31 protein-coding genes, 1 tRNA gene and 1 pseudogene (1 of these 33 cut by a window edge) are annotated in these 41,928 nt (G+C 27.6%); 14 read left to right on the plus strand and 19 right to left on the minus strand.

Annotation, left to right across the window (positions count from 1 at the left end):
• The 4 genes in view from gpsA to BPEN_RS03105 are tightly spaced (at most 49 nt apart) and all read right to left on the minus strand, a layout consistent with a single transcriptional unit that may run on beyond the window.
• On the minus strand, positions 1–480 hold the 5' portion of the coding sequence (gene gpsA, locus BPEN_RS03090) for an NAD(P)H-dependent glycerol-3-phosphate dehydrogenase (RefSeq protein ID WP_011283135.1). 555 nt of this gene lie to the left of the window's left edge; 480 of the gene's 1,035 nt are visible here — the first part of the coding sequence; the start codon lies at positions 478–480; its stop codon lies off the left edge, out of view.
• Between the two features lie 30 nt (positions 481–510).
• Positions 511–966, minus strand: coding sequence for a protein-export chaperone SecB (secB, locus tag BPEN_RS03095; RefSeq protein ID WP_041567544.1), 456 nt, complete (start codon positions 964–966; stop codon positions 511–513).
• A gap of 49 nt (positions 967–1,015) precedes the next feature.
• The gene (gene grxC, locus BPEN_RS03100) at positions 1,016–1,291 is read right to left on the minus strand and encodes a glutaredoxin 3 (RefSeq protein ID WP_011283137.1); all 276 of its coding nucleotides are present in this window, start codon (positions 1,289–1,291) and stop codon (positions 1,016–1,018) included.
• Positions 1,292–1,303: 12 nt separating this feature from the next.
• Positions 1,304–1,753, minus strand: a complete 450-nt coding sequence (locus BPEN_RS03105) for a rhodanese-like domain-containing protein (RefSeq protein ID WP_011283138.1) — start codon at positions 1,751–1,753, stop codon at positions 1,304–1,306.
• Between the two features lie 558 nt (positions 1,754–2,311).
• Between BPEN_RS03105 and rfaD the strand changes: the two genes are divergently transcribed.
• The 5 genes from rfaD (at position 2,312) to coaD (ending at position 9,746) form a co-directional block, all read left to right on the plus strand.
• Entirely contained in the window at positions 2,312–3,274 is a 963-nt protein-coding gene (gene rfaD / locus BPEN_RS03110) for an ADP-glyceromanno-heptose 6-epimerase (protein ID WP_011283139.1), read from the plus strand.
• Between the two features lie 18 nt (positions 3,275–3,292).
• Positions 3,293–4,333, plus strand: coding sequence for a lipopolysaccharide heptosyltransferase II (gene waaF, locus BPEN_RS03115; protein ID WP_011283140.1), 1,041 nt, complete (start codon positions 3,293–3,295; stop codon positions 4,331–4,333).
• A gap of 21 nt (positions 4,334–4,354) precedes the next feature.
• Entirely contained in the window at positions 4,355–5,326 is a 972-nt protein-coding gene (gene waaC / locus BPEN_RS03120; protein WP_011283141.1) for a lipopolysaccharide heptosyltransferase I, read from the plus strand.
• Positions 5,327–7,217: 1,891 nt separating this feature from the next.
• A complete protein-coding gene (gene waaA, locus BPEN_RS03125) occupies positions 7,218–8,501 on the plus strand; it encodes a lipid IV(A) 3-deoxy-D-manno-octulosonic acid transferase (protein WP_011283142.1) in 1,284 nt (427 codons plus the stop codon).
• A gap of 729 nt (positions 8,502–9,230) precedes the next feature.
• A complete protein-coding gene (gene coaD, locus BPEN_RS03130; protein WP_011283143.1) occupies positions 9,231–9,746 on the plus strand; it encodes a pantetheine-phosphate adenylyltransferase in 516 nt (171 codons plus the stop codon).
• A 224-nt stretch (positions 9,747–9,970) separates the two neighbouring features.
• Here the strand turns inward: coaD and rpmG are convergent, their stop codons facing one another.
• Together rpmG and rpmB are read right to left on the minus strand one after the other, a co-directional pair.
• A complete protein-coding gene (rpmG, locus tag BPEN_RS03135) occupies positions 9,971–10,138 on the minus strand; it encodes a 50S ribosomal protein L33 (protein ID WP_011283144.1) in 168 nt (55 codons plus the stop codon).
• Between the two features lie 24 nt (positions 10,139–10,162).
• Complete coding sequence (rpmB, locus tag BPEN_RS03140) at positions 10,163–10,390, minus strand: 50S ribosomal protein L28 (protein ID WP_011283145.1); 228 nt, start codon at positions 10,388–10,390, stop codon at positions 10,163–10,165.
• 476 nt (positions 10,391–10,866) lie between these two features.
• Here rpmB and coaBC point away from each other — a divergent pair, with 476 nt between their 5' ends.
• From coaBC to yihA, 8 genes and pseudogenes are all read left to right on the plus strand, one after another.
• Positions 10,867–12,075 carry a bifunctional phosphopantothenoylcysteine decarboxylase/phosphopantothenate--cysteine ligase CoaBC gene (coaBC, locus tag BPEN_RS03145; protein ID WP_011283146.1) on the plus strand — a complete coding sequence of 403 codons (1,209 nt, stop codon included), beginning with the start codon at positions 10,867–10,869 and terminating at the stop codon, positions 12,073–12,075.
• Complete coding sequence (dut, locus tag BPEN_RS03150) at positions 12,059–12,511, plus strand: dUTP diphosphatase (protein WP_238374080.1); 453 nt, start codon at positions 12,059–12,061, stop codon at positions 12,509–12,511. Before coaBC ends, dut begins: the two co-directional genes overlap by 17 nt.
• A 727-nt stretch (positions 12,512–13,238) precedes the next feature.
• Positions 13,239–14,120: a YicC/YloC family endoribonuclease gene (locus BPEN_RS03155; RefSeq protein WP_011283148.1), complete on the plus strand. Its 882-nt coding sequence runs from the start codon at positions 13,239–13,241 to the stop codon at positions 14,118–14,120.
• A gap of 1,002 nt (positions 14,121–15,122) precedes the next feature.
• Positions 15,123–15,563: a MarR family winged helix-turn-helix transcriptional regulator gene (locus tag BPEN_RS03160; RefSeq protein WP_011283149.1), complete on the plus strand. Its 441-nt coding sequence runs from the start codon at positions 15,123–15,125 to the stop codon at positions 15,561–15,563.
• 301 nt (positions 15,564–15,864) lie between these two features.
• Positions 15,865–16,506 (plus strand): guanylate kinase, encoded by a 642-nt coding sequence (gene gmk / locus BPEN_RS03165; protein WP_049749218.1) that lies wholly within the window; start codon positions 15,865–15,867, stop codon positions 16,504–16,506.
• Positions 16,507–16,602: 96 nt separating this feature from the next.
• Positions 16,603–16,791 (plus strand): annotated as a pseudogene (gene rpoZ, locus BPEN_RS03170) (DNA-directed RNA polymerase subunit omega); the annotation flags it as partial.
• Between the two features lie 762 nt (positions 16,792–17,553).
• On the plus strand, positions 17,554–18,978 hold the full coding sequence (gene glnA, locus BPEN_RS03175; protein WP_011283152.1) for a type I glutamate--ammonia ligase: 1,425 nt from the start codon (positions 17,554–17,556) through the stop codon (positions 18,976–18,978).
• Between the two features lie 192 nt (positions 18,979–19,170).
• Positions 19,171–19,770: a ribosome biogenesis GTP-binding protein YihA/YsxC gene (gene yihA / locus BPEN_RS03180; RefSeq protein ID WP_011283153.1), complete on the plus strand. Its 600-nt coding sequence runs from the start codon at positions 19,171–19,173 to the stop codon at positions 19,768–19,770.
• Positions 19,771–19,916: 146 nt separating this feature from the next.
• On the opposite strand, the gene polA is transcribed toward yihA, so the two are convergent.
• The 10 genes from polA to ftsY all read right to left on the minus strand — a co-directional run bounded on the left by polA (position 19,917) and on the right by ftsY (position 36,772).
• Positions 19,917–22,727, minus strand: coding sequence for a DNA polymerase I (gene polA, locus BPEN_RS03185; protein ID WP_011283154.1), 2,811 nt, complete (start codon positions 22,725–22,727; stop codon positions 19,917–19,919).
• A 194-nt stretch (positions 22,728–22,921) separates the two neighbouring features.
• A complete protein-coding gene (gene dsbA, locus BPEN_RS03190; RefSeq protein ID WP_011283155.1) occupies positions 22,922–23,551 on the minus strand; it encodes a thiol:disulfide interchange protein DsbA in 630 nt (209 codons plus the stop codon).
• Positions 23,552–24,177: 626 nt separating this feature from the next.
• The gene (gene ubiD, locus BPEN_RS03195; RefSeq protein ID WP_011283156.1) at positions 24,178–25,641 is read right to left on the minus strand and encodes a 4-hydroxy-3-polyprenylbenzoate decarboxylase; all 1,464 of its coding nucleotides are present in this window, start codon (positions 25,639–25,641) and stop codon (positions 24,178–24,180) included.
• A gap of 207 nt (positions 25,642–25,848) precedes the next feature.
• Positions 25,849–27,489 (minus strand): ubiquinone biosynthesis regulatory protein kinase UbiB, encoded by a 1,641-nt coding sequence (ubiB, locus tag BPEN_RS03200; RefSeq protein ID WP_011283157.1) that lies wholly within the window; start codon positions 27,487–27,489, stop codon positions 25,849–25,851.
• A gap of 589 nt (positions 27,490–28,078) precedes the next feature.
• A complete protein-coding gene (gene ubiE / locus BPEN_RS03205) occupies positions 28,079–28,837 on the minus strand; it encodes a bifunctional demethylmenaquinone methyltransferase/2-methoxy-6-polyprenyl-1,4-benzoquinol methylase UbiE (protein WP_238374060.1) in 759 nt (252 codons plus the stop codon).
• A 112-nt stretch (positions 28,838–28,949) separates the two neighbouring features.
• The gene (gene rmuC / locus BPEN_RS03210) at positions 28,950–30,518 is read right to left on the minus strand and encodes a DNA recombination protein RmuC (protein ID WP_011283159.1); all 1,569 of its coding nucleotides are present in this window, start codon (positions 30,516–30,518) and stop codon (positions 28,950–28,952) included.
• Between the two features lie 243 nt (positions 30,519–30,761).
• On the minus strand, positions 30,762–31,559 hold the full coding sequence (udp, locus tag BPEN_RS03215) for a uridine phosphorylase (protein ID WP_011283160.1): 798 nt from the start codon (positions 31,557–31,559) through the stop codon (positions 30,762–30,764).
• A 232-nt stretch (positions 31,560–31,791) separates the two neighbouring features.
• Positions 31,792–34,086, minus strand: coding sequence for a 5-methyltetrahydropteroyltriglutamate--homocysteine S-methyltransferase (metE, locus tag BPEN_RS03220; protein WP_011283161.1), 2,295 nt, complete (start codon positions 34,084–34,086; stop codon positions 31,792–31,794).
• Positions 34,087–34,389: 303 nt separating this feature from the next.
• On the minus strand, positions 34,390–35,238 hold the full coding sequence (rpoH, locus tag BPEN_RS03225; protein ID WP_011283162.1) for an RNA polymerase sigma factor RpoH: 849 nt from the start codon (positions 35,236–35,238) through the stop codon (positions 34,390–34,392).
• Between the two features lie 607 nt (positions 35,239–35,845).
• The gene (gene ftsY / locus BPEN_RS03230) at positions 35,846–36,772 is read right to left on the minus strand and encodes a signal recognition particle-docking protein FtsY (RefSeq protein ID WP_011283163.1); all 927 of its coding nucleotides are present in this window, start codon (positions 36,770–36,772) and stop codon (positions 35,846–35,848) included.
• Between the two features lie 394 nt (positions 36,773–37,166).
• Here ftsY and rsmD point away from each other — a divergent pair, with 394 nt between their 5' ends.
• Complete coding sequence (gene rsmD / locus BPEN_RS03235; protein WP_011283164.1) at positions 37,167–37,754, plus strand: 16S rRNA (guanine(966)-N(2))-methyltransferase RsmD; 588 nt, start codon at positions 37,167–37,169, stop codon at positions 37,752–37,754.
• Positions 37,755–37,848: 94 nt separating this feature from the next.
• Here rsmD and pgi read toward each other — a convergent pair whose 3' ends face one another.
• From pgi to BPEN_RS03250, 3 genes are all read right to left on the minus strand, one after another.
• Positions 37,849–39,504 (minus strand): glucose-6-phosphate isomerase, encoded by a 1,656-nt coding sequence (gene pgi / locus BPEN_RS03240; protein WP_011283165.1) that lies wholly within the window; start codon positions 39,502–39,504, stop codon positions 37,849–37,851.
• A 480-nt stretch (positions 39,505–39,984) separates the two neighbouring features.
• Positions 39,985–40,899, minus strand: coding sequence for a homoserine O-acetyltransferase MetA (gene metA, locus BPEN_RS03245; protein WP_011283166.1), 915 nt, complete (start codon positions 40,897–40,899; stop codon positions 39,985–39,987).
• A gap of 326 nt (positions 40,900–41,225) precedes the next feature.
• A tRNA-Ile gene (locus BPEN_RS03250) sits at positions 41,226–41,299 on the minus strand.
• Between the last annotated feature and the right edge of the window lie 629 nt (positions 41,300–41,928).

The following is a 41,928-nucleotide window of genomic DNA, read 5'->3' on the forward strand; positions in this document are numbered from 1 at the left end:
AGCTAGAGTTATTGCCGTGGGCAATCCCATAGCGAGTTCTCTAGCGAAAGTTGGACCAGATATAATTGCAATAGGAATATTTTTTCCTAAAATATCATACGCCACATCTTGTAATAAACGTCCAGTTTTTGGCTCTAAACCTTTAGATGCTATAATAATACGAGTATTGCTCTTTAAATTTGGTTTTAATCGCATCAAAACATGACCAAATACACGACTTGGAACCGCAATCAATAAATTTCGGCAAGTAGATAAAGCTATAGACAACGATTTCTCTAAATACAATGATGGTGGAAAAGCGATACCGGGTAAATAGGCTTGATTGCATCGATTAATTTGGAGTTTTTGAATATGAATTGCATTATGTCCCCATAACAATACGGAATGACCATTTCTAGATAACGCAATAGCTATGGCCGTTCCATAGGAACCTGCTCCAATAATAGTGATGTTAGGATATTTAGGGTATTTAATAGACACAATAATTTAAACTAACTATTTTTTAAAATATTAAATTTTAAGTGTATCATTATATTTCTTTTGTAAGGACTGAATAAACAAAATATCGAAATTAATTGGATCTAAGTTAAGTTGAGGGAAAGTGCCTCTCGACACTTGGTTGCTAACGCATTCGCTGGCATAGGGAAATAAAATCGTCGGGCAATGCACTTTAAGACAACGTATCATTTGTGTCTTGTTTAATCCTGAAACATTAAAAATTCCAGCTTGTTTTACTTGACATAAAAAAGCTGTATCGTCCTCAATTTTTGCAGTAACAGTAACACATAATACCACTTCGTACATATCAATGTGAATATTCTTAGCATCACTATTTAAATCTACCTTAATTTTTGGATTCCAATTTATTTGAAACACTCCAGGAGTGTTCGGAGCTTCAAATGAAATATCTTTGATATAAATTCTTTGTATACGAAATAAAACATTATTACTGTTGCTTTCTAACACAAAAAACATCCTTAGTACATTACAAAATTTAATAAATAATCATAATTTATTAACTGTTTGTATTCATTAAGATTAGATCTAATTTACCCTGATCATTTAAAAGTATCAAATCATCCGACCCCCCAATATGTAGACCATCTATAAAAATCTGCGGAAATGTAGCGCGACCACCAGAACGTTGTCTCATTTCTATACTTAGAGAATCTGATAAATTGCTACAATCTACAGAAATTTCTCTAAAATCTAAAGATTTTTTTTTCAATAATGCTTTAGCCCGCTCACAGTAAGGACAATTTTTTTTTGTATAAATTTCAATATAAGCCATTGTTTATTCTCATTATTTTAATGCTTTATTTTTTAATAGAAGAGGAAAATTATCAGATTTCCAGCCAACTATTCCGCCATGTAGTACATATATTTCTTCAAATTTTAATTTATATAGATACCGTTTAATTGAATGTGCCAACACATTATTATCGTGTACAATAATCAATGGATGCTGTTTAAACCTTTTTAATTGGCAAATATTATTATTTTTAATTTCTTCTATTGAAACATTAATACTATTTGTTATGTGTCCTGCGTGATAGTCATCTTGACTACGAATATCTATTACTATCGCATTTTTTTTATTTATTAGATAAATTGCTGTATCACGTAATATTTCAGAAGACCCAAACAACCAACTATTAATTGTAGTGTACAACACTGCAATTAACAAAAGTACCCATATAATACTGAGTATTATATGGCGTTGTAAAAATATTGTTATTTCCTGGATGCACATAGATTGCAAATTTTCTTGAAAAATAACTCTATATAATATACTAAAATTTATTTATATTCTGAAGTATCATGTAGTTTTTTAATACAGATGGAAAATTATGAATCATTACGATATTACCGTGATAATAAATATATTTTATACTTGATGATATAGTATCAAATAAAAATATAAATATCATGAACAAGTATATATACTAACTATTATATCACAAACACATCATAAGATCATTATATTCTATGTTGAAATAAAAAACTAGTACATTTTTTTGTAAATAATGTTAATAAATAAATATTATTTATGATATATTTTCATCCTGAATAGATACATCAGGCAATAACAAATAATTTTTACATTATGTTTTCTGTAATGATTCTGGAAACAGTGTACTCGAAAATTGTGGATTTACTATATGCATATTGCATATAGTAAATAACTTAAGATAATATATTTTTTCTATTAAATATTAAAACGCTATATTTCATGATGTTGTGTTATATAAAATAATTTAAATTATTGTATTAATTGTATTTAAGTATACATGTAATTATGTGAGAAAGTATGATTGTGGTCACTGGCGGAGCAGGGTTTATAGGTTGCAATATTATTAAGGCTTTAAATAAAATTGCATACAAAAATATTTTAGTGGTAGATAATTTAAAAAATGGAAAAAAATATAACAATCTGAAAAGTTTGTATATTTCGGACTACATGGATAAAAATTGCTTTATCAAAAATATACTGAATAATCCTGTTAATTCTTATATTAAGGATATAGATGTAGTGTTTCATGAAGGAGCCTGCTCTTCCACTACTGAATGGGATGGCAAGTATATGATGGAGAATAATTATCAATATTCTAAAGATCTATTATTTTATTGTCTTAAAAACAAAATTCCTTTTATATATGCTTCCTCTGCGTCAGTATATGGTAAAGATACCAGAATGCTTCTTCATCCCCAGGCATATGAACAACCCATGAATATATACAGTTATTCCAAATTTTTATTTGATCAATATGTGCGTACTATATTGCCAAAAGTTACATCTCAGGTTTGTGGATTAAGATACTTTAATGTTTATGGCCCCTATGAAGCACATAAAGGTAGTATGGCTAGTATAGTATTTCAATTATATCAACAAATTACCAGTAAAAAACACCCAACACTGTTTATTGGAAGTAAACAGTTAAACAGGGATTTTATATATATTGAAGATATAGTTGATATAAATCTTTGGGCCTGGAATAATAAAATATCTGGAATTTTTGATTGTGGAACAGGTAAATCTAAATCATTTGAGTTCATTGCTAATATCGTGTTAAGTTTTTTTAATCAAAACATAACCATTAAATATATTTCTATGCCAAAAAAAATACGTGATCATTATCAAATATTTACTCAGGCAAATATCTCTCAGTTAAGAACGACAGGTTATTGTAAGGAATTTACTAACCTTAATCAAGGTATATGTCGCTATTTAAATTGGTTGTCATACAACAATGTTAATCATTGTAATAATTAAGTGAATAAAATTTTCATTGTGAAAATATTAGTTATTAGTCCTTCATGGATTGGCGATACCGTGATATCACATAGTATGTATCGATTGTTGATTAAGAAATATTGTTCCAATATTAAGATTGATGTTCTTACTCCGATGTGGTGCAAAGATCTGTTCAATCATATGCCTGAAATTAATCAAACATTATTTATTCCTTACGGGCATGGAGTTTTAGAATTATCAAAATGTTACCATCTCGGAAAATTTTTAAAAAATGAGAAATATCAACAAGCGATAATATTACCTAATTCATTTAAATCTGCTTTAATACCGTTTTTTGCGGACATTCCGATTCGGACCGGATGGCGTGGAGAAATGAGGTATGGTATATTGAATGATTTGAGAATACTTAACAAAAAATTATTCCCGTTAATGGTACAACGTTATGCCGCTTTGGTATGTGATTATAATGTTACAAAAAATTCTTATAATTTACCTTGTCCGCTGCCGTTACCCCAATTAAGTGTAAATGAAAAAGAAATTGAAGATATATTATACAAATTTAATTTGTATTCTCACAGAGAATCACTGATTGGTTTATGCCCAGGCGCGGAATTTGGATTAGCTAAAAGTTGGCCTCATTATCATTACATAACATTAGCTATTCGGTTAATTCGTTGTGGATATCACGTAGTAATATTAGGATCCCCTAAAGATCAACTAATTAATAGATTTATTCAACATAGCATTCTCAAAAATATGAAACAACATTGTAACAATCTTATAGGAATCACATCATTAGGAGAAGCTATTGCGATTATAGCAGCTTGCACAGGAATTATTAGTAATGATTCTGGTTTAATGCATGTAGCTTGCGCATTGAAACGCCCTGTAATAGGGTTGTATGGACCTAGTAATCCTAAGTTTACTCCACCTTTATTTTCTCAATCTATTGTGATTCGTCGTATGGCAGGATATTATGCCATACGAAACGGCGATAGTTTATATGGTTATCATAACAGTTTAATAGATATTACTCCAGATCAAGTTTTAAAGGCATTAAAAACATTATTATATTGATCAATCAAAAAGATAATTATCATGAAGGTTTTAATTATAAAAATTTCTTCTATGGGAGATATTATACATACTTTACCTGCTGTTACTGATGCATCAAATATTGTACCAAATATATTATTTGATTGGATTGTAGAAGAAACTTTTTCTGACATTCTTAGATGGCATCCGGGAATACATCACATTATTCCTATAAACCTTAGATTTTGGATAAAAAAATGGTATAAATTGTCTTCATGGAAGAAATATCGTGAATGTTGCATACAATTAAAAAAAAAATATGACGTGATTATTGACGCTCAAGGTCTATTAAAGACATCATTGTTAGTAACATATATGACATGCGGTAAAAAACATGGCATGGACTATATGAGTGTACGGGAACCTATGAGTTCTTTGTTTTATCATGAACGACATTATTCCAATAAAAATCAACACGCTGTGGAGCGCATTCGACAGCTTTTTTCTCTCAGCTTAAAATATCCTATACCATCTTATATAGGCAAGTATAATATCGAACATTTATTTCCACCTCAAAAACATCATGCTCCTTATTTAATATTTTTCCATTCTACTACTAAATTTGAAAAACTTTGGACGGAATTAAATTGGAGTATTATTGCTCAATATGCTATCAATGCAGGATATTGTATTAAATTACCTTTTTGGACAAAAAGCGAAGAATTACGTACTAATCGGTTAGCGAGATTACATTGCAATCAAATAATAATATTACCAAAATTAACGCTACAAGAGATTGCTATCCAAATATCTGGAGCAACAGCTGTAATCTCTGTTGATACTGGACTTAGTCATTTGACAGCAGCGCTCGGTTGTCCTAATATTACATTGTATGGACCAACTAATCCTAAATTGATCGGAACATATGGACAGAACCAAATTGTTTTACGATCTTCAACTAAAAAAATGCAACACTTAACCCCTATACACGTTTGGAACTCATTACAAAAAATTTTAAATTTAAAATATATTTAAAAAATATTTTTTTAAACTTGTTTATATAAACCTTATATTAATTTTAATGCTTTCATTATAAATTGATATTTTTTGTTTGATAACAAAAAATATCAATCCGTTAGGAGCAATAGTGTTTATATGGTTTAAAAGTAAATAATTGTATTTCCATAAAAAGAATAATATCTAAAAAATTAGATTTTTTATTGATGAATATCAATATTTTTAAATTAATATCATTTCACATTCAATTATAAATTACTGCAAATTATTAGATCTAATTAATGAATTAATGACTTATTTAACAAATAGCACTACAGTCTCTTCATCATTCTAGTGCTAGAATATTCTTGCAATCATATTGATGTAAAAATTGAATATAATTCTCAAACATTAAATTTTTAAACATTTTAATTGTGTGTATTTGTCATTTTAACTATTTAATATTATTTAAGGAAAATTAAAATTTTCAAATAATAATAGATATTAATTTCTCGATTAAAAAAATATATTTTTATTATTTTTTATAAATATTACAATTAAAATACGTGATACTGTTAATTTTAGCATTAAAATTTTACTAAAAATTCATTTTTTATGAACAAATTACTGGTTTATTGTGTCGATAAAATTTTTGCCAGTATAAATAAAATAATAAAAGATAATTAAGGATATAACATAATAAAATGAGTTTACAATCTAATCCGATAAAGTGATTAACATGTATTTTATACATAATTTAATATATATATCTAAAAATTAATGTAGTAACTGGTAGCTATGCAATAATACTAAAAAATATTATATATGTAGTAATTATGCTTGTTATTCTGTGCCAGAAAAGATCTATATAATACAATAAAATAAACAATATTTAAATTATATATTTCATCGTACATAGTTATATGGTTATATATAGATTATTGCTTATAATTTAAAATAGAAATATAAAATATATTTAACATAGAAAAAATAAATTCCTAAAAATATTTAAAAGTTACAGAAATAAAATCGTTTTTAACATAATTTTATTCTGAATAAGTAGTCCGTTGTCTATCATTACGTTACGATGGAAATAGATAAATATGCGATAAAATCAAAAAATAAAGTACATATATCAGTTTAATCTTATTGTTTAATTTTTAAAAATATTATTTATGTTATGAATTGAAATTATTATTCAATATTAAAAATAATTATATACATAGTACGTATATATTTTTATAAGTTTGAATAAATAAATTTTGTTTAAATATAAAATAGTAAAAAAGTAATTGAAAATTATTTTCAAACAACTTGTAATAAATTTTATTTATACTAATAAAACTATAAGATTGCAAATTCGTGAATATTCTAGTGTCAATGTCAATTACGTAATGAATTTTTAAATTAAATCCAACATATAATTGATGTTAATACAAATTATTAATGTAAAAATAATATTTATATATTATATGTGTTTATTTGGATGATTAATTTACGTTTTTAGTTGTATAAAAATTAATCAGATTTTATAGATTATATAATTTATTTATTATAAATATCATCTGTATAAATATAATCTAATAACTAATTATTGTCATACTTAACAAATCATTTGATTTATTCAAAAAATATTAAACCAGTAATTAACGATTTTATCGTTTACAATACAATGTTTAGTTTTTCAAGAATATTTATGAGAATTCATTATTTTTTAATTTAAAGTAAAAATATTTCATAAACATAATTGTTAAAAATAGCAAGAAACATAGATAGTTTTCCAGATGAATTGTTTTTTAAAATTTATATAGATATTGACTATTAAAATATATTATATAAAAAATAGCGATATTGATATATAGTTTAAATACATATAAAATAATTAAATTAGTAATTATGAATATAATAACTGATTACTTTAGGATATGATATGTTTATAATATACATTACAATATATAATATTATAATGTATATTGCTCAACCTATAATATGGATACGATTATTATGGCGCAGCAGACGATCGCCATCGTATCGTAAATGTTGGTTGGAACGCTACGGATTTTATAGAAAATCTATCCAATCTGATGGAATCATTTTACATGCTGTGTCCTTAGGAGAAACATTAGCAGCTATCCCCCTGATACGTGCTTTGCAGCAGCGTTACCCAAAAATAACAATCACATTAACTGCGATGACTCCCACAGGAATAGAATTGGCGCGCTCTAAATTTAGTCATAATACGCACTGCAGTTATTTACCTTATGATTTACCTGGTGCTATGAAACGATTTATTAATCAAGTTAAGCCACGATTAGTTATTGCTATGGAAACTGAACTATGGCCAAATCTCATAAATATATTATATCAACGCAAGATTCCTTTCATTATTGCTAACGCACGGTTATCATATCGCTCTTTTACAGGATATAATAGATTTAGTTATTTTATTTCATTGATTATGAAACGTATTACTTTAATTGCTGCTCAAAATAAAGAAGACGCTTCTCGATTTCTTAAATTAGGGTTTAAAAAAAATCAATTATTTATCACAGGTAATTTAAAATATGATATTGAAATGAACCAAGATTTATTAAATAAAATTTCATTTTTAAAAAAAAATTGGATTAAAAAACGGCAGGTGTGGATAGCTAGTAGTACTCATTCAGGAGAAGAGATATTATTATTACAAGCACATAAACATCTCTTGACAAGGTTTCCTAATTTACTAATGATTTTGGCTCCACGTCACCCAGAACGTTTTATTAGTGTTAAAAACATTACTGAACAAGCCGGATTGTCTTATATCATGAGAAGTAATGGGGTTGCTCCATCTAAAGAAACGCAAGTAATTATTAATGATACTATAGGAGAATTAATGTTACTATACGGTGTTTCAGATATAGCATTTATTGGAGGTAGTTTAGTAAAACATGGAGGACATAATCCGTTGGAGCCAGCTGCACATTCTATTCCATTGATCATGGGGCCGTATACTTTTAATTTTAATGATATTTGCATTAAATTATGTAAATCAAATGGGTTAATTACAGTAACTGATACGGAATCCTTAGTGAAGGCTGTTGCTATGTTGCTGGTAAATCAACAGTGTCGTGTGAACTATGGTTATAGAGCCATCAAAGTGCTGCAGCATAATCAAGGAGCACTAAAGCAATTATTGGGTTTGTTAGATAGTTATTTATTAGTTCAAAAATAACTTTTCATATGATGTTTTGTGATGGTTATAAATTATATATAACAGTTGTTATTAAATATTCATATATTTACAAATGACTTTTTATCAGATTAACTATAACTTCAAATTAGACTAAAAACTGCAGTATCTAAAAATATGTTGTTGTATACAACATCTTGAATGAGTCATGGCTGTTATCAAAGAATAATTTTAATGAAAATATAACTTTTCTTTTTCATATAATCAAAACGATGTTTATCGTGATTTTTATGAATTTATATACAAACAAATATTTAATATTAAGGTTATTTATATTTTTAGGGAGAGATGTATAATTACAAAGATTTTTAATTAATGTAGAAAATGGCCAAAATGCTTAAAATTTTTATTATGATGTTACATATATAGGTATTACTGAAGATGGTTATTTAATTTTCTTAAGTGTTATTGCAGCCAACAGTCGTCGTATTTTTATTATTAAAATAAATACTTTATTAAATGTTAACGAAAAATATTTTTATACATGGAAATATAAGTACGAAACAATTTAATTTATAAAAATGTTTTGACAATTTATTTATGTTCACATCAAACTTTCTAATACGATTATTTAATAAGTTGAACATTCTATATTTTCACTGAAAACTATATCTTCATATAAATAAAATGTAGTTTAGCATATTTGAAATATATATACATATGTTATAGTCTCTTTATTTTCGCAAAAACATAAATTTTATTCAATATATCATGACAATTCAGGCTATGTATCCAGGGACTTTTGATCCATTAACTTATGGGCATTTGGATATAATTATTAGAGCACATAAAATTTTTGATAAAATATTTTTAGCGGTAGCTGAAAATTCACAAAAACATCCTTTGTTTAGTCTTGAAGAACGTGTAATATTTGCAAAGCAAGCAACTGCAATGTTAGATTATGTAACAGTATTTGGGTTTAATGACCTCACTATAAACGTGATGAAAAAAAAACAAGTGAATATTTTAATTCGTGGTCTCAGAAATAGATCAGACTTTGAATATGAAATACAACTTGCAAAAATTAATAATTACTTCTCGAATGAAGTAGAAACTGTATTTATGATATCTACGGATATATGGGCATGTCTTTCTTCTAAATTAGTGAAAGAAATTGCTCAATATGGGGGGAGAATAGATCATTTTATACCTAATTTTATCGTTGAGAAGGTTATTGAAAAACTACGCAATACTGAGAAAAAAAACAAAAACATTTCGTTTCTTTAAAAAAGAAAAAATGCTAAAAATTTGAAGTGCTATGCGTGTAGACTTAATATTTTTATGTTGATACTGTATAAAAATATATAAACACAAACTGATAATATAAACTTGGCAGCAGCATAGTGTTTTAGATATTTAAACTAAATAAACCCACACTGATATCAATGTGTATTGAGCTGTGTGGGTTTATAATATACCGTACACCATTGAATTTGCAGTCTTATCTTTATTTAACTATTCTTACTTTCTATATATATTACATGTTTTCGTGCAAAAGGATCAAATTTTTTTAATGTCATTTTTTCAGAGCTAGTACGTTTGTTTTTTGTGGTGCTATAGAAATGCCCATTCTTAGAAGAAGAAAATAAACGGATTGTTTCTCGTTTTTCTTTAGCCATTACATTATTCCCGATGAGTATTATTTATTTTTTAGGATATATTTTGGTGAAAAAATATTCAATTCCAAACTTATCAATTAATCTTATCCCCTTAGTAGATAATCGTAACGCAACGAAACGTTTTTTACTTGCTACCCAGAAACGATGAGAATGGATATTAGGTGCAAACCAACGCTTCGTTGCGTTCATTGCGTGAGAACGTTTGTTTCCGCTCATAGGACGTTTTCCGGTAACTTGACACACTCGTGCCATATGGTCTCCTCTAATTTTTATTAGAACAATTATTTATAACCAGAACAATAAAAACAATTTATTATTTATTCCTATTTTTTATCTATGAGATTTAAGATTGTTTAAAACACCTAATATAAGATTTCCAAAGATATTAAAATTGTTATTTGTTATTTTATTTTTTGCTATTAAGCACAATAAAATTAAATAATTTCAAACATTCACATAGCACCAATATATCTAAATATAGTAAATTTAAGTCATTAAATTTTTTGTTTTTATTATTATTTATATATATTCCTATGCATGTTTACTCTATACATAATAAACTGAGATATATTATATGATATTTTTATGCTGCACACAACATAATTGCAGATTTTCTGAAACCTAATATCATGTGAAGATGATTTAATTTTATTTATACTAACAAAAACTAACAGTTTTTGTTAGTATAAATAAAATTAAATCATCTTCAATATCATGTGAAATATAATATGACGGGATTAATTAATAAACATATCATATTAGGAGTAAGCGGTGGTATCGCAGCATATAAAACTATAGATCTTGTACGATGTTTAAAAGAACAAGGTTCAGAAGTGAGAGTGATAATGACAAAATCTGCAAAAAAATTTGTTACCCCCTTAAGTTTACAAACAATATCGTGTCATCCAGTTTTGGATAATTTTCTTACCCCTCAAATAGAAACCACAATGCCTCACATAAAGTTAGCTAAATGGGCTGATTTAGTTTTACTTGCTCCGGCTACAGCCAATTTATTAGCTAGATTATCTGTAGGATTAGCTAATGATTTATTATGTAGTTTATGTTTAGCTACAACAGCTCCTATTGCTGTAGCTCCATCTATGAATCAACAAATGTATAAAGCTATTGCAACTCAAACAAATTTAGATATTCTACGAAAAAGAGGAGTTTTAATATGGGGTCCGGATTACGGATGTCAAGCTTGTAATGATATTGGTTATGGACGCATGACGGACCCCAAAGTACTTTCTGAATACGTAAAACATTACTTTTCTCATGATAGTTCTTTAAGTCATCTTAATATCATGATTACTGCTGGTCCTACTCACGAAGCCTTAGATCCCGTTCGTTTTTTTACTAATTATAGTTCAGGAAAAATGGGATTTGCTATCGCTCAAGCCGCTGCAGATAAAGGAGCAAAAGTTACATTAATTACAGGTCCGGTGAACTTACGTACTCCTATTCGAGTGCAACGTATTAATGTTATTTCCGCTTTAGACATGCAAGAAGCAGTTATGCGAGACATTAGTAATCAACAAATTTTTATCGGTTGTGCAGCGGTATCAGATTACCGCATTTGTCATGTTTCTCTTGACAAGATTAAAAAGAATAAAAATACTTTAAAAATAATTATGGTTAAGAACCCCGATATTGTGGCGAAAGTAGGGTCGTTAATTGAAAACCGTCCTTATGTCGTTGGATTTGCCGCTGAAACTAATAATATACAAAAATATGCTCAAGATAAACGTATTAGTAAACATTTAGATTTAATTTGTGCTAATAATATTTCTCGTATAAACCAAGGATTCAATAGTGATAATAATGCTTTATATTTATTTTGGAATAAAGGAAGCGTTATATTGCCTTTAAGAAAAAAAAAATTGTTAGCACAACAACTTATTAACGAAATTATTGATCGTTATAATGAAAATAATTAATGTTAAAATTATTGATAATCGAATTTATAAGCATTTTTATTTACCAAAATATGCTACGTCAGGATCTGCTGGATTAGATTTATCAGCTTGTTTAGATAAACCTTTGACCATTTATCCCGGGAAAACTCATTTAATTTCTACCGGTATTGCGATACATATTTCCGATACAAAGATAGCAGGTGTTATTTTACCTCGATCAGGTTTGGGACACAAGTATGGTATTGTCTTGGGAAATTTGGTGGGACTAATTGATTCAGATTATCAAGGAGAATTGATAGTGTCTTTATGGAATCGTGGGCCAAAAAAGTATATTGTATATCCTGGGAAACGAATAGCACAATTAGTTTTTATGCCAATAATTCAAGTTAGATTTTCTATAGTTAAATCATTTATACCTACTGAACGTGGGCCACATGGTTTTGGGCATTCGATGTAAAATACTGTTAATTACATATTAATAACGTGTAATGCATATTTTCAAATTATCAATGTATATAATTTTATTATATATCTCATTAAGATAATAATATTAAATTAAATATATTAATGTTGGTATATATACTAAATGATATTGATCACTATATAGTAATAACTATTGGTTTATCAATTTTATTGATATAAATTTCAAGTGATTGTTTATTTTTAAAATAATTTTTTAATATTTTATTATATTTAATTATTAACAAATGAGTTATATAAGATATGCATGAGGAAGATAAATTCACTATAAATTCATAAATTTTTTTATAATAAAAAAATATTTTTAATAATAAATATAATAAAATTATTTAACATTTATATATGTCGTATACCAAACTTTTATTTTATATACTTTAAACATAATATGTTTAAAGTATATTTTACTATGCTATTTCACTAAATAATAACAAATTAATTATTTTATAGATAAAATTGAACGTGTTATTGTAATGATTTATATATTTTTAATATAAACAATAATTTTAATAAATTATTATCAATTTTAATGTTGTGCATACTACTATTTATTTAATTATAAAATTTTATGGGCATTAAAAAATTCTGAAATTTTTTTAAAAATTATATTGATGTATATAAATTAATTAAAAAATGCATGACAAAACAGAATTCTGGCAACTTTAAAGTTTATTTTTGTACATATTAACGAAATTTAGGTAATTGTTATGATTCATAGTATGACGGCTTTCTCAAGACATGAAGTAAAATATACATGGGGTAATGTTACCTGGGAAATTTGTTCTTTAAATCAACGTTATTTAGATATTCATATCGATTTACCTAAATATCTTTGTGATTTGTCATGGGTAATTCGTAAAAATATTAAAGATACTATTATTAGAGGAAGGATAGAATGCACTTTACATATCAAAATAAATAACAATTGCGACAATAATACAGAGTCACTTACTGTTAATAAACAATTGGTGCATGATCTTGTGTTATACGCAAAATGGGTAAAAACATTAACTAATGAAGGTGAAATTAATCCGATAGATATCTTATCTTGGCCAGGAGTAATAACGTATAAACAAAATAATTTAAATAATATAAATAATGTTCATTCCGAATTATTAATATGTTTTAAAGAAACATTACATAATTTAATACAAAATAGAAAAAGAGAAGGTATTTTTTTAAAAAATAAAATTATAGAACGATTACATCTAATGTACGCTGAAGTGAACAAAATTCATCAACATATCCCTAATGTATTAGAGTACAAACGCAAAACACTTTTGGAAAAAATGAAAGATGTTTGCATTTATTCTGACTCAATACGATTGGAACAAGAATTATTAATAATAGCTCAAAAAATTGATATTTCAGAAGAAGTAGATCGTCTAATTATTCATATCAAAGAGATGCATCGTATTCTCGATGGGAACGGGGCTGTTGGTAGAAAACTAGATTTTGTAATACAAGAACTACATAGAGAGGCTAACACATTAACTTCTAAATCTATAAATTCTTATATTACTCAATTAGCAATTTCCTTAAAAATACTTATTGAACAGATACGCGAGCAAACGCAGAACATTGAGTAAATATAATCAGAGTACCTACCTATAAAATATAAAATCTTTTCATATATAAAATCTATATTAGTCATATAACCTGCTAATTTTTATAATTATTAATTATATTGCGACCTTACCAAACAATGTTTCATTTTAATTAACTAATCTAATTAAACAATAAATAATATTGAACACTGAAATTTAATGTACTTAAACTTTAATTGCAGAGACATGTATATATAAACAATAACTATTATATACGTGTGTATACATAAAGTAGATTCATTTATTAAAAAATAGGTTTTAATATTATTATTTTTTAATAAAAGTTTTTAATATAATTTAGCACTCAAATTCATTTTATTTGAGTGCTATATAAATTTATATAGTTAATATTTTACTATAAATTAACTGATATACATCCTCTAATATTATTATTTTTATAAATACATGTAAATTTAAACGAGAATATATGATTCAATAAAAAATATTATTTAATATAAATATATAATTTTTTATTTTTATTTTCATAAAAATATAAAATATTATTTTATATTTTATAATAAAATTGTTGTATTTCTGATTTAAATCTGTTTACTTACGGATATATAGAATTTTAAGATTAAAAATAAATCATAAAATATAAAAAATTATTTTTTAACAAAACTATAAGAAGTTTTATTTTTCAGATAGTCATATTTCAAATTTAAAAAAACTCCGATAAAATATAAATAATAAAACAACACAAATTAAATATTAGAATATATATATTCTGAATTAATAATGTCTGCTCTTTTTTAATAAAACCAAAATATTAATTTAGTAAAATTACAATAAATTAGGAGGTATACGCTACAATAGTTAATTAAAAAGATAATTGATTGTCAGATATAAATAATTGCCTGAAAAGTTATTATTCTCAATAAACAATACTTCAAAATAATAATTACTATTTTTAGACTATTATTAACTGATACTGCCAAATACAGTCCTATTATCATTATTGATTCAATATAGAGACAAATAATTATGAATAGATTAACAGACATTTCAAACATGGTAGAATCCTTATCCCGTATTTATCATCGTTTACGCAAAGAAATAAATGGTCAATTAATTAATGAAGGTCTTTCAATGTCTAAAATGAAAATCTTGCATCTTATTACTACCGGAAAAACCAGTGCAACAGACATTAAAAATTATATGGGGTTTTCATCAAGAACTGTTGTAACAGTTCTTGATGCATTAGAAAAAGATGAAATGTTACGCCGACAACAAAGTCTGACAGATCGTAGAGTAAAATACGTTTATATTACAGAAAAAGGACGCGATAAATTACGTGTTGCTGAAGATACGCATAACATCATTTTAGATCGTATATTTTCCCTTTTGTCTGATGTACAGCTTAAAAGCTTTAGAGAAGTATGCAATTTACTTGAAATACAACAAAAAAATAATATGGCAAAATAACAATATGACATACACGCATACTACACTATAGATTTTCATTAACATAAATAAGGTCCTCGGTGAAATTAATAATTTTAGTAATTTGATAGTAACAATGTATACTTTAATGTAATCAAATTACAAAATGTTTTATTGAGGATCTTCTATTAAAACAATCTTAATATATCTATGCAAATAATAATGTTTAACATGAATTAGAACCAAATATATAATTATTCACGACATAAGTACTATGTACGAACGTAATTTATTTTTATAAATATTAGTTATTTATGCAATCAAATATGTATTTAATCATTTTATGATGAAAAATTCAGGAATATTGTGTATTATATCCGCTCCTAGTGGGACAGGAAAATCTACGTTAATTCATACTGTGATACAATGTGATTGCTTTGTTTATCAAACTAAACTATCTATTTCCTATACCACACGTATCAAAAGACCTGGAGAAATACACGGAAAAGATTATTATTTTATTTCAAAAAAAAAATTTAAATATATGATCGATAAAAATATGTTTTTTGAATATGCGATGATTTTTAATCATTATTATGGTACCGCAAAAACTGATATTGAAACGATGTTAAATACTGGTATACATATTGTGCTGAATATTGACTGGAAAGGAGCGCAACAAATTCGCAGTAAAATATCAAAAAACATCTATACTATTTTTATTTTGCCTCCATCAAAGAAAGAATTAGCACGTCGATTGTATCTAAGAGGAGAAGACACAGAAAAAGTGATTGTCGCGCGCATGGGCCAAGCAATGGATGAAATTAGCCATTTTAAAGAATATGATTATATTATCATAAACGATAATTTTAACATTGCTTTGATGCATTTACAGTCAATTATGTTATCCGAGCAATTGCGAATAGCGCATCAAAAAATACGCTACGCAACATTAATCAATCATTTGTTATTGCCAGATATATAAATAATAAATTAATATAAATACATAAATATATATATGTGTTTGCGATCAATATGAATTTAAACTAATAAATAAAATCCACATACACGGTAAATGAAAATGGCACGTATAACTGTACAGGATGCGGTAGAAAAAGTTGGTAATATATTTGATTTAATATTAGTTGCCGCGCGACGTGCACGGCAAATGCAAATTGGTGGAAAAGAAACATTAATTACGAAAAATAATAATGATAAATATACCGTGCTTGCTCTCAGAGAAATAGAAGAAGACTTAATTACTAAAAAATAAATACCAACTATATATTGCTATCAAAAAATTAATATTGCTTAAGCCATGACATTGATATGCAGGAGAAACGGTTTCTTTAGTATAATAGAAATTAAAAAATTTATTAAAATTGAAGATTGTTGCATTGTTCTGATGCAAATTTTTAGTATTGATATAATGTGTATAATTTCTTATTTATAGAGCAACAGCCTACCACAAATAAACCTGCCACAAATAGTATATTGTATAAGTCCTACAGCTGTTTTTAATGTTGCTAATGATACTTACAATGTAAGTGCATTTTTCATGATATACATCAACAAAATAATAACTCGTATAAAATTATTAATTTTTTAAATTTATATACAAATGTGTATATGCGATTACATTTCATAGTATTTATGCTGTATATAATACAAAAATATAGTACGACTAACTTTCTGATATTTTATCTATGTTGAATTAAAAGTAATTAAAAATGATTAATAGTAGTCATGCATACAAGTATTATTTGTTTTTATTACATTAGATTATTTATTAAAATAATAGTAATATAAGACGTAAATGTTATTTTTAAAAAATTAAATTTTTAATAAAGGATCAACAGATCTGATTCAATACATTGCATGTGTATGCAATATTGGCAATCATGTCAATGCAAATATGTTAATTAAATAAAGTTTTGAAAAATGTTGATCATAAGATCCTTATAGATAGTATTTTATAGCGCATGATTTAGCAATATTATCAGCATATGATATAATAACTGAGAGTATAAATATGACAAATATTGAAAAAATTTTTTCTATTATCAACGAAAATCAAATAAAATTTGTTGATTTGCGTTTTACTGATACAAAAGGAAAAGAACAACACATTACTATCCCTAAGACACAGGTTAATGATCATTTATTTAAACATGGAAAAATTTTTGATGGGTCCTCCATTAAGGGATGGAAAGATGTTAGCAAATCAGACATGATATTAATGCCTGATCTTACTAGTTTTGTGATAGATCCATTTTATGAAGATGCTACAATAATTATTCGTTGCGATATCATTGATCCTAGTACTATGAAAAATTATGATAGAGATCCACGGTCTATAGCTAAACGAGCAGAAATGTTTTTGTATAATTCTGGTATTGCCGATATTGTTATGTTTGGTCCTGAACCAGAATTTTTTTTATTTGACAGTATTCATTTTGCAACAACAATATCAGGATCGTATGTAATCGTCGACGATCGGGAATCATCATGGAACAGTGGTAAATTTTATAAAGATGGGAATAAAGGTCATCGTCCTAGAATAAAGAGTGGATATGCCCCGGTGCCCCCAATAGATTCTTCTCAAAACTTAAGATCTACCATGTCTTTAACAATGGAAAAAATGGGATTGATTGTAGAGGCTCATCATCATGAAGTTGCAACATCGGGTCAAAATGAAATAGCAACTCGATTTAATACTCTTACTAAAAAAGCTGATGAAATACAAATATATAAATATGTAGTACACAATGTCGCTCATAATTCTGGGAAAACTGCAACTTTTATGCCTAAACCCATTATAAATGATAATGGGTCAGGCATGCATTGCCATATATCCTTACATAAAAAAGATACTAATTTATTTTCAGGTCTTCAATATGGCGACCTTTCTGATATTGCTTTATTTTATATTGGTGGTATTTTGCGTCACGCTAAAGCATTAAATGCTATAACCAATCCAACTACTAATTCGTATAAACGTTTAGTTCCAAATTATGAAGCTCCAGTAATGTTGACTTATTCTTCTTGTAATCGTTCTAGCGCGATTCGCATTCCATCATCTCTAGAAAAATCAAAAAACGACGCAGCATGTCGCGTTGAAGTTCGTTTTCCTGATCCTTCTGCTAATCCTTATCTAGCGTTTTCTGCATTGCTTATGGCCGGATTAGATGGCATTATCAATAAAATTCATCCTGGAGATCCTATTGATAAAAACTTATATACTATTTCTGAAAAAGAAGCATTAGCCATACCGCACATGGCTAAATCTCTTGACGAAGCATTAAAATCTTTATCTGAAGATCATAAATTTTTAACTCGAGGCAACGTCTTCACCAGAGAGTATATTAATACATATATTTTATTGTGTCAAAAAGACAGTAGATTAGTATCTACTACGCCACATCCTGTAGAATTTGATCTATATTATAGTGTTTAAAAACAATTTTTTGTAAAATATGTAAAAATACGTATATAACAATATTATTGTTGGTTTTTGATAATTCAAAAAATTTTATTAAAAATAAAAACAATTTGTTTTTTGTTTATATAAAATGAGTTGTTGTAGGATTGAATATTTAAATAAATAAATTTTCTAAATTTAGAAACTTATTTTCATATTTACCATGTTATGATACATGATTATCATATTACTCATTTTTTAATAAGCGTACCTGCAGTTTACTGTTTACCTAATGAAAAAATAGGTATGGAGGTAGCTTTTGTTGGTTATTCTAATAGCGGAAAATCTAGCGCTATTAATGCGTTAACTTATCAAAAGAAATTGACTAAAGTAAGTAAAACACCGGGATGCACACAACTTATTAATTTATTTGAGGTCAGCCCGGGTATTCGTCTGATTGATTTTCCTGGCTATGGTTATGCTAAGAAGACGAAAAAAAGAAAAAACTACTGGCATGACGTGATATGTGAATACTTAAAAAAAAGAAAAAATTTAAAAGGATTGATATTAATGATGGATATTAGGCATCCAATAAAGGATTTAGATCAAAAAACAATTGAAAGCGCTCTTTCCGTAGATGTTCCTGTTTTTACTTTATTGAGCAAATCAGATAAAATTTCTAGAAATATTTTGCAAGTTACATCTAAAAAAATAATACATGATATGAAGATGATGTTTGAAACGCATATACAAGTCGAACCTTTTTCTGTTGTCAAAAAATATGGAATACACTCATTAAAAAGAGTCCTTAATAATTGGTTAAGATAATATATTTTTAAGATTCATCATATCCTTTCTGTATATATATCTCAAAACATACGATTTTTATATATATAAATACATTATTTCAATTAATTGTTATTAATCATGTACTTATTATATAATAATATATTAACCTAACATAAATTGATATATTAATGTGCTTGCTCCCAATTCTTTCCAATACCAACATCTACTTTTAGTGGTACGTCCATAATAAAACATTCTTCCATTAGTTTTTTTATTTTTTTTACAACAGGGTCTACAATATCGTTGTGTACTTCAAATACTAATTCGTCATGTACTTGCATAATGATACGCGCTGGAATTTCATCTTTTTGTAACCAATTATCAATAGATATCATTGCTTTTTTAATAATGTCAGCGGCGCTCCCTTGCATAGGAGCATTAATCGCTGCTCTTTCAGCGCCTTTTTTTTGAAGAATGTTAGCAGAATAAATATCTGGTAAATATAACCTTCTTCCGTCTAGTGTAGATACATAACCATATTTATTAGCATGCTCTCGAATATGTTGCATATATTTCATAACACCAGGATAACGATTAAAATAACGATCTACATATTTTTGAGCTTCCTTACATGTTACTGATAATTGACGTGCTAATCCAAATGCGCTCATTCCATAAATTAATCCAAAATTAATAGTTTTAGCTCGTTGTCTTTGTTCATCGGTAACCAAGTGTAATGCAGTAACAAAGATTTCAGAAGCTGTTGCAGTATGAATATCTTTTTCAGAAAGAAAATCATTGATTAATTCGATATCTTGAGAAAGATGCGCCATAATTCTTAATTCTATTTGGGAATAATCAGCTGCTACAATTAAAAAATTTTTTGGAGCAATAAAAGCCTGACGTATTTTCCTTCCATCGTAATTTCTATTTGGAATATTTTGTAAATTAGGACTAGTAGAAGAAAGACGTCCCGTAGAAGTTCTAGTTTGATTATATGAGGTGTGCACCCTATTTGATTTTTTATTAATCATAGCGATTAATTTATTAATGTAAGTAGATTGCAATTTAGATAAAGCACGGTACTGCAAAATGATTCTTGGCATTGAATATTTTTTTGATAATTTTTTCAATACTTCTTCATTAGTGGAAGGAGCCCCTTTAGGTGTTTTTTTTAAAATTGGCAATTTTTGTTGATTATATAATATTTCTTGTAATTGTTTAGTTGAAGCAAGATTAAAAGGTGTGCCTACTAATTGATACGCTTCTAGCTCTAATGCATGAAGCCGATAATCTAACTCTACCGCATGTGTATTAAGTAGTTTTTTATCAATTAATACACCATAATTTTCAATGCGCGATAAAATAGATATTAGAGGCATTTCTACTTCTTCAAATATTTTTTTTAATTTGTTATTTGCTTCTATCTTCGGCCATAAAGTATGGTGTAGATTAAATAGGGATTTGATAAACTTAGCAGCATATAGAGATTGTAATTGTATATTTTGTAGATCTGAAAGTATATTATTTTCATTATAATTATCATAATTTTTTTTAAAATTTGTAACAACGTTAAACGTATCTTTATCTAAAAAATTTTTAATATCATGATAATTAGCAGTACCATACAATATATATAATTCCAATATAACATCAAACGCCATGCCAGCTAAGTTTATATTATAACGCTTTAAGATAGAATAACTAAATTTTAAATGTTGGCCTACTTTTTTTATTTTTTCATTTTCTAAAGTTGGTTGCAAAATTGATAATATTTCTTCAAGATATAAAAAATTCTGATGATTATTAATTGAATCAGTTTTTATAGGAATATACGCGCTTTCTTTAGTATCTATAGATAAACATATACTTATGATATTGGCTGTAGCAACATTAAATACATCTGTATGTATACTAAATATAAAAAATTTGGATTCGTCAATTTTTTCAATCCAATTAAAAAGCATTTCAGTATTACATATTATTTTGATAATTTTTTTTTCTTTGGAATAATCTGATAATAAATTATTTTTTTGAAACAAAAGCGTATTATTTAACCGTCGGTGTGATGGTACATGTTTCAAATGATGATATTTATTCAGCCATGTTCCTGATTGTAAATCTATTAACCAATTTTTAAATTCATACTCTGTAAATAATAATTGCAAAGTGTTAATATTTAACTGTTGTATTAGCAATTGATAATCGGATATATTTAAAGATACATCTGTTTTAATAGTCGTTAATTTATAAGAAAGAAATGCTACTTCTTTATTGGCTTGTAATGTGTTTTGTATCGCTCTAGCGCCGCGTAAACCTAAATTTAATAGACTAATTTTATCTAAATGATCATATAATAATTTTAAATTACCTATTTTATTTAATAAAATCTGAGCAGTTTTTTTTCCTATTCCAGGCACTCCAGGAATGTTATCAGAACGATCTCCTATTAATGCTAAATAATCAGCTATTAGAGTTGGTGGTACTCCAAACTGTTTTTCTACTTCTTTAGGAGTAAAAATAATATTCGACATAGTATTAATAAGAGTTATTTGAGATGATACTATTTGAGCCATATCCTTATCTCCCGTGCTAATTAACACAGAATTTCCTGATCGCGCACAAGATATAGCTAATGTGCCTATCACATCATCTGCTTCTACGTCGGGCACCTTAAGAATTGATAACCCCATGGCCTGTATTATTTCACATAATGGATCAATTTGAGTATATAAATGCTTAGGGGTTTTCATACGATTAGCTTTATATTTTTCAAATAAATTGTTACGAAAGGTTTTTCCCATGGCATCAAAAACAACCACCATGTGAGTAGGTTGATATCGTATCAATAGACTTTTAATCATATTGATTACTCCATATATTACCCACACTGGCTTTCCATCACTAGTGATCAATTCTGGAAACGCATGATACGCACGGTGTATATAACAAGATCCATCCACTAAAATTATCGGATTATTTATAATTGTAATCATAATGACATTATATATGACTTAATCTTACAGAAAAGACAAGAGAATACTAGACTATTGCTTAGTAAAACTATTAACTATAAGGCTATTATAAACAACAAAATAATAAAATCAATGCAGTCATTGCGTAAAATAATTTCAATAAAAAATAGAATACTTGCATATACCAGTATGATGATATTATGAATATACAAAAATTACGTTTTATCTATAAGTAAATTTAACAACTCACAAAATTGTTTTATATAAGCATTAACTGATGATATATCTAACTTCTCGTTTTTTATCATATATTTCCCATTGATAAATATTGATGGTACTCCTCTCAAACGAAAATTTATTGCTGCTTGTTCCTGATCTAAAATTAAAGATTTCACTAATACGCTATCCCAAGCAACATCAAATTTTTCTGCATTAACACCAGATTTAATAAATATTTCACGAATATCTTCTACAGTATGAATAGATTGTTGTTTTTGTATCGCTGTAAATAATATAGGGCTGATTCTATCTTCTATTCTTAATGCTATTGCTACAGCCCAAGCATGTGTCAATTGTTTTCCTAAATTACCTAGAAAATTCACATGATATTTATAAAAATTTATATTTTTAGGCAATGCTTGTTCTATATTATATGAAATATGATAAATTTCTTCGAATTGATAGCAATGTGGACAGTAAAAAGAAAAAAATTCCAATAATTGAGGTGCATTGTGAATAGGTTTATTTAATCGAATGTATTGCCTGCCTTCTATAATTGCAGATGCAATGCTTTTACATGAAAATATCAAATGAATTACTATCCAAATAAGATGCAATTTTTTCATACCCCCCTCCTAATATATACATAAATATTTCATATAAAAATATAAATATTGTAATATTATGATAGAATACTGTTCTGAATTAGTTAATATTAAAATTAATTTAATTATTGATGTTCGTTTTAGTTATAGTATGTTACAAAATGTGTAACATACATGTAAATTTATGTGATTGTTACGAGTTAACAGAGTATTTGATTGTTGTATCAAAGTAGGTATAGATAATGATTAAATAAAAAATATTTCCATCTGTTTAAGTATAATTGTTAGTCATAAAATATTTTTATATGGCATATAGTATTATTGAATATGCTTATATTATATAAAAATTTACATTAAAACTATTTAATATATATGTATAGTATAGATATTTTTCATGGTTACAATATGTCATTACAAACGTGTTTATAGTGTTTATACTTAAAAAGAAAGTTAATAATTGTCTGTCGTTATTAACAAAGGTCTTAATATAAATTTTTTTAATATAGAAACAATGTATGCGATGATTTATTGATAATACATTGTATTATGTCTCTTTGTTTTTATTGTAAAACATCCATCATACTACTATGTGTTTAATTTTGTGCATCTTACTTAATTATATTATTTTTTATTGTAAAATATTATGTCTATATGTCTAGTTTATCCCAAATACTATCAATATAATGTCGTACCGTATCGTGCATTTTAATTGGAATACCCCATTCTCTTTCAGTTTCCCCGGGCCATTTATTTGTTGCATCCATACCTATTTTAGAGCCTAAACCAGAAATAGGACTAGAGAAATCAAGATAATCAATTGGGGTATTTTTTACTATTATAGTATCTCGATCAGGCTCCATGCGTGTAGTTATCGCCCATACTACATCATTCCAATCCCGAGCATTAATATCGTCGTCACATACGATAATAAATTTAGTATACATAAATTGTTTCAAAAAAGACCATATTCCAAAAATTATACGTTTAGCATGTCCAATATATTGTTTTTTTATAGTTACAATAGCTAATCTATATGAGCAACCTTCAGGAGGTAAATAAAAATCTGTAATTTCTGGGAATTGCTTTTGTATGATAGGGATGAACATTTCATTCATTGCCATTCCAAGAATTGCAGGTTCATCTGGTGGACGACCAGTATACGTAGAAAGATAAATTGGATTGTTCCGTTGTGTAATATGGGTAATAGTGCATACTGGAAATTTAGCAGTAGTATTGTAATATCCTGTATGATCTCCAAAGGGGCCTTCTATTGCTGTCTCATCTCGTTCTAAATACCCTTCCAATACAATTTCAGAATTAGCTGGAACGTCTAAGTCGCATGAAATACATTTAATTACTTCAGTTCTACAACCTCTTAGTAAACCAGAAAAAGCATATTCTGATAGTGTATCAGGAATGGGAACTACTGCTCCTATTAAAGTAGCTGGATCAGCGCCTAATGCTACAGTAATTGGAAATCTTCTCTCTGAAGTATTTTTATGCCATTCTTGAAAATCTAATGCACCGCCACGATGAGATAACCATCTCATAATGATTTTGTTTTTAGATAGTACTTGTTGACGATAAATTCCAAGATTTTGTCGTTTACTTTTCAGACCACGCGTTATCGTGATACCCCAAGTAATTACAGGAGATACGTCTTGAGGCCAGCAACGCATTATTGGCATATGTGTGATATCTACATCTTGATTGCACCAAACATTTTCTTGGCATGGAGCTGTACTGACGCGCTTAATAGGCATATGTAGGATATGACGAAAATGAGGTATTTTAGAAAAAAAATCATGCACTCCTGTCGGTAATTCAGGTTCTCTTAAAAAGGCAAGTAATTTTCCAACATCACGCAAAGATAAGATGCTTTCTTTTCCCATTCCTAAAGCTATTCTATTAGGAGTACCAAATAAATTACAAAGAACAGGTATTGTATATCCTGTAGGATTTTCAAAAAAAAGCGCTGGTCCTCCAGATTTAATAGTGCGATCAGCAATTTCTGTTATTTCCAAATCAGGATTAATAGGAAATTTAATTCTTTTTAAGTCTCCCCTATGTTCTAATATTTTTATAAAATCACGTAAATCTTTATATTTCATAACTTGTTAATGATCATTAAATGTTGTTGTGATTCAATAATATTACAAAATATCGTATAATTATCATTAAGTACAGTTTTAAAGTTATGATTGAATTAATTGATATTATTATATTTCAGAATTCATTTAATATAAAATGTTTCGTTGAATTGTTCAAATAAACTTGTATTAGAAAATAAAATTCAATTAAATAGTAATAGTATATTGTTATTGTATGATACGTTTCCAACCTATTGTCCAAATAAAGATTCCAATTACAAATAAAAAAATAGAAAAAATTTTTAAATATTTATCCTGTATATACAAAAAAATACTGCTGGTAACTAATGTTGCACCAACACCGAATAAAAATAACGCTTGACCATGATTAGTTCGCTGAGTTCTTAATTCTCTTATTAATATTTCTATTTTTTTTTGTAACATACAAGAACGTTTAAATTCATGAGATAATAAATTCGGTAATTCTGGTATTTTATCGATCCAATGAGGTATCTTGTCTTTTAAAGCACATATTGTTGTTGACAATTTTAATTGGTCCCGCATCCATCTTTCTAAAAAAGGTTGAGCAGATTTCCAAAGATTTAGATTTGGATATAATTGTCTAACTATTCCTTCGATGTACAATAAAGTTTTTTGTAATAAAATTAATTGGGGTTGTATTTCCATATTAAAATATCGTGCAGTATTAAATAAGTACAACAATATTTTACTAAAAGGAATTTTTTCTAACGGTTGTTCAAAAATTGGTTCAAATACTGTTCTCATAGCACATTCAAAATCTTCAATGTTGGTATCCAAAGGTATCCAACCTGAATCAAGATGCAATTCAGCTATTTTACGATAATCATGATTGAAAAATGCTATGAAATTTGCTGCTAAATAGTATTTATCTTTTTTATTTAAAGATCCTACAATGCCGCAATCAACACTAATATATTTTGGATTTCCTGGGTGTTTATAGCTAATAAAAATATTACCAGGATGCATATCTCCGTGAAAAAAACTATCTCGAAATACTTGAGTAAAAAATATTTCTATTCCACGTTCTGCTAATAATTTCATATTAGTTTTTTGTTTTTTAAGCGCAACTAAATTATATACTGGTATACCATAGATACGCTCCATAACCATAACGTTTTCGCTACAAAAATCTACGTATACTTTGGGTATATATAATATTTGACTTTTTTTAAAATTTCTTCTCAATTGAATAGTATTCGCTGTTTCTTTTAGCAAATTGAGCTCATTAAAAAGAGTTTTTTCATATTCTGAAACAACTTCTGAGAACTTAAATTTCCGTCCTTCTGGTAAAAATTTACAAATCCATTTGGCTAATCTATACATTAAACATATATCTATTTTAATAACAGGCAAAAGACCGGGTCGAATAATTTTAATTACTATATCTTTATTGTTTTTTTTTAATCTGGCAGAATGTACCTGTGAAATAGATGCAGATGCTAATGGTATTTCTTGAAAATCTTTAAACCATGTTTCTAATGAATTCCCGATAGCTCGTTCTATGCACATTTTAGCAATAATCCCATCGAAAGGCGCCACACGATCTTGTAGTATTGATAATTGATCTGCAACAGAATCTGGAAAGATATCGCGTCGAGTAGAAAGCATTTGCCCAAATTTAATCCATATTGGACCTAACTCCTGTAATGCTAAACGAAATCGTTCCCCTAAAGTTAGTTGAGAATGCTTATTTAAAACACGTAAAAGAAATCTACTACCTATTCTTAATGGAAAAATTAGTCGATGAGTAGGAACAAAATCACTTAGCCCATAATTTAATATTGTTTTAATTATAGAATACAGTCGACATAACTCATCAACAAGCATCAGATTGCCTATAATTTGTTTAAAATGATTAGGAAAATATTCAGTTTTATATTTAAATAATACATCTTTATAAGGATTAATTTTAGTTCATTAGACTTATATCGTGTTCTTACTATCAAGTATAGTTACATGTAAACATTTTTAATTAAAATGCGCTTTTTTCATAAAAATCTATAAAGTATGAGATAAAATTTCATCTGTTTGATAAAATATAAGTTTGATTGTAAGTATAACAAATACTAATAATGTTAAAACTAGATACAAGTTTACACTATTTAATTAAATTTTAAGTTAATTAAACATCCTGGCTAATCTTAAAATGAATATACTCATCATCTACTGTATTATAGGTTGTTCATTCACATAATATATAGTATCATTGTATATTCTATTTTTATCTAATTTGTTTTTTATAAATATAAAAATAAATAATTGTTTCTTACTAAGATATAAAATAGTTGAATATCATGGTTTTGTGTGCTCGAAATAAAATATCTTTACAGGATTTAATAAATATTCACGTTCTTGGCGATGTTAACAAAATAATGACACTGTCTATTTTAATAATTCACTGAATATTAATATTTTTTTAACATTTATAAGCGCAATGTAATACAGCAATCCCAAAAGTCATATTGAAATATTCAACATTGCTGAATCCTGTTCGTATTATCATGTTTTTTAAAGTTTCTTGATCTGGATGCATACGAATAGATTCTACAAGATAACGATAACTATTAATATCTTGAGTTATACATTTACCTATTTTAGGTAAAATATGAAATGAATATAAATCATATATTTTGTGCAATACTTTAAAATTAGGCACTCCGAAATCTAAAATTAATAATTTTCCTCTAGGTTTTAATACTCTATGTATTGAAAATAATGCTTGTTCTTTATTTGTAAAATTGCGTAATCCAAAAGAAACAGCAACGCAATCAAAAGTATTTTCAGAGAAAGGTAAAGCTTCAGCGTCAGCTTGTATATATATTACATTATTTAATATACCTAAATCGCGTAATTTTTTTTGCCCTATATGTAGCATGGAATCATTGATATCTGCTAGCACTACGATCCCTGTATTACCTACTAACCGGGAAAATTGAATACTTAAATCTCCAGTACCTCCAGCTAGATCCAATACAATGCATCCAACATATACTTCGCTGCGATAAATCGTAAATCGTTTCCACATTCTATGTATTCCAAACGACATTAAATCATTCATTAAATCATACTGTGATGCTACAGTATGGAATACATTAGACACTAATGATGTTTTCTTATCTTTGTAAACATTTTGAAAACCAAAATGAGTCATTTCTTTTTCAGATTTATTCTTCATATTCATCATTACCGTAATATTTATCATTACATTTCTATTCATCAAAAAATAATACTAATTTTACTAAAATAGTACTTTGATTTTATTAAGTCACATACTTTAATGTACTAAATCAAGAATTTGATAAAGATTTATGACATATATTTTCAGTGATATTATCTTCACAATTAGATACATCGGAAGATTTTTTTTTTGTATCACATAAAAATATAGAATTCGGTGAAATCGCATTAGTAACAATTGGTTGTTTTATTTGCACTCCAAGCGCTCTAAAACCTTCCGCTTGACTTATAATATTACCTTTTCCTTCAGAAAATTTATTCTTTGCTGCACTATAAACAACTTCTGCTTTATTTAGATAAAGACCAATTTTATTCAAGTCATCCATAAACAACCGTAGTTTGTCATACAATCTGCCTGCTTTATCAGCAATTTTTTGAGCATGGCAGTTTTGATATTCATAACGCCATAAGTTATTAATAGTGCGCAAAGCTATTAACAATGTTGTAGGGCTAATTAACATAATATTACACCGCATAGCATCTGTTAATAATGATGCTTCTTTTTTGATAGCTAACATAAAAGCTGATTCAATAGGGACAAACATTAAAATATAATCTAATGTGTTCAATCCAAATAATTTTTGATAATCTTTTTTGCTTAATGATTTTATATGAGCACGCAATGAATGTACATGATCAGTGACAGCTAACCGTTGATCTTCTTCGCTATCGCTATTGAAATAACGTTCATAAGCCACTAGAGATACTTTAGAATCAATTATTACATCTTTACCATGAGGTAAATGTATAATTACATCAGGTTGCAATCTATTTCCATCAGTTTGTTTTATGCTGACTTGCACATGAAATTCATGACCTTCACGCATACCAGAAGCTTCTAATGCACGAGTTAAAATTATCTCTCCCCAACTTCCTTGTGTTTTATTGTTTCCTTTTAGTGCTTGTGTTAGATTAATAGTTTCTTGAGTAATTTTTGCATTCAATTGATGTAAATTACGAATTTCATATGTCAAGGTATGTCTCGATTGTTCTTCTTTTGAGAAATTATTTTGAATTTGACTTTTAAATCCTTCTAACTGTTCTTTTAATGGATATAACGTTCTCTCAAGAGTTATTCGATTTTGTTGGTCTATCTTACGTCCGTTTTGCTCAAAAATACGATTTGCCAAATTTTCAAATTGCATAGTTAATCGGGTTTCACTATTGGTGAACAACTTCTGTTTTTCTTCTGTTGCTAATTTGTATTCTTCTAAACGAATATTTAATTCTTGTATTTTTAATTCTTGAGAATGATTTAAATTTAATTGTACATGTAATTCATTATTTAGTTTTTCGCATTTTTGATGATAATGATTTAGTAATTTTAAACGCTCTTCGGCAGTGGATAATTTACCATACAGTTCATATATCACTTGAGATTTTTTTTGCAATTTCTGTTCAATATTATAACGTAAAGCAGACTCATTTTTTAAATTTTGTGCAGTTACACATAAAGCATTTTCATGAGATGCATAAGCATTATTATATTTTTTTATATACCGTTTGCTTATAATCTTAAAAAATATTCCAGATATTAAGAAACCTGCGAATATGCTAATTATGTTATACAAATAAAATAAAGTAATTGGCATAGATTCTCTGTCATAAAATATATTCATAAATAATCTTTATAATAATTACTTATTATTAATCATTATATACAACGTATCAATAGTGTAGGAATATAAATAGACGTAGGTCTTATATCATATTAATGAATAACATGTTATTTAGACAATACAGCATGCTAAATTCCATTCTCGATTCTTTTATTTAAAAAATAATATGTTATTTTAAAATTTTTTGTCAATGACTGAATATTATTGAAATGAATAAAAAGATTTAAAAAATAATGATTAATATTATTCTGCATAACGGTGTAAAAAAGTATTGCTTTTGCTCAGAATAATATGAGCGCCTTCTATTGCAACTTTCATTGCCATATATTCAGTATGATGTATTAAAGTAACGTTTGGAATTTCTTTTTGTGTGCGATTTACAATAACGCCTGTAACAACTCCTGCTCGTAATCCTTGACTTAAACACATAGTTAGTAGTGTTGCAGATTCCATTTCATAACTCATAACTCCCAGGTTTTTCCATTCTTCCATGGACCCGCGCAATTTTTGAATAACTCGCCCAGAATATGTATCTTGTCTTTCTTGTCCAGGATAAAATGTATCTGAAGATACGGTTACACCGAAATGTGATTTAATACCAATGTTTTTAGCTGCTTGAATTAAAGCTATAGTACATGATAAATCTGCTACTGCTGGAAATTCTAATGGAGCAAAATGTTGACTTGCTCCATCACAGCGAACAGCAGCAGTGATAATCAACACATCGCCTATTTTTATATATTTTTGGATAGCTCCTGAGGTGCCTACACGTAAAAATGTACGTATTCCTAATTGAGATAACTCTTCTACTACAATAGAAGTAGATGGACCGCCTATACCTGTAGAACAAACAATTACTGTCTCTTTATTGATTTTTGCGGACCAAGTTGTAAATTCTCGATTACTAAAAATGTATTTCGCTCCATCCATCAGAGAAGCTATTTTTTTAACTCTATTAGGATCTCCTGGAAGAATAGCTAAAGTTGCCCCTTGAAGGTCCCCGATCTTTAAACCTAAATGAAATGAATGAGTTGTAGTCATAATCTAACTATTGCGTGTTTCTTAAAAGTTATTAAGAATGTTTAAGATTCGTGGGAAACTTTTCCAAATTCTTTATTTTTTATTCATAAAAAATATCAATTTTAACTGATTCAATGATCGTTCCTTAATTAGATGATTTCGTAATCAATCCATTGTATTACCAATAAATCCGGTAATTTTATCTTGATATTGATTGCTATACAATCAATTAATAAAAATTATTAGTCATTATTTACGATGAATAAAATTGTTTACGCAATAATTTAGCTGCAGACACCATGTTATTCAACGAATGTTTAATTTCAGGCCATGATCTTGTTTTTAATCCACAATCAGGATTAATCCATAAACGTTGTTCTGGGATATATTTTAACAATTGATTAATTCTTCTGATAAGATCATTTTGAGTTGGTTTATTTGGAGAATGAATATCGTATATTCCTGGTCCAATTTCATTTAAATTCTTTATTACATGTCGTATGGATTTTAATATTTTCTCATCTGACCTAGCTGCTTCTATACTGATGACATCCGCATCTAATGCTAGAATAGCATAAATGATATCACTAAATTCAGAATAACACATATGAGTATGAATTTGAGTGTCATCTTTCACTGATGATACAGTGATCCTAAAGACATTAATTGCCCATTCTAAATATTGTTTTTGATCAGAGCGTTTTAAAGGTAATCCTTCTCGCAAAGCTGGCTCATCAATTTGTATGATTCCAATACCAGATTTTTCCAAATCTATTACTTCATCACGTATCGATAACGCTAATTGCAATGCTATTGTTTTTCGTTGCATATCCTCTCGTGGGAACGACCAAGACATTATGGTGACAGGTCCAGTTAATATACCTTTTATCGGTTTATTAGTTAATGACTGAGCATAACTTATCCATTCTATAGTAATGGGTTTTGAACGACTAATATCCCCAATAATTACCGGAGGTTTTACACAACGTGAACCATAACTTTGTACCCACCCATTTTGAGTAAATATAAATCCATTTAAATTCTCTCCAAAATATTCCACCATATCATTTCGTTCTGGTTCTCCATGCACTAGAATATCTAAATCTAATTTTTCTTGTTCCATAATAATTTTTTTAATGTAATTCTTAATATTAAGATGATAATCTTCTTTGTTGATTTGGTTATTTTTAAAGCGCGAACGAAGTTTACGAATTTCTTCAGTTTGAGGAAATGAACCGATAGTAGTTGTTGGAAATAATGGTAAATTCAACTTCTTATGCTGTAATGTAACTCGTGTTGTGTACGGAGAAGATCTAGAATAAGAAATTTCATCGATGTGTTCGAGACGTTTTTTAACTTGTATATTATGAATTGTACTAGAATACGATCGTAAGTTATTAGAAATATAATATTCACTAAGTGTATCTTCATATGTCGCGTCACTTGTGTTTTCAGCATTCAATGCAGCGCATAACATTTTTATTTCGTAACATTTTTGCAACGCAAAAGCAAACCATTCTTTAATGTGTTTATCTAACTTTATCTCCGTATTTAGATCAATAGGACTGTGTAATAAGGAACAAGAAGAACCTATCCATAAGCTGCGCTCGCCTACTAAAGGATATAGTTTTTTAAACCAATCATGTAAATTAGTTTTCCATACATTACGTCCATTAACTACTCCTGCTGATAATGTCCAATGTTTTGGTAGTCGTGCATGCAGTAAAGGTATATTATCAGGATTAGAAACCAGATCTACATGTAGCCCATCTATTTTTAATCGCGTAATAATATCTAATTGATGATATATGCTATCGAAATAAGTAGTTAATAGTAATTTAACTTTACCATGAAGTTGTTCATACGCGCTTAAATATGCATTTAGCCATTGTAACGGTAGCTCCAAAACTAGTATGGGCTCATCAATTTGTATCCAATCAATATTTTTTGATAATAAAATATCTAATATTTCTTGATATACTGATAATAAATTGGGTAATAATGATAAACGATCAAATTTTTTTCCTTTTATTTTTCCTAACCAAAGATAACTAATTGGGCCAAGTAGTATTGGTTTTACCGTATATTTTAGAGACAAAGCTTCATCTATTTCATCAAATAATTGAGTCCAATTTAACTTAAATTCCTGATTGGGAACAAATTCGGGTACTATATAGTGATAATTTGTATTAAACCATTTTTTCATTTCTGAAGGAGGTATCAATTTTTTGTCTAAAGAATACCCTCGGCTTATTCTAAACAATGTATTTAAATTAATATTTTCTTGACCAATACGATGCCTATCTGGAATATTATTGAGCATCAAGCTAGTAGTTAAAACATGATCGTACCATGCGAAATCACCTACTGAAATCCAGTCGATACCGGAATCTTTCTGTTGTTTCCAATGACGTATGCGTAATGTACGGCCTATTTCTAATAATTTATCTTCTTTGATTTTTCCATCCCAATAATATTCTAGAGCATATTTTAATTCTCTATGTAATCCAATACGAGGAAATCCTAATATATGACCGACAATTGTCATAATTCACTCCATGAGCTATTTTTATTATATGAAGTACTCATAAAAAATTATAGTAAAAAATTTAAAAAAGTATTATGGCACCAATAGTTAATTCGATTATTGCAAAATAACTTCACAGCTAATGCTATAGCTACTATATAACTTTTTTTAAATTAAAAATGTGTAACATCAAAAATCATTAATAAATATGAATTATATCAAATTGATATACTATAATCAAACAATTAAAAATTAATAAGTATATATACATTTTAACAATTTTTATATTATTTAGTTTCACCAATGAAATTCAAAAAATTTTAATTAATTTTGTATAATTAGTTTCATTTTTTTCATGGCATTTTTTTCTAATTGACGTACTCGTTCAGCAGATACACCGTATTGATTGGCTAATTCTTGTAACGTACTTTTATTATCTACATTTAACCATCGGGCACGAATAATGTGTTGACTGCGTTCATCTAAAGTCTTTATAGCTGCATTTAATTTATCACTAACTTGATCAATCCATTCCTCTTCTTCATTAGAGGAAACAATTTTGTCTTGTAAATATAAAATAGGTGCTATTGTTATTCCTCTATTATCTTCATCTGAAGATTGTTCAAAAGTCATATCTTGCGCTGACATTCGGGATTCCATTTCACGCACGTCTTTGCTAGTCACATTTAACGCTTTTGCGACTATTTCTATTTCTCCTGCATTAAACCAACCTAAACGTTGTTTAGTTTTGCGTAGATTAAAAAATAATTTACGCTGCGCTTTAGTGGTAGCTATTTTTACAATACGCCAATTTTTTAAAACATATTCATGAATTTCGGATTTAATCCAGTGTACAGCAAATGATACTAAACGAACATCTAACTCTGGATTAAATCGACGAACAGCTTTCATTAAACCAATATTACCTTCTTGTATTAAATCGGCCTGAGGTAATCCATAACCAGAATAATTACGAGAAACATGAACAACAAATCTTAAATGTGATACAATGAGTTTTTTTGCAGCATCTAAATCACCATTATAGTATAAGCGTTTAGCTAATGTTTTTTCTTCTTCTGCTGTTAACATAGTATAAGCATTGGCTACTTTTATATAAGCTTCTAAATTCCCTTGAGGAATTAAAGTTACATTTTTTTGTATATATTTAGGCATTTATTCTCCTAAAATAACCATTTATACGCAGATAATTATGAGTACATCATTGCGTCTGCATGTAATTGCATCGGAATCATTGTAAAAAATTTTGTATCAACAACAGAATGATGTATGACACTTAAATAGTGTATATTATTAACGTAATCATCATTGATTTTATTGCTAATTTTAATTATATATAATATATCATAAATTACCTATTATAACTAATCATTATTCTTAATAACATCAAACACTTCATAGATAATTTTAGTATAATCTGAATTGTAAGTGAACATTGATGATGCGTGGATTATGTACAGAATAAACAGATGCCAACAGATGCGGTCGATTCGTTTTTTGTTGTCAATCTATACTATTTTCAAATTTTATTTTTAATTAATATTCTGGGTTTTATGACTTTTCTACTTCAATACATCATAAATACTATTTTAATTATTTAAACTTAGTCTCTTTTAATTAAAATCCTCAGAAAACATCATAAATATGAATAGCATTATTTTCAATAATTATTTATAATAATATTTTTGTTGCTATTCAGATTAATAATCTTGTTTTTAAAAACACCCACTTAAATTATAAGTAGCGTTTTTTGTTATTGAGTTTACTCTTTTAAAATAGCTTCAACAAAATTGTGTGATTTAAATGGTTGCAAATCATCAATATTTTGCCCTATCCCAATATATCGTATTGGTATGGAAAAATGATCAGCAATAGATAAAAGAGTTCCTCCTTTAGCACTACCATCTAATTTGGTCATAACTATTCCTGTAATTTTAATAGCTTCATTGAACATGCGTACTTGATTTACAGAATTTTGTCCGATATTGGCATCAAGAACTAACATGGTTTCATGAGGTGCCGTTGCATCAATTTTTGTTATTACTCTAATAATTTTTTTTAGTTCTTCCATAGCATATATTTTATTTTGTAATCTACCTGCGGTATCTATGATAAGTAAATCAACAGATTTTATTTTAGCTATTTTAACGGCATCAAAAACTATTGAAGCAGAATCAGAAGTAGTATTTTTTGTGATGACTGCGATGCAACCACTACGTTTTCCCAAAATTTCTAACTGATCTGCAGCTGCGGCTCTACAGGTATCTCCTGCTGCTAGCATTACAGTTTTATTCTTTAATCGGTAATAATGTGCTAATTTTCCAATAGTAGTAGTTTTTCCAACACCATTAACCCCTACCATTAATATAATAAATGGTTTTTTTTCTTGTAAAAATAATGGTCTATCGATGAGTGTAACTATTTTTAACATTTCATTACGTAATGCATCGTGAAAAGATTGTTCATTACAATTAGTATTAAAACTAATATAATTTCTCAAATTATTAATGATTTTTTGGGTAGTATGTATATTGATGTCTGCGATTAATAATTGATTCTTAATTTTATCTAAAATAACAGTATCAATTCTTTTATTACGAATTAACTCTATTATATTATCACCCAATTTTTTTCGAGTATTCAACAAACTCTGTTTCAGTCTATTAAATAAATTATATGCACGATTCATATATATTTACCTCATAATTATCATTAACATATACGATGTTATTTTTTATTTATTTCGATGTTTTTATTACATACTTTGTTAATCAATTTTCATTAATATTGTTTATTTTGTATTTTTTCAAAAAAACAAAATATTTACATGTAATACACTACACATAATTGCAGACGCAAATACAACTAATGAAGAGTATAACAAAAAACAAATGGGTTGTAGATATACAAAACATTAGAAACTATAATTGTCAAACTTCTATAGTTTATGTATAAGTAATTAGATTTATATAGCATAAAAACAAATTGATGATTCATGACTCATAATAAAAATCTTTTCATTTCAAAAAATAAAAATATCTTGTGAATTATTATTTTAATATATACAGAAATATAGTGGATGTGTGAAAAATAAATTACATTTAGGCGTATCCAGAAAAATTAAGATTATTGGCGGTAAATGGAAGGGAAGAAACATACCAATTACTCGGCATTCTAAGATACGTCCAACTACTAATCGTATGCGTGAAATATTATTTAGTTGGCTTAATCCTATTATTTCTAGAGCGGTGTGTTTAGATTGTTTTGCTGGAAGCGGTGCATTAGGTTTAGAATCATTGTCTAGAGGAGCTAATAAAGTAACTTTTTTAGATAATAATCATATTTGTATTACTGCATTGATAAAAGTCATGCAGTCTTTTTCAGCATATAACAGTGAAATAATATATACTGATTGTCGTTCTTGGTTACAACAATCGACTACGACTTATAATGTCATCTTTCTTGATCCTCCTTTTCAAAATAATATTATACCTGAAGTTATTTTTTTATTAGAAAGGTCCAATCTATTGGAAAAAGAATCTTGGATTTATATAGAAACTTCAAAAAAAAGAAACATTTTTAATACTAGTATAATTCCGAATTATTGGATTTTATATCATAAAAAAATTACTCGGAATGTCATGTATTATCTTTTTTTAAGAAGATCATAGAATGTTTGAATATAATAAAAACACTACTCAAAACATGTTATTTCACACGTCTACCACAATTTGATGTAGCTTTTTTATACATCAAAAAATTGCATTAACCACACCAGGATTTGTAACAATGTATTAAACCATAAGTTGAACTGTCATGATTTTTAGAAATCATACTTTCATATTTTAATTCTGGTAAAATACTGTCAGCCAATTGTTTTCCTAATTCTACCCCCCATTGATCAAAAGTATAAATATTAAAAATAATGCCTTGTGTAAATATTTTATGTTCATATAAAGCAATCAAAGCTCCTAAAGTATAAGGAGTAATTTTTTTAACTAAAATAGAATTACTAGGATTATTTCCTTTACATAACTTAAAAGGAACTATACATTGTTCATGTTTGTAATTTTTTTTAGATTGTATATATTTTTGCATTGATGTTAGATGTGTATTTCCAAAAGCCAACGCTTTGGTTTGAGCAAAAAAATTTGATATTAATTTTTCATGATGATCAGATATAGGATTATGACTAATTGCTGGTGCAATAAAATCACATGGAACCATTTTAGTGCCTTGATGAAGTAATTGATAAAATGAATGTTGTCCATTAGTCCCAGGTTCTCCCCATATAATAGGGCCAGTCTGATATGTAATAGGGCATCCATTGCGATCTACACATTTTCCGTTAGATTCCATATTTACTTGCTGTAAATATGCTGTAAAACGGTGCATATATTGATCATAAGGAAAAATAGCTTCAGTTTCAACTTGAAAGAAATTATTGTACCAAATACCAATAAGCGCTAGAATTACTGGTAGATTTTCATGTAACGGTGTGCTATAAAAATGTATATCCATGTCATGGGCTCCAGTCAGCAATAACTCAAAATTGCTCACTCCTACTGATAGCATTATCGGTAAGCCAATTGCTGACCACAATGAATAACGCCCGCCTACCCAATCCCAAAATTTAAACATATTTTCTGATGGATCAATACCAAATTTACGCACTGCTATGGTATTTGTGGATAATGCTATAAAATGCTTCGATATATGTTGTGCATCAGAAGTAGCTTTACAAAACCAGTTACGTGCACTAAGCGCATTGGTCATAGTTTCTTGCGTAGTAAAAGTTTTTGATGCTATTACAAATAGTGTATTTTCTGGATTTAAATTTTTTAATGTCTCAAAAATGTGTGTGCCGTCTATATTAGAGACAAAATGCATATTTAAATGATTTCGATATGGCTTTAATGCTTCAGTTACCATATAAGGCCCAAGATTGGAACCGCCAATACCTATATTAACAATATCTGTAATTATTTTATCCGTGTAACCTGTCCAATTACCTTGAATAACCCGATTACAAAATTGTTTCATTTTATTTAGTACTGCATTTATTTGTGGCATTACGTTGAATCCATCCACTAAAATTGGCGTATTTTTTATATTTCTTAAAGCTATGTGTAATACAGCACGATCTTCACTACAATTAATTTTTTCCCCATGAAACATATCTGAAATGGCTTCTATCAGATCACATTCAATAGCCAAAGATATTAGTTTAATAATAGTTTCGTTCGTGATTAAGTTTTTTGAATAATCCACTAAAATTTCATTATTAAATGTTTTAGAGAAATGAGCAAACCTATATTTGTCTTGATTGAACAAATCGTTAATTGATGTGCTCTTCATATCGTCAAAATGTTGTTTGAGATGCTTCCAAGCTTGTGTACGATTAGGATTTATATTTTTCATAATTCATTTTCTTATGCTCTATCACAAAAGTAAGTGAATAAAAATTAAATTTAAAACAAACTATTCAACGCGCCATAACTCATTCAGGTTACTACATAAATGTAGTAACCGATTTATATATATAATTATCGTACCTCACGTGTATAAATATGGTGAAAATTTATACAGGAAAATAAATATACAAAATTAACCATTTATTTCTATATCAATATAGTATACATCTGCACATATTTATGCAAATTGAAAAATTCTTGATTATGTATAAATACACTTTTATACACCAACCAATATCATCGATCTCAGATAAACATCAAAAAAAAAATACATAATCTTTTGTATGCACAATAACAACAAACTCAAAACTATAGTTTTGAGGAAATTATATAATTTTAAAATATTTATAATTTTTTGAATTTATATTTCATAAGTTAATTTTACAGAATAAATATGATAGTTTATTATTCATTTCACTCAACCTGTTCAGAAAGAACTTAAATGTTTTATGACATTTTGTTGTACATAATAATTCAGCCAATTTGCAAATAATAAATACGCATGACTTCTCCAACTGATCTTAGGAACTAAATTAGGATTGTCTTGAGGAAAATAATGATCTGGCAGCTTTGGACTTAATCCCAATTTTAAATCTCTATAATACTCCTGAGATAAAGTCATCGCGTCATATTCTGGATGTCCAGTTATAAATATTAAACGCTTGTCTTGACTCATAAGCAAATATGCACCTGCTTCATCAGATTCTGCTAAAATTTCTAAATCTGTGTTCCGATAAATTATATCTTTAGGAAAATCCGAATAACGAGAGTGAGGAGCTAAAAATTTTTCATCAAATCCTTTTGTTAAAAGTGCATGTGAATTTATAGTATTATGTTGGTAAATTCCCACTAATTTACGTTTCCGAGTAAATTTAGGAAGATTGTATAGCACTTTTAAAGCCGCCTGTACTGCCCAACAAATAAATAATATCGAATTAATATGTTCTTTTGCCCATAAAAATAATTGCTCAATTTGAGGCCAAAAGGTTATATTTTCAAAATTAATTAATCCCAAAGGAGCACCAGTTACAATTAAACCATCGAAGTTTTTATATCGGATATCTGGAAAACTACAATAAAAGTTGTTTAAATGCTCAACAGGTGTGTTTTTAGGGATATGACCATCTATACGCAATAATTGAATATCAATTTGTAAGGGAGAATTTGACAATAAACGTAATAATTGATTTTCCGTTTCAATTTTTTTTGGCATTAAATTAAGAATCAATACTTTTAAAGAACTCTGTTCTTTAAAAGTATTGCGTGATTTTTGCATAACAAAAACATCTTCATTTTGTAAAATTTTTATCGCAGGCAACCTGTTTAATACCTGAACTGGCATAATGTCGTAACCTTAATATGTATACGTATGTTTTAAATTTATTTAGTTTTAAATTGTTTATTTTACCTATATACATATCACAAATTCCCATCATCCATCACAAAGATGGAATCATAATTATAAAATTAATTTTTTTTCAACACGTATTGAGTAAAATACAAAAAAATCATTATCTAAGTATCACGGATAATTTGTAATCCATATGTCTAACATAGTTAACACGTAGTTAATAGTAATTCATTGAACATGCGCAAACAAAATATAAATAGGATATAAATCCTATTGAACATTTCTCATTATCTACTATTACGTACATCAATTCATGATAGGCCTGAGTGGAATTGAACCACTGTCCTCACCCTTATCAGGGGTGCGCTCTAACCGCCTGAGCTACAAGCCTGTAATTAATATAAAATATTATCAATGTTCTTTCCATAACCTTTAACTACAACGTATAATTATGTATTAAGTTTGATTACAAAACTACTTATTCATTTAAAATGGAATACATATTAACGCATATATATTTACTATTTAAATAGAATGAGCCCGTCTTTCACAATAACATAACTCAAAATATTAATTCAAATATTTCCATAAATTTAGTTATTAAGAAAAAATTATTAAACAATAATAACCTGTTTTCAAATTTTTATTTCTAATATTTTATATATTACTATAACAATCCTCAATAATACAATCCTAACAACATACAATAATCAATATTATTTCAAATTATCTTCAATAAGCAGATAATTTAATCTATTCTTTTCATTGAATTTTTCAACTTTTTTAAATATAATTGTTAAAATGTTCGGTCAACGGGTATACATATACACATACATATGTGTATATGGTAAAGTAAATAAGAGTTGGTTGGTGGGAGTTCGTACTTGGATGTGGCTGCTGATTAAGGGTGAGCTTTCGTTGGGTGGTTGCGGTGTGGAATGCAACTGAAAAAAAATTCTTCTCTATTTTGAAGGATCGTTTTACTGGGTTTGTTGTTGGGTTATGTAATGAGGTTTTTGT

This window comes from Candidatus Blochmanniella pennsylvanica str. BPEN, assembly GCF_000011745.1.
Classification (GTDB): Bacteria; Pseudomonadota; Gammaproteobacteria; order Enterobacterales; family Enterobacteriaceae; genus Blochmanniella; species Blochmanniella pennsylvanica.

What these genes read in the sequence shown, in the direction of transcription:
- grxC (WP_011283137.1), bottom strand. Translation starts at nt 1,291, where the DNA reads ATGGCTTATATTGAAATTTATACAAAAAAAAATTGTCCTTACTGTGAG.
- BPEN_RS03105 (WP_011283138.1), bottom strand. Translation starts at nt 1,753, where the DNA reads ATGTGCATCCAGGAAATAACAATATTTTTACAACGCCATATAATACTC.
- rfaD (WP_011283139.1), top strand. Translation starts at nt 2,312, where the DNA reads ATGATTGTGGTCACTGGCGGAGCAGGGTTTATAGGTTGCAATATTATT.
- waaC (WP_011283141.1), top strand. Translation starts at nt 4,355, where the DNA reads ATGAAGGTTTTAATTATAAAAATTTCTTCTATGGGAGATATTATACAT.
- waaA (WP_011283142.1), top strand. Translation starts at nt 7,218, where the DNA reads ATGTTTATAATATACATTACAATATATAATATTATAATGTATATTGCT.
- coaD (WP_011283143.1), top strand. Translation starts at nt 9,231, where the DNA reads ATGACAATTCAGGCTATGTATCCAGGGACTTTTGATCCATTAACTTAT.
- rpmG (WP_011283144.1), bottom strand. Translation starts at nt 10,138, where the DNA reads ATGGCTAAAGAAAAACGAGAAACAATCCGTTTATTTTCTTCTTCTAAG.
- rpmB (WP_011283145.1), bottom strand. Translation starts at nt 10,390, where the DNA reads ATGGCACGAGTGTGTCAAGTTACCGGAAAACGTCCTATGAGCGGAAAC.
- coaBC (WP_011283146.1), top strand. Translation starts at nt 10,867, where the DNA reads ATGACGGGATTAATTAATAAACATATCATATTAGGAGTAAGCGGTGGT.
- BPEN_RS03155 (WP_011283148.1), top strand. Translation starts at nt 13,239, where the DNA reads ATGATTCATAGTATGACGGCTTTCTCAAGACATGAAGTAAAATATACA.
- BPEN_RS03160 (WP_011283149.1), top strand. Translation starts at nt 15,123, where the DNA reads ATGAATAGATTAACAGACATTTCAAACATGGTAGAATCCTTATCCCGT.
- gmk (WP_049749218.1), top strand. Translation starts at nt 15,865, where the DNA reads ATGATGAAAAATTCAGGAATATTGTGTATTATATCCGCTCCTAGTGGG.
- glnA (WP_011283152.1), top strand. Translation starts at nt 17,554, where the DNA reads ATGACAAATATTGAAAAAATTTTTTCTATTATCAACGAAAATCAAATA.
- yihA (WP_011283153.1), top strand. Translation starts at nt 19,171, where the DNA reads ATGATACATGATTATCATATTACTCATTTTTTAATAAGCGTACCTGCA.
- polA (WP_011283154.1), bottom strand. Translation starts at nt 22,727, where the DNA reads ATGATTACAATTATAAATAATCCGATAATTTTAGTGGATGGATCTTGT.
- dsbA (WP_011283155.1), bottom strand. Translation starts at nt 23,551, where the DNA reads ATGAAAAAATTGCATCTTATTTGGATAGTAATTCATTTGATATTTTCA.
- ubiD (WP_011283156.1), bottom strand. Translation starts at nt 25,641, where the DNA reads ATGAAATATAAAGATTTACGTGATTTTATAAAAATATTAGAACATAGG.
- ubiB (WP_011283157.1), bottom strand. Translation starts at nt 27,489, where the DNA reads ATGCTTGTTGATGAGTTATGTCGACTGTATTCTATAATTAAAACAATA.
- ubiE (WP_238374060.1), bottom strand. Translation starts at nt 28,837, where the DNA reads ATGAAGAATAAATCTGAAAAAGAAATGACTCATTTTGGTTTTCAAAAT.
- rmuC (WP_011283159.1), bottom strand. Translation starts at nt 30,518, where the DNA reads ATGAATATATTTTATGACAGAGAATCTATGCCAATTACTTTATTTTAT.
- udp (WP_011283160.1), bottom strand. Translation starts at nt 31,559, where the DNA reads ATGACTACAACTCATTCATTTCATTTAGGTTTAAAGATCGGGGACCTT.
- metE (WP_011283161.1), bottom strand. Translation starts at nt 34,086, where the DNA reads ATGACAATTGTCGGTCATATATTAGGATTTCCTCGTATTGGATTACAT.
- rpoH (WP_011283162.1), bottom strand. Translation starts at nt 35,238, where the DNA reads ATGCCTAAATATATACAAAAAAATGTAACTTTAATTCCTCAAGGGAAT.
- ftsY (WP_011283163.1), bottom strand. Translation starts at nt 36,772, where the DNA reads ATGAATCGTGCATATAATTTATTTAATAGACTGAAACAGAGTTTGTTG.
- pgi (WP_011283165.1), bottom strand. Translation starts at nt 39,504, where the DNA reads ATGAAAAATATAAATCCTAATCGTACACAAGCTTGGAAGCATCTCAAA.
- metA (WP_011283166.1), bottom strand. Translation starts at nt 40,899, where the DNA reads ATGCCAGTTCAGGTATTAAACAGGTTGCCTGCGATAAAAATTTTACAA.